Origin of the sequence: Psychrobacter glacincola (assembly GCF_965118485.1) — a bacterium.
GTDB lineage: Bacteria > Pseudomonadota > Gammaproteobacteria > Pseudomonadales > Moraxellaceae > Psychrobacter > Psychrobacter glacincola_D.
Genome location: NZ_CBCPJH010000023.1, coordinates 1 through 56,625, shown reverse-complemented (window position 1 = coordinate 56,625; position 56,625 = coordinate 1). Strand labels below are relative to the sequence as shown.

General features: G+C 41.9%; 50 protein-coding genes. 24 read left to right on the top strand and 26 right to left on the bottom strand.

Features of this window, described 5'->3' with window-relative positions; all coding sequences use genetic code 11:
• Nucleotides 1-176 precede the first annotated feature (176 nt).
• Nucleotides 177-908 carry a putative quorum-sensing-regulated virulence factor gene (locus ACMHKH_RS09770; RefSeq protein ID WP_413520444.1) on the bottom strand — a complete coding sequence of 244 codons (732 nt, stop codon included), beginning with the start codon at nucleotides 906-908 and terminating at the stop codon, nucleotides 177-179.
• Between the two features lie 209 nt (nucleotides 909-1,117).
• Between ACMHKH_RS09770 and ACMHKH_RS09765 the strand changes: the two genes are divergently transcribed.
• A complete protein-coding gene (locus ACMHKH_RS09765) occupies nucleotides 1,118-1,708 on the top strand; it encodes a M23 family metallopeptidase (protein WP_413520449.1) in 591 nt (196 codons plus the stop codon).
• Nucleotides 1,709-1,721: 13 nt separating this feature from the next.
• Here ACMHKH_RS09765 and phoR read toward each other — a convergent pair whose 3' ends face one another.
• The 3 genes from phoR to dtd all read right to left on the bottom strand — a co-directional run bounded on the left by phoR (nucleotide 1,722) and on the right by dtd (nucleotide 4,150).
• Complete coding sequence (gene phoR / locus ACMHKH_RS09760; RefSeq protein ID WP_413520443.1) at nucleotides 1,722-2,786, bottom strand: phosphate regulon sensor histidine kinase PhoR; 1,065 nt, start codon at nucleotides 2,784-2,786, stop codon at nucleotides 1,722-1,724.
• 55 nt (nucleotides 2,787-2,841) lie between these two features.
• Nucleotides 2,842-3,546, bottom strand: a complete 705-nt coding sequence (gene phoB, locus ACMHKH_RS09755) for a phosphate regulon transcriptional regulator PhoB (RefSeq protein ID WP_413520442.1) — start codon at nucleotides 3,544-3,546, stop codon at nucleotides 2,842-2,844.
• 151 nt (nucleotides 3,547-3,697) lie between these two features.
• A complete protein-coding gene (gene dtd / locus ACMHKH_RS09750) occupies nucleotides 3,698-4,150 on the bottom strand; it encodes a D-aminoacyl-tRNA deacylase (RefSeq protein WP_413520441.1) in 453 nt (150 codons plus the stop codon).
• A 152-nt stretch (nucleotides 4,151-4,302) separates the two neighbouring features.
• Between dtd and asd the strand changes: the two genes are divergently transcribed.
• From asd to phoU, 6 genes are all read left to right on the top strand, one after another.
• A complete protein-coding gene (gene asd / locus ACMHKH_RS09745; RefSeq protein WP_413520440.1) occupies nucleotides 4,303-5,136 on the top strand; it encodes an archaetidylserine decarboxylase in 834 nt (277 codons plus the stop codon).
• A gap of 344 nt (nucleotides 5,137-5,480) precedes the next feature.
• Nucleotides 5,481-6,647, top strand: coding sequence for a phosphate ABC transporter substrate-binding protein PstS (gene pstS / locus ACMHKH_RS09740; RefSeq protein WP_413520439.1), 1,167 nt, complete (start codon nucleotides 5,481-5,483; stop codon nucleotides 6,645-6,647).
• 189 nt (nucleotides 6,648-6,836) lie between these two features.
• On the top strand, nucleotides 6,837-7,787 hold the full coding sequence (gene pstC, locus ACMHKH_RS09735; protein ID WP_413520438.1) for a phosphate ABC transporter permease subunit PstC: 951 nt from the start codon (nucleotides 6,837-6,839) through the stop codon (nucleotides 7,785-7,787).
• Nucleotides 7,788-7,870: 83 nt separating this feature from the next.
• Entirely contained in the window at nucleotides 7,871-8,785 is a 915-nt protein-coding gene (pstA, locus tag ACMHKH_RS09730; RefSeq protein WP_413520437.1) for a phosphate ABC transporter permease PstA, read from the top strand.
• A 215-nt stretch (nucleotides 8,786-9,000) separates the two neighbouring features.
• Complete coding sequence (gene pstB / locus ACMHKH_RS09725; RefSeq protein ID WP_413520448.1) at nucleotides 9,001-9,771, top strand: phosphate ABC transporter ATP-binding protein PstB; 771 nt, start codon at nucleotides 9,001-9,003, stop codon at nucleotides 9,769-9,771.
• Nucleotides 9,772-9,933: 162 nt separating this feature from the next.
• Nucleotides 9,934-10,671 (top strand): phosphate signaling complex protein PhoU, encoded by a 738-nt coding sequence (gene phoU / locus ACMHKH_RS09720; protein ID WP_413520447.1) that lies wholly within the window; start codon nucleotides 9,934-9,936, stop codon nucleotides 10,669-10,671.
• 79 nt (nucleotides 10,672-10,750) lie between these two features.
• On the opposite strand, the gene ACMHKH_RS09715 is transcribed toward phoU, so the two are convergent.
• The 5 genes from ACMHKH_RS09715 to fadB form a co-directional block, all read right to left on the bottom strand.
• Complete coding sequence (locus ACMHKH_RS09715; protein ID WP_413520436.1) at nucleotides 10,751-11,356, bottom strand: DUF1287 domain-containing protein; 606 nt, start codon at nucleotides 11,354-11,356, stop codon at nucleotides 10,751-10,753.
• Between the two features lie 116 nt (nucleotides 11,357-11,472).
• A complete protein-coding gene (locus ACMHKH_RS09710; protein ID WP_413520435.1) occupies nucleotides 11,473-12,102 on the bottom strand; it encodes an HD domain-containing protein in 630 nt (209 codons plus the stop codon).
• A gap of 188 nt (nucleotides 12,103-12,290) precedes the next feature.
• Complete coding sequence (locus ACMHKH_RS09705) at nucleotides 12,291-12,869, bottom strand: isochorismatase family protein (RefSeq protein WP_413520434.1); 579 nt, start codon at nucleotides 12,867-12,869, stop codon at nucleotides 12,291-12,293.
• 256 nt (nucleotides 12,870-13,125) lie between these two features.
• Nucleotides 13,126-14,298, bottom strand: a complete 1,173-nt coding sequence (fadA, locus tag ACMHKH_RS09700) for an acetyl-CoA C-acyltransferase FadA (protein WP_413520433.1) — start codon at nucleotides 14,296-14,298, stop codon at nucleotides 13,126-13,128.
• A gap of 257 nt (nucleotides 14,299-14,555) precedes the next feature.
• Nucleotides 14,556-16,715 (bottom strand): fatty acid oxidation complex subunit alpha FadB, encoded by a 2,160-nt coding sequence (gene fadB, locus ACMHKH_RS09695; RefSeq protein WP_413520432.1) that lies wholly within the window; start codon nucleotides 16,713-16,715, stop codon nucleotides 14,556-14,558.
• A gap of 725 nt (nucleotides 16,716-17,440) precedes the next feature.
• On the opposite strand from fadB, the gene ACMHKH_RS09690 reads away from it, so the two are divergent.
• From ACMHKH_RS09690 to ACMHKH_RS09675, 4 genes are all read left to right on the top strand, one after another.
• Nucleotides 17,441-18,472, top strand: coding sequence for a polyprenyl synthetase family protein (locus ACMHKH_RS09690; protein WP_413520431.1), 1,032 nt, complete (start codon nucleotides 17,441-17,443; stop codon nucleotides 18,470-18,472).
• A 53-nt stretch (nucleotides 18,473-18,525) separates the two neighbouring features.
• Nucleotides 18,526-19,032: a diacylglycerol kinase gene (locus ACMHKH_RS09685; protein ID WP_413520430.1), complete on the top strand. Its 507-nt coding sequence runs from the start codon at nucleotides 18,526-18,528 to the stop codon at nucleotides 19,030-19,032.
• Between the two features lie 32 nt (nucleotides 19,033-19,064).
• The gene (locus ACMHKH_RS09680; RefSeq protein WP_413520429.1) at nucleotides 19,065-19,937 is read left to right on the top strand and encodes a DUF72 domain-containing protein; all 873 of its coding nucleotides are present in this window, start codon (nucleotides 19,065-19,067) and stop codon (nucleotides 19,935-19,937) included.
• Nucleotides 19,938-20,133: 196 nt separating this feature from the next.
• Nucleotides 20,134-20,988: a hypothetical protein gene (locus ACMHKH_RS09675; RefSeq protein ID WP_413520428.1), complete on the top strand. Its 855-nt coding sequence runs from the start codon at nucleotides 20,134-20,136 to the stop codon at nucleotides 20,986-20,988.
• Between the two features lie 72 nt (nucleotides 20,989-21,060).
• On the opposite strand, the gene ACMHKH_RS09670 is transcribed toward ACMHKH_RS09675, so the two are convergent.
• Nucleotides 21,061-21,690, bottom strand: a complete 630-nt coding sequence (locus ACMHKH_RS09670) for a superoxide dismutase (protein WP_413520427.1) — start codon at nucleotides 21,688-21,690, stop codon at nucleotides 21,061-21,063.
• Between the two features lie 553 nt (nucleotides 21,691-22,243).
• On the opposite strand from ACMHKH_RS09670, the gene rdgB reads away from it, so the two are divergent.
• The 5 genes from rdgB (at nucleotide 22,244) to ACMHKH_RS09645 (ending at nucleotide 28,560) form a co-directional block, all read left to right on the top strand.
• Entirely contained in the window at nucleotides 22,244-22,897 is a 654-nt protein-coding gene (rdgB, locus tag ACMHKH_RS09665) for an RdgB/HAM1 family non-canonical purine NTP pyrophosphatase (protein ID WP_413520426.1), read from the top strand.
• Nucleotides 22,898-23,453: 556 nt separating this feature from the next.
• Nucleotides 23,454-24,797: a trigger factor gene (gene tig, locus ACMHKH_RS09660; protein WP_413520425.1), complete on the top strand. Its 1,344-nt coding sequence runs from the start codon at nucleotides 23,454-23,456 to the stop codon at nucleotides 24,795-24,797.
• Nucleotides 24,798-25,247: 450 nt separating this feature from the next.
• Nucleotides 25,248-25,934 carry an ATP-dependent Clp endopeptidase proteolytic subunit ClpP gene (clpP, locus tag ACMHKH_RS09655; RefSeq protein WP_413520424.1) on the top strand — a complete coding sequence of 229 codons (687 nt, stop codon included), beginning with the start codon at nucleotides 25,248-25,250 and terminating at the stop codon, nucleotides 25,932-25,934.
• 126 nt (nucleotides 25,935-26,060) lie between these two features.
• On the top strand, nucleotides 26,061-27,335 hold the full coding sequence (clpX, locus tag ACMHKH_RS09650; RefSeq protein ID WP_413520423.1) for an ATP-dependent protease ATP-binding subunit ClpX: 1,275 nt from the start codon (nucleotides 26,061-26,063) through the stop codon (nucleotides 27,333-27,335).
• A gap of 268 nt (nucleotides 27,336-27,603) precedes the next feature.
• The gene (locus tag ACMHKH_RS09645; protein ID WP_413520446.1) at nucleotides 27,604-28,560 is read left to right on the top strand and encodes an SDR family NAD(P)-dependent oxidoreductase; all 957 of its coding nucleotides are present in this window, start codon (nucleotides 27,604-27,606) and stop codon (nucleotides 28,558-28,560) included.
• Nucleotides 28,561-28,647: 87 nt separating this feature from the next.
• On the opposite strand, the gene ACMHKH_RS09640 is transcribed toward ACMHKH_RS09645, so the two are convergent.
• From ACMHKH_RS09640 to argS, 3 genes are all read right to left on the bottom strand, one after another.
• Entirely contained in the window at nucleotides 28,648-29,742 is a 1,095-nt protein-coding gene (locus ACMHKH_RS09640; protein WP_413520422.1) for a PTS transporter subunit IIC, read from the bottom strand.
• Nucleotides 29,743-29,896: 154 nt separating this feature from the next.
• The gene (locus ACMHKH_RS09635; protein WP_413520421.1) at nucleotides 29,897-30,688 is read right to left on the bottom strand and encodes an SPOR domain-containing protein; all 792 of its coding nucleotides are present in this window, start codon (nucleotides 30,686-30,688) and stop codon (nucleotides 29,897-29,899) included.
• A 68-nt stretch (nucleotides 30,689-30,756) separates the two neighbouring features.
• Entirely contained in the window at nucleotides 30,757-32,586 is a 1,830-nt protein-coding gene (argS, locus tag ACMHKH_RS09630) for an arginine--tRNA ligase (protein WP_413520420.1), read from the bottom strand.
• Nucleotides 32,587-33,010: 424 nt separating this feature from the next.
• On the opposite strand from argS, the gene ACMHKH_RS09625 reads away from it, so the two are divergent.
• Nucleotides 33,011-33,229, top strand: coding sequence for a DUF2788 domain-containing protein (locus ACMHKH_RS09625; RefSeq protein ID WP_413520419.1), 219 nt, complete (start codon nucleotides 33,011-33,013; stop codon nucleotides 33,227-33,229).
• A gap of 114 nt (nucleotides 33,230-33,343) precedes the next feature.
• Here the strand turns inward: ACMHKH_RS09625 and ACMHKH_RS09620 are convergent, their stop codons facing one another.
• The 3 genes from ACMHKH_RS09620 to cmoA all read right to left on the bottom strand — a co-directional run bounded on the left by ACMHKH_RS09620 (nucleotide 33,344) and on the right by cmoA (nucleotide 36,499).
• Nucleotides 33,344-34,546, bottom strand: a complete 1,203-nt coding sequence (locus tag ACMHKH_RS09620) for a DUF1176 domain-containing protein (protein WP_413520418.1) — start codon at nucleotides 34,544-34,546, stop codon at nucleotides 33,344-33,346.
• A 43-nt stretch (nucleotides 34,547-34,589) separates the two neighbouring features.
• Nucleotides 34,590-35,612 carry a tRNA 5-methoxyuridine(34)/uridine 5-oxyacetic acid(34) synthase CmoB gene (cmoB, locus tag ACMHKH_RS09615; protein WP_413520417.1) on the bottom strand — a complete coding sequence of 341 codons (1,023 nt, stop codon included), beginning with the start codon at nucleotides 35,610-35,612 and terminating at the stop codon, nucleotides 34,590-34,592.
• Between the two features lie 83 nt (nucleotides 35,613-35,695).
• Nucleotides 35,696-36,499: a carboxy-S-adenosyl-L-methionine synthase CmoA gene (gene cmoA, locus ACMHKH_RS09610; RefSeq protein ID WP_413520416.1), complete on the bottom strand. Its 804-nt coding sequence runs from the start codon at nucleotides 36,497-36,499 to the stop codon at nucleotides 35,696-35,698.
• A 214-nt stretch (nucleotides 36,500-36,713) separates the two neighbouring features.
• Between cmoA and msrA the strand changes: the two genes are divergently transcribed.
• The 3 genes from msrA (at nucleotide 36,714) to ACMHKH_RS09595 (ending at nucleotide 39,757) form a co-directional block, all read left to right on the top strand.
• Complete coding sequence (msrA, locus tag ACMHKH_RS09605) at nucleotides 36,714-37,235, top strand: peptide-methionine (S)-S-oxide reductase MsrA (RefSeq protein ID WP_413520415.1); 522 nt, start codon at nucleotides 36,714-36,716, stop codon at nucleotides 37,233-37,235.
• A 196-nt stretch (nucleotides 37,236-37,431) separates the two neighbouring features.
• Nucleotides 37,432-38,091, top strand: coding sequence for a thiopurine S-methyltransferase (gene tmpT / locus ACMHKH_RS09600; RefSeq protein ID WP_413520414.1), 660 nt, complete (start codon nucleotides 37,432-37,434; stop codon nucleotides 38,089-38,091).
• Between the two features lie 196 nt (nucleotides 38,092-38,287).
• Complete coding sequence (locus tag ACMHKH_RS09595; protein WP_413520413.1) at nucleotides 38,288-39,757, top strand: lytic murein transglycosylase; 1,470 nt, start codon at nucleotides 38,288-38,290, stop codon at nucleotides 39,755-39,757.
• 147 nt (nucleotides 39,758-39,904) lie between these two features.
• Here the strand turns inward: ACMHKH_RS09595 and ACMHKH_RS09590 are convergent, their stop codons facing one another.
• The 4 genes from ACMHKH_RS09590 to ACMHKH_RS09575 form a co-directional block, all read right to left on the bottom strand.
• Nucleotides 39,905-40,204 (bottom strand): hypothetical protein, encoded by a 300-nt coding sequence (locus ACMHKH_RS09590; RefSeq protein ID WP_413520412.1) that lies wholly within the window; start codon nucleotides 40,202-40,204, stop codon nucleotides 39,905-39,907.
• A gap of 205 nt (nucleotides 40,205-40,409) precedes the next feature.
• Nucleotides 40,410-41,438, bottom strand: coding sequence for a DUF4062 domain-containing protein (locus ACMHKH_RS09585; protein WP_413520411.1), 1,029 nt, complete (start codon nucleotides 41,436-41,438; stop codon nucleotides 40,410-40,412).
• Between the two features lie 192 nt (nucleotides 41,439-41,630).
• Nucleotides 41,631-42,617: a glutamate racemase gene (gene murI / locus ACMHKH_RS09580; RefSeq protein ID WP_413520410.1), complete on the bottom strand. Its 987-nt coding sequence runs from the start codon at nucleotides 42,615-42,617 to the stop codon at nucleotides 41,631-41,633.
• 143 nt (nucleotides 42,618-42,760) lie between these two features.
• Nucleotides 42,761-43,483 (bottom strand): DUF1285 domain-containing protein, encoded by a 723-nt coding sequence (locus tag ACMHKH_RS09575; RefSeq protein WP_413520409.1) that lies wholly within the window; start codon nucleotides 43,481-43,483, stop codon nucleotides 42,761-42,763.
• A gap of 665 nt (nucleotides 43,484-44,148) precedes the next feature.
• On the opposite strand from ACMHKH_RS09575, the gene ACMHKH_RS09570 reads away from it, so the two are divergent.
• Nucleotides 44,149-45,786, top strand: coding sequence for an electron transfer flavoprotein-ubiquinone oxidoreductase (locus ACMHKH_RS09570; RefSeq protein WP_413520445.1), 1,638 nt, complete (start codon nucleotides 44,149-44,151; stop codon nucleotides 45,784-45,786).
• 115 nt (nucleotides 45,787-45,901) lie between these two features.
• On the opposite strand, the gene ACMHKH_RS09565 is transcribed toward ACMHKH_RS09570, so the two are convergent.
• Nucleotides 45,902-47,398, bottom strand: coding sequence for an alanine/glycine:cation symporter family protein (locus ACMHKH_RS09565; RefSeq protein WP_413520408.1), 1,497 nt, complete (start codon nucleotides 47,396-47,398; stop codon nucleotides 45,902-45,904).
• Nucleotides 47,399-48,499: 1,101 nt separating this feature from the next.
• Here ACMHKH_RS09565 and ACMHKH_RS09560 point away from each other — a divergent pair.
• The 3 genes from ACMHKH_RS09560 to ACMHKH_RS09550 all read left to right on the top strand — a co-directional run bounded on the left by ACMHKH_RS09560 (nucleotide 48,500) and on the right by ACMHKH_RS09550 (nucleotide 51,454).
• Nucleotides 48,500-48,760, top strand: coding sequence for a DUF4212 domain-containing protein (locus tag ACMHKH_RS09560; protein WP_413520407.1), 261 nt, complete (start codon nucleotides 48,500-48,502; stop codon nucleotides 48,758-48,760).
• A gap of 4 nt (nucleotides 48,761-48,764) precedes the next feature.
• The gene (locus ACMHKH_RS09555) at nucleotides 48,765-50,633 is read left to right on the top strand and encodes a sodium:solute symporter family protein (protein ID WP_413520406.1); all 1,869 of its coding nucleotides are present in this window, start codon (nucleotides 48,765-48,767) and stop codon (nucleotides 50,631-50,633) included.
• 275 nt (nucleotides 50,634-50,908) lie between these two features.
• Entirely contained in the window at nucleotides 50,909-51,454 is a 546-nt protein-coding gene (locus ACMHKH_RS09550) for a hypothetical protein (protein ID WP_413520405.1), read from the top strand.
• A 90-nt stretch (nucleotides 51,455-51,544) separates the two neighbouring features.
• Here ACMHKH_RS09550 and ACMHKH_RS09545 read toward each other — a convergent pair whose 3' ends face one another.
• From ACMHKH_RS09545 to ACMHKH_RS09525, 5 genes are all read right to left on the bottom strand, one after another.
• Entirely contained in the window at nucleotides 51,545-52,150 is a 606-nt protein-coding gene (locus ACMHKH_RS09545) for a rhomboid family intramembrane serine protease (protein WP_413520404.1), read from the bottom strand.
• 36 nt (nucleotides 52,151-52,186) lie between these two features.
• On the bottom strand, nucleotides 52,187-53,239 hold the full coding sequence (locus ACMHKH_RS09540) for a 5'-nucleotidase (RefSeq protein WP_413520403.1): 1,053 nt from the start codon (nucleotides 53,237-53,239) through the stop codon (nucleotides 52,187-52,189).
• A 251-nt stretch (nucleotides 53,240-53,490) separates the two neighbouring features.
• Nucleotides 53,491-54,780: a TRAP transporter large permease gene (locus ACMHKH_RS09535; RefSeq protein WP_413520402.1), complete on the bottom strand. Its 1,290-nt coding sequence runs from the start codon at nucleotides 54,778-54,780 to the stop codon at nucleotides 53,491-53,493.
• Nucleotides 54,777-55,304, bottom strand: coding sequence for a TRAP transporter small permease (locus tag ACMHKH_RS09530; RefSeq protein WP_413520401.1), 528 nt, complete (start codon nucleotides 55,302-55,304; stop codon nucleotides 54,777-54,779). The genes ACMHKH_RS09535 and ACMHKH_RS09530 overlap by 4 nt, the downstream gene beginning before the upstream one ends.
• Nucleotides 55,305-55,321: 17 nt before the next feature.
• Entirely contained in the window at nucleotides 55,322-56,380 is a 1,059-nt protein-coding gene (locus tag ACMHKH_RS09525; RefSeq protein WP_413520400.1) for a TRAP transporter substrate-binding protein, read from the bottom strand.
• Nucleotides 56,381-56,625: the final 245 nt, after the last annotated feature.

Sequence of the window (56,625 nt, the reverse complement as noted above, 5' to 3'; positions counted from 1 at the left end):
AAAATAAGTAGTTTCTCAAACCTTTATACAGCATAACACCTAAGATAAATGTGAAAAAACTTAGAAGTCATGTTTTATTAGCATTGAGCAAGATTTATTTTAGCATAGGCATGGCAATCACGCGGTCGCAACAATTTATCACTACGCAATTACTACATTTTTGTACCCTTTATTTATCACGCATCCGTAGACGCATTATTTGCAGTTTTTATTGATTCCGCTTCTTTTTCAGTTTTGACACGTTTAGTCAATGCAGAATACAGCGATGGCTGCATATTATGAATATTGCCCAGCATCCATTTTACATAGCTAATTGGTACATCTTTAATCGGCATGCCTTTATGTTTACCAAACGGCATTTTACTGACTGGATTGGCTTTATTAGCGATAGCATGCGCTGCTACAAAATCAGTCGGTGCAATCTCTAAACGCTCACAGCAAGCCTGATAAAGCAGATAGCACATACGGGCATCGCCGAGCGCATCATGAGCGGCAATTGTCATTCTACTTGCCTCGCCCTTGCCCAATAACTGCTCAATACATTTGGACTGACCGTAGGCGCTCCATTCCGGAAAGGCGACGCGCGCCAGCCGAACGGTACAAATTAGCTTAGCAGCAGGGCTGCCAATTACTCGCCAATCAAAGCGGACATTATGCCCAATAAGATACTCAGGCAATTCAAACTGCTCAAGCTCAAAACGCTCAAGCCCAGCCACATCTTCATCGGTAATGCCATGAATTCTAATCACGACTGGTGATATCGAACGTCCACTATTAAAGTATTTCATCCACTCAAAGCCTGTAGCTACATTAATCGTTGCCACTTGGATAGGTCTTGGATCTTTACCTTGGTCGGTTTCAGTATCGATAATCAGCGCAGTGTCAAAATCAGTCGTAAATTGAGTCATAATAATCAGTCAGAAATGGTGATTTATAAAATAAAGAGCCGTTATAGATAATCGCTTTATTCATATTAAAATATTCAATATAACAGCAGACTATGTTTACTACCTTGATATTTATGGGGATAAAAGTTAGATATAACAATACTATACGAAAGGTTAATAGTTGAAGGCCATATAATATAAATTAAAGCAATAAAGAAAAAGAGATGTCAATGCGACCAAATAGCAATCATGAACAAACCAAGCCTACGTTTATCAGCCGCGTAATCAGCGTACTTATTAAGGCTGCGATATTGCTGATGTTATTATTCGTATTTGACAGATTACTGCCAACTATCAGCCAGCAAACTCAGTCATTTTTCATAGCAAAATGGCAGCAGCTCAGCCTCTTGCAACAACCGCTGCCGACAGAGAATAGCTTGCCAAATCCGCTACCCAAGCAGCATCTAGCAGACACATGGGGCGCTGCTCGTAGCCAAGATCGCTCTCATGAAGGGATTGATATTTTTGCCAAGCGCAGTACACCGATACAAGCAACGACCCAAGGTATCGTTAGTAAAGTAGGCGAAGATGCTTTAGGAGGTCGCGTTGTTATGATAATTGGACCGGGCGGCGCCAGACATTATTACGCACATTTGGAAGACTATGCTGATATCTCTGCTAATGACTGGGTAAATACTAGCGATACCATCGGTTATGTCGGTGATAGCGGTAATGCTAAAGGCACACCGCCGCATGTTCATTATGGAATTTATATTAATGGTAGCGCCGTGAACCCTTATCCATTTTTGCAAAAGGATTAGAAGGTATTAGGCATTAATTCAGCGCGGCAGAGCGCACATAACAATCTGGGAATACCGCACTAAATGTCGAGCCAGCCCCTTCTACTGACTCGATTTGTAAGCTCGCTTCATGCTGATATAAAACATGTTTTACAATTGCCAATCCAAGCCCTGTGCCACCTGTCGCTCGGCTACGCCCACTGTCAACGCGATAAAAGCGCTCAGTCAAACGGGCAAGATGCTGCGGTGCAATACCAATACCGTTATCCTCAACCGCAAAACGGCAGCCCTCAATCGTCTTAGTCCAGCTAATAGAGATATTGCCACCTTTTGGTGTATATTTTATGGCATTAATCACCAGATTAGACAATGCGCTATTTAAATACATCTCTGAACCATATAGCCCGTCATAGGTATCAATATGTAAATGAATAGTATGTTGATATTCTTGATTGTACGCCTGCGCATCATCATAAACATGAGTGAGTAGCTTGGTCATATCAATATCATTAAACGCATGGGTTTCTTCAATTTCGATGCGTGATAGCAGCAATAAGTCATTGACGACTCTATTCATGCGCGCCGTTTGCTGGGTCATCAGCTCAAAGCCGCGGCGCCAATGCGACGGCATATCTGGCTGATCGGAAAAATTCTCCAAATAACCCATCAATACTGTTAATGGCGTACGTAACTCATGCGAGACATTTGCCACAAAGTCACGGCGCATTGCTTCTAAATGCTGCAAGCGGGTTACATCATAAATAATCAGCAATTTTTCATCACCAAACGGCGTTAGCTCACATTTTAGATAACGATTTGGGTCTTGCCATGAGATGATATGTACGCTCTCATCGGCATCCATATTAAGCGTTGTTGCGGCTTGATAATAGTGACGAAACTCAGGCACTTGGATAAAATCAAAGATACATCTGCCTTTATCTGTGGATTGCAAAAATAATAAATCCTGCGCCGCTTGGTTCCACCATTCAAGCCCATCATCGTCATTGAGTAAAATGACGGCATCACGTAATGCTCGTAAGGCACTTCTAATTTTTTTAAGTTGCTTGGTGGCACCCTGCTCATTATCTTGGATAGGCATTTTTATTTATCCGTTATTTTTTACTGTTTCTCTACTATAATCATATTACTAGCGATTAACCTTTTTCGATACGGCTAGAAAATCGGTAACCCGTACCGCGTACCGTTTGTATCAAGGTATCACAATCATGTGGACGCAGTAATGTGCGCAAACGCTTTACGTGAACGTCAATCGTTCTATCTTCGATATAGACATTGCCACCCCATACTTGGTCGAGAAGTTGGGCACGGGTATAAGCGCGCTCTGGATGACTCATAAAAAACGCCAATAAACGATATTCTGTTGGACCCATATCGATAATGTCATCACCTACCATAAAGCGATGGCTTTTGGCATCTAAAGTGAGCTTACCTATATTGATAGGTTTGTCGCCGCTTAGCGCATTACTACGGCGTAAGACTGCTTTGATTCTTGAGATGAGTTCACGGGTCGAGAAAGGCTTGGTCATATAATCATCGGCGCCTGCATCAAGACCATGTACCTTACTGTCCTCCTCACTTTTGGCGGTCAACATAATAACCGGTATCTCAGCAAGCAGCGCATCACTTTTTAGCATACGGCAAAAATCAATCCCACTTTTATCACCGGGCAACATCCAGTCTAATAAAATCAGTGCTGGACGGTGATCTACCACCTGTTGATGCGCCTCTGACACATCAGCTGCCTGCAAACTATCAAAGCCTGCCATCTCTAGGGTCATGACGACCATTTCACGAATGGCGTCTTCATCTTCAACAATCAAAATTTGCTCTTTAGACATAGTGTATTCTTAGTGTTAGAGGACAAAATAGAGTTTATAAAAGCAGTAATAAACGCGGATAAGCGTTCCTTTATTAAAAGGCTTAATTATGACAGCTTGATGACATTTACTTTTAAATTTCATCATACTTAGTGGCAATTCTAACCACCTATTATACTTCTAATAAAAAGTTTAATGGTCCATCATTGACACTCAACACTTGCATATCAGCGCCAAACTGACCCGTTGCAACCGTTGGATGTTGCGTCTTTGCATAATCAACTAATTGTGCAAATAATGATTGTGCAATATCAGGTGCCATCGCACCGCCAAAGTCAGGACGACGACCTTTATCGGTTTTTGCCATCAAGGTAAATTGTGAAATGAGTAATAGCCCACCACCGACTTGTTGGACATTTTTATCGAGTTTACCGAATTTGGCTGGATCTTCATCATTTTCAAAGATACGATACGTGAGGATTTTATCGACCATTCGCTGCGCACTTTGCAAATTATCATCAGGTCCTAAACCAATATACGCCAGCACGCCGTGCTCAATAGCACCAACGCAGCAGTCATCAACGGTGACGCTAGCATGATTTACCCGCTGGATAAGCGCTCTCATTGCTTACCTCCTTTAACGATTATGCTCATACAGTCAGTGGCTGACCATGATAAAATACAGCCATCTGTTATTTTTTAGCACCGCTTTCTATTTTGAACATTAGTTTTCTATTTTAATACTTATCTTTTTAACCACTTTTTTGGTCATCTATTATGAATGTATTTACTACCTTACAACAGTTTGTTCCGCAGCAAAAAATCAGTAAAGCAGCTGGACGCTTAGCGGCGAGTCGTCACCCTTGGGTAAAACGCGTCTTTATTCGTAGCTTTGCCAAAGCTTATGATGTTAGCTTAGATGAATATGAGCGTCAAAGTTTAAACGCTTATGAGAGCTTTAATGATTTTTTTACCCGTGAGCTACAAGACGATGCCCGCGCTATCGATACTACTATCAACGGTATCGTCAGCCCTGCTGATGGAATGATATCTCAGCTTGGACAAATCAATGACCAGAAACTATTGCAAGCCAAAGGTCGTGACTACGATATCGGGCAATTACTGGCTGACAGTAGCGACGGCGATTATTTCGCGGATGGTAGTTTTGCCACTGTTTACCTTGCCCCAAGCAATTATCACCGCGTCCATATGCCATTTGATGGTACATTGACCAAAACCCGTTATGTACCTGGTACTCTGTTTTCGGTCAATAATACCACGGCCGCAAATGTGCCAGATTTATTTGCTCGCAACGAGCGCTTAGTCTGTTTGTTTGATACCGCTTATGGTAAAGCAGCAGTAGTGATGGTCGGTGCCATGATTGTCGCTGGGATTGAGACGGTCGCGACAGGTAAAATTAGCCGTACCGATGATATTCAAGAAGCAGATCATGATATGAGCTTTAAGAAAGGCGCTGAGCTTGGGCGTTTTTATTTAGGCTCGACCGCGATTGTGGTACTGCCAAAAGCAGCAAACACTGATTGGCAAAATACTATGAAGCATGGCTCAACGGTACAAATGGGTCAGTTACTAGGTAGCGCTAAAATTTAGTCCCATTTATCTAAGTACAAAACGCTTTTAATAAGCGATATTAGCAAATATGAGCATAGGCAGTAGTGATATCACTGCCTATGCTTTTTTATTTGCCTTATATAGTGAAATTCTTTTAAAAACATGTGCTTAAACGCTTCTCCACTTTCCTATCTATAGACATCTCTTCTCGTAAGCCGCTATTCTTTTTTAATAGTAAGGCTTTATGTCATCAAACTGTCATATTCATTTGGCAAACTCTACTTATTAACCGCACAGCATCATTTCAGCAAACTTTAGAAAACCATTGTTATTGTTATTTGTAAATGCTTGATACTCAAAATTGATTAATTTTAGGAGAAATAATGCGTTATTCATTCATGGCAGTAGCAATCGCTAGCACGTTGGCATTAGCCGCTTGTAACCAAACGACCAGCAACAACGAGAGCGATAAAACCAACGAAACAGCCAACGAGTCTGCCACAGCAGCGCCATCAAACGCCGCTGCTAGTGGCGATGCTAATGTTAGCTCAGCTGAAAATGTATCGATGAATATTACTGGTGCTGGCGCCTCTTTTCCACAGCCTATCTACGCTAAGTGGTCAGACGCCTATAATAAAGCCACAGGTGGTCAGGTGAACTATCAGTCTATTGGCTCATCGGGCGGTATCAAACAAATCGTTGCAAAGACTGTAGATTTTGGGGCATCTGATGCGCCGATGACACCAGAGGAATTAAACGAAGCAGGTCTGATACAGTTCCCAACTGTGATTGGTGGCGTAGTGCCTATTGTTAACATCGACGGCATTAAGCCCGGTCAGTTAAAGCTAGACGGCAAAATGCTAGCTGACATCTATCTTGGCAAAATCAGCAAATGGAACGACCCTGCTATCGTAGCGATGAATCCAGAGCTTAAACTACCAGACGCTGCGATTACTACAGTTTTTCGCTCAGACGGTTCTGGGACGACGTTTAACTTCACTGACTATCTAGCAAAAGTTTCAAGCGATTGGAAAGACAAAATTGGCGTCGATAAGACCGTCAAATGGCCAACGTCGGCTACCGGTGCGGGTGGTAAAGGTAATGAAGGTGTGTCGAGCTATGTCACACGCATGAAAAACTCTATTGGCTATGTTGAGTATGCTTACGCTAAGCAAAACGGCATGGCACACGTCGCCCTTAAAAATGCTGCAGGTAATGTTGTACAGCCTTCTGCCAAAACCTTTGCAGCAGCTGGTGACATAGACTGGTCAAAACAAGAAGGTTTTTATAAAATCATTACCAACTCTGAAACAGCGCAAGCATGGCCAATCGCCGCGGCAACTTTTATCTTAGTACATAAGCAGCCACAAGATGCCAAGCAAGTCGCTGGTGTATTAAAGTTCTTTGACTGGGCTTATGCGCAAGGTGATGACGACGCCATGGCGCTTGATTACGTACCGTTTTCTGATACTGCCGTTGCTTTATTTAAAGCAAAATGGAATGAGGTCAAAGGCAGCGACGGCCAACCTGTCTATAAGCCTGCGCAGTAAGCTGTTTATCCTAGTGATTGCATAATCACTGTCGAGCTTACCTCTCAAACCACTATTCTCCGGTATGGGTTTGAGAGGTTTTATCACAGAAAATTTAAAGATCTTTTTAAGTTTTTTGTGATAAAACCTCATCGACTATTTTGACTCTTTTACTATTTTGACTTGATTCTATTCAACGCTGAGACACTTATGAATAATTTAAGGTCCCAACTGGCAAAACAAAAACGCTACGATGCCATCTTTGTCAATGCGACAAAAGCCTTTGCAATCTTGGTGCTGCTGTCGCTTGGTGGCATTCTCCTGTCATTAATTGTAGGCGCTTGGCCAAGCATCACTGAGTTTGGGCTGGGGTTTTATACCAGCAATAACTGGGATACGGTGAACGATCAATACGGTGCACTGGCCCCCATTTACGGGACGGTTGTCACCTCTCTTATTGCGATCGCTATAGCGGTGCCAGTTAGCTTTGGTATTGCTATCTTTTTGACCGAACTGTGCCCTAACTTCTTAAAAAAACCGTTAGGTATCGCCATTGAGCTGTTGGCAGGTATCCCTTCTATTATCTACGGCATGTGGGGCTTGTTTGTCTTTGCACCTTATTTTAGCGAACATATTCAGCCATGGTTGATTGAAAATATCGGTCCTCTGCCTATTATCGGGCAAGTATTCACTGGTGCACCAATGGGGCTTGGCATGTTTACTGCCTCCTTGGTATTGGCGATTATGATTATTCCATTTATTGCAGCCACCATGCGCGATGTCTTTTCTGTGGTGCCTGATTTATTAAAAGAATCTGCTTATGGCATGGGTGCGACGACGTGGGAGGTCATGTTCAAAATCATCTTACCTTATACCAAGGCGGGCGTAGTCGGTGGTGTAATTTTAGGGCTTGGGCGCGCATTGGGCGAGACGATGGCGGTGACCTTTTTAATCGGTAATGCCTTTAATATTAGCCCGAGTCTGTTTACCTCTGGGGTGACGATTACCTCGGCACTCGCTAATGAGTTTGCCGAAGCATCCAGTGAATTGCATTTAGCATCGCTATTGCATCTGGGCTTAATCCTATTTGTCATTACCTTTATTGTGTTGTCCATCTCTAAGCTGATGCTGATGCGTATTGACCAAAAAGCCGGTCATTAAATAGCACTAGCATCCTGTTATAAGGCAATCATGTTAGCCAACTACTTAACCCAATCCTTCGACCAACAAAGGACAAACGCCTAATGACTTTAGCGACTGTCACGCCTGACATTGAACAAACCAACCAGCCAGCTTTGCGCTTTGAAGACCGCTATAACAAGCGTTTATATCATAAGCGTCGTCTGATCAATAGATTGGGACTTGGTTTTGCTATCTCAGCCATCGCTTTTGGTTTGTTCTGGCTGACGTGGATTTTGATAACGCTTTTTGTTGAGGGTTTTCAAGGGTTAATTGAGATGCCGGTATTTATAGCAGATACACCGCCACCTATGGGTGATGGTGGTTTACGTAACGCCATTATTGGTTCAATAATGATCGCATTGTTAGGTCTCGCGATTGGTACACCGATCGGTATGATGGCGGGCATCTATTTAGCGGAGTTCTCACAAGGCAGTCTATTGGGTAAAGTGACCCGCTTTTTAAACGATATCTTGCTGTCGGCACCTTCTATCGTTATTGGTTTGTTCGTCTATGCACTGATGGTGAAAGGTCAAAGTTTCTCCGGTTGGGCGGGTGCAGTCGCGCTTGCTTTGATTGTGATTCCAATCGTCGTCCGTACGACTGAGAATATGCTAAATCTGGTACCAAACACTTTACGTGAGGCAGCTTATGCACTCGGTACACCAAAGTGGAAGCTGATAAGTACGGTCACGCTTAAAGCTGCTAAAGCAGGTCTGACCACAGGGGTGCTACTGGCGTTTGCCCGCATAACCGGTGAGACCGCGCCTTTACTATTTACTGCGTTAAACAATCAGTACTTTAGCACCAATATGAGCCAACCGATGGCAAACTTACCGAACACTATTTATCAGTTTGCTATGAGCCCGTATGACAACTGGCATGCACTGGCATGGGCAGCAGCATTATTGATTACTGCGACGGTATTAATGGTCAATATCCTCGCGCGCTTTATTGGCGGCAAAGATCATACCAGATAAATTAAATATATTGAGCACTGAGCTCTCACTACTTTTTTAACGATATTTTAAAATGGCTGGATAAGATTATGACTAAAGTACTAGAGAGAAAAACTGCTAAGCAGAAAACACACAAAAGCATTATTAAGGGTAATTTTCTAGGTCGAGCAACCTCTAATAACAACCAACAGCAGCAGCCAGATAGCGCTCATCTGACTAAACAAACCATAGCAGATATGCCCGATAACATGCCTCCTGCTAAGATTACCATTCGAGATTTAGATTTTTATTACGGGGATTTTAAAGCGTTAAAAAACATCAATATCGACATCCCAGAAAAGAATGTAACCGCTTTTATTGGTCCATCAGGCTGCGGTAAGTCCACCCTACTACGTACCTTTAACCGCATGTACGATTTGTATCCGAGCATGCATGCCGAAGGTCAAATCATCCTTGATGGCAACAATATTCTGGCAAAAGAGATGGATGTCAATTTGTTACGTGCGCGTGTAGGTATGGTTTTTCAAAAACCGACCCCATTCCCGATGTCAATCTATGACAACGTGGCATTTGGCGTTCGTCTATATGAAAAACTGAGTAAAGCAGAGATGGATGAGCGTGTCGAATGGGCATTGAAAAAAGCGGCATTATGGCTCGAGGTAAAAGACAAACTTAAAGCCTCAGGATTGTCATTATCAGGCGGTCAACAACAACGACTTTGTATTGCTCGTGGTGTGGCAACGAAACCTGAAGTATTGTTATTAGATGAGCCAACCTCAGCGCTTGATCCTATTTCGACAGGCGCAATTGAAGACTTAATCACAGATTTAAAAAGTGATTATACGATCGCTATCGTGACCCACAACATGCAGCAAGCCGCGCGCATTTCCGACTACACCGCTTATATGTATTTGGGTGACATGGTAGAGATGGGTGAAACCGATCAAATATTTACCAATCCGGCCCAAAAAGCGACTGAAGACTATATTACCGGTCGTTATGGCTAAGTTGCTTTTGCTTAAAAAAATGATTTAAAGAAGTTGTTTAGAGCATTCATTTAGAGCAGTGACTTATAAACGATCATGTATCACCATCATCATTTTGGCAGTATTTTTATGACCAATATCCATAGCAATGCGATTAAGACTGATACGATTAAGGAAGTGACCATGCTAGTAACTGAAAAGCATTTATCAAAGAGTTTTGATAATGATCTAAACGAAGTTATTGAGTTGTTTATGCAAATGGGGCGTATGGCAGCAGAGCAAGTCATGATTGCAACCCGTGCTTTGATAGCAGCAGATGAGGCAACCGCAAAAAAAGTGATTGCTGATGATGACTTAATCAATCAGTTAGAAATTAAAATCGATGAGCAAATTATTTTATTGGTTGCCAAACGTCAGCCAGCCGCCAATGATTTGCGCTTGGTGATGGCCATTAGTAAAGGTATTGTCGACTTTGAGCGTGTGGGTGATGAAGCAGAAAAGATAGCACGTATGGCATGTCAATTGATTGAAGATGGCGCATCACCAAGAGGCTATTCAGAGGTTCAGCATCTATCCAATCAAGTGCGTTTAATGCTGCTTGAGGCGCTTGACGCATTCTTATGGATGAATCCGCAGCAGGCATTTTCGGTATTGCAAAGCGATGCGTCTGTCAATGAAGAGTATCAATCTGCCACGCGCTCATTGATGACCTATATTATGGAAGACAGCCGCCATGTATCCAAAGTGATCAATATATTATGGGTATTGCGCGCACTCGAGCGTGTCGGCGACCATGCACGCAATATCGCTGAGTTGGTCATTTTTTGTACCAGTGGTAAAGATGTGCGGCATACGGATTTTTTACGAGTAGAACAAATTGTACAACAAACCACCAATGCCAGCATGAATACTAACAAATAGCCTGTTTTATATTGACTCACATCTATAAAGGCTGGCAGCTTAAAACAACCAGCAACCTTATACAGAATAAGCGTTAATTTTAATAACGAAAATGCTTAGCAATAGGATAAGCAAACAGAATGTTTTCTTCTTGCGTACCGCGTCCGATATTATGAATAATCAGCGGTGTGCCATCAGCAGCTGCTTTGTCTGATACGATACCTGTGTGCGGCAAATTGCCATTGGGTAAGCGCCACGTCACCACATCTCCCGCTTGAAAGCTGGATTTATCAGTGAGTGATAACGATTGCCCATGCCGCGCAAAAAACACTTCAAGATTAGGTACACGGCGATGGTCGATATTTTTATCGGTTGATTTCAGCCCCCAAATCTTTGGATAGCTTGACCAGTTGGATTTCATATCATGATTGACCAACTGCTGTAGATCTATATTTTGCAAACGATAAACACGAATAATCACATCGGTACAAACGCCAGTGTTTATTGGCACATCGCCGCGCGGAAAATCCAGATTACGATAAGTAGGATCATAGCTAGTGGTAATACCGATTTGTTTTTTGGCATCATATGCTAACTTACTGCCATCGCTGATAGGAACAACCGCTTGAGTTATTTGTGCCAATCCTAGCAGACTGATAAAGGCTAGCGATTTGCCTAGATTTTTATAACTATCAGATATTCTCATTTATTATTCTCTTTCTTTTGAATCTAACTATAAATGCTTTAGCACATGACAATTAGCATTTGAAAGACATGAACGGACTATAAAGCATTTAAACAATCAAACCATTCCTTATCCGTTTACGCATCAATCAACCAGCCCTGCGCGGTCGCAAATTCAATCTGCTGTACCTGCCAATTATAAATACTTGGAAAGCTGTCTTTAATAAATGCCAGTGCCCCTGCCACTTGCGAGCGTGTGACCCCACCATCAATCCACGTTTTCCCTTCGGTATTCAGGTTAAGCAAAAACGGTAGTAGACGATCTACCACTTTTAGCAGCTGGGTTTCTTTGCTACTACCCGTCTCTTGCTCTTCCCAAATCTCAGTTAGATTAGTAATACCATTACCACGCTCCGCTTGTAATCGCGCAATGCCCGCGCGCTCTTCGATATGCGCATCATTACGTGCATCGGCAAATAAAAACGTATCGCCAGCATCGATTTCACCCAAGTCATGTAACAATGTCATCTTAAGCAACTTTTCATGATTGACATCAAGTTCAAACAACTCAGCAATTGACCAACATGCCATCGCTAAATGCCAAGAATGTTCGGCAGAGTTTTCTAGACGAGTCGTACCCGTTACATAGCTACGGCGATTCACTCGTTTAAGGGCATCAAGCTCTAATAAGAAATGAGTGACATGATCTATGTCAATGTTTGAAGCAAGTGTTGGATTGGTTAATAAAACGGGTTTGGCTGATGGCATGGTTATGTTATCTCTAGCATTTAGCAGGTAAATTTATAGTGCTCAAAACTACCTTTGAGCACCGATATACATTATACCTTTATGAGCGCTATAAAAGAGGATGCCAACCTGTAATTAATGAGCGTCAATATGATAAAAAAATAGCGCTTATGTTAGTAAGCGCTATCTGCTCTAAATCTAGTAAAAAACTACTTAATCAAATTGCTAATCGTTTTAAAGGCAGGGTCTTTACTACTGCGGCAAAGCTCAAACAGAATGGTTTCAACCGTGGTAATCACGCCACCAGCACGGCGAATACGGCGAATTGCTTGCTTTTTATCATAGGGAAAGCGCGAACCGACGGCATCACCAATAATAACCGGCTGCATACCATTATCAAGCAAATCAAGTGCCGTTTGTAGCACGCAAACATGGGTTTCGACCCCGAATAATAAAACAATGCTACGGTTTTGCTGTGCCAGATGGTTCCATGAATCGTCGTTATCACAGGCACTAAAGGTAACTTTTTCAAAACCTTTGGCATTATCGCCTTCTAATAGCTCACAAATTTCAGGTAAGGTTTCGCCTAAGCCCTTTTTATATTGCTCATTGAGCATAATCGGTACATCAAGCGCTTGTAGACCTTTAATCAAAGTCGTTATTTTTTTGATAATATTTTCATGGTCATAGATATGCGGGGTTAGACGCTCTTGGACGTCGATTAGCATCGCTTGGGTATTTTCGCGAGCGATTCGATAGGTACGATCGGTAATCATAGTATTAGACATTGCACACTCCTTGTACGGCTGACTTTATTGTCAAAGGCTATGTTAATTTTATCATTAATATTGTCTTTATTAGCCTTACTCTCATTTAGTCACAGTTTAGCGAATGCGTCAATGGAGATAAGCGATATAACACTTTTTGATGTTTGAATTTTTATAAAAGCCCTGTGATTCATAAATCAAAAAACCCCCAGTCATGATGACTAGGGGTTTTTATTAGAGCACTTAACTATTTTAAAATTGGTACGATATTACAGGCTTAAACACGCTCAATAATCGTGGCGATACCTTGACCAAGACCGATACACATAGTGGCTAGACCGATTTCAGTATCTGATTGCTCCATAGCGTTAAGCAATGTCACTGTGATACGCGCGCCTGAACACCCTAGTGGATGACCTAAGGCAATTGCGCCACCATTGATGTTGACGATGTCTTGCTTATCCGTCAAGTTCAATGCTTTTAGTACTGATAAGCCTTGCGCGGCAAACGCTTCGTTTAGCTCGATAGTTTGCATATCATCGATGCTCATGCCAGCACGTTTAAGCGCTTTTTGCGTCGCAGGTACTGGACCGTAGCCCATGATAGCTGCATCACAACCAGCAATTGCCATACTACGAATACGCGCACGTGGCTTTAGACCTAGCTCTTTAGCTTTTTGGGCGCTCATAACCAGCATCGCTGCTGCACCATCAGATAATGCAGATGAGGTAGCAGCAGTCACTGTACCGCCTACTGGATCAAAGGCTGGACGTAGCTTTTGCATTTGTTCCATCGTCGCATCTGGACGAATCACTTCATCAACAGTACATAGTTGCAAGCGACCCGCTTCGTCATGGCCTTCGATACCGATAATTTCATTATCAAAACGACCTTCAGTGGTTGCAGCCCATGCACGGCGATGCGACTCAAGACCAAAGGCATCTTGCTCTTCACGCGTGATATTATTCATGCGACCTAGCATTTCAGCGGTCAAGCCCATCATGTTTGACGCTTTTGCATAATGCTTTGACGCTTCAGGGTTCAGATCAACGCCATGCATCATGCCGACGTGACCCATATGCTCAACACCACCGATGATGAATACATCACCTTGACCGGTCATAATTTGGGCAGCAGCAGTATGTAGCGCTTGCATAGAAGAACCACATAGACGGTTAACGGTTTGACCGCCAGCTGTCTTAGGGATATCAGCAAGTAGACCGATGTTACGACCGATGTTTAAACCTTGCTCTAGCGTCTGGTTTACGCAGCCCCAGATGATGTCTTCGACGTCACGTGGGTCAAAGTCATTACGCTCAACCAATGCACGAACCAATTCAGCAGACATGCTATCAGCGCGGACATGACGGAACATACCGTTTTTGGTTTTACCCATCGCTGAGCGTACGCCATCTACGATGACCACGTCTTTTGGACTTAAAATTGTCATACTATCTTCCTTTTCAATTTTTATTGTCAGTGTAGTCAGTTCATTCAGTTCTATTAAATTGTCAATCTCGCTTAAAATACAATATGTACCTCTGCGCTCGATTTCCTTGTACTAGCATCAAACTGAACCAACTATAATCGTACGTCTGCTATCAAAGATTTGTTATTGAAGAACAATGCCATTAAATATAAATACTTTAATTGCTCTCAATCTCAAACAGCAAACGTACGGCACTTCATTCTAGTAATGACTGCCGATTACGCGGTGGCGTAAAAGGTCTCGCCTGCTGCTGCCATGTCGCGAATCTTTTGCGGGGCTTCATAAGCTTTGCCAAGATGGGCGTATTTTTCACATAGTGCCAAGTAGTTATCTAGACCCATTTGGTCGATATAACGGCAAGGTCCACCGCGGAATGGCGGGAAACCAACGCCCATAATCATCGCCATATCCGCTTCTGATGGCGTGCTGACGATATTATCTTCTAGGCAACGGACAGTTTCATTACAGAAAGCCAGCATAGTGCGGTCGATAATCGCTTGATCATCAAAGGTTTGCTTGTCGCTATCAGTCGTGGCTTTTAATAGCTCATAAGTGGCTTCATCAGCTACTTTCTTCGGTTTGCCACGTTTGTCCATTTCATACTTATAGAAACCAACGCCGTTTTTCTGACCTAAGCGTTTGTTTTCATATAAAAGCTCAATCGCGCCTTTATAATCAGGTTTCATGCGGTCAGGGAAACCTTCTGCCATCACTTCTGCGCCATGAACACCAGTATCTAAACCAACCACGTCGATTAGATAAGCAGGACCCATTGGCCAGCCGAATTTTTCCATGACTTTATCGACATGAGCAAAATCAGCACCTTGCTTCAATAGCAAATCAAAGGCGCCAAAGTATGGGAACAGGACACGGTTGACTAAGAAACCTGGGCAATCATTAACCACAACTGGCACTTTACCCATTTTAGTAGCCAAGGCGACCGTAGTAGAAATGGCTTCTTCAGAGGACTTTTCACCACGAATGACTTCAACCAATGGCATACGGCTTACCGGATTAAAGAAATGCATACCGACGAAATTTTCTGGACGCTCAAGTGCTTCAGCCAAGAAAGTAATAGAAATAGTTGACGTATTTGAAGCTAAGATACAATTATCTTTTACCAAGCCTTCTACTTCTTTTAATACCGCACGCTTCACGTTTGGATTTTCTACGACTGCTTCGATAACGATATCAGTTTCAGCAAAATCACCATAATTCAAAGTAGGACGGATACGGCTTAACGTCTCACCCATTTTTACTGGGGTCATTTTGCCGCGTTCGACCATTTTGCCGAGTAACTTGCTGGCTTCACCCATACCAAGGTCTAATTGCTCAGACTTGATGTCTTTCATGATGATTGGCAAGCCTTTGCTGGCTGCTTGATAAGCAATACCACCGCCCATGATACCAGCGCCTAGTACGGCTGCTTCATTGATTTCATGTGCTTTTTTGCTGTGCTGCTTAGCTAATTTTTTAACCAATTGATCGCTTAAGAACAAACCAACCAAGCTTTCTGCTTGTGGGGTTTTCGCCGCTTTAGCAAAACCAGCGGCTTCTACTTCGATTGCTTTATCACGTGGTAAATTAACGTGTTTTTCCATCGCCGCGATAGCAAGTGCTGGCGCAGGATATTGCTTTGGATTGGCTTTGGCAAAGATCATACCTTTTGCGCTGTTAAATGCCATCGCTTGCTCAAGCTGATTTAATTTAACTGGAACTAGCTTCTCTTCACGCTTCGCTTTCCAATCAAGCTCACCTGAGATACATTTTTTGACCAAATCAATGGCCGCATCTTGCAAGTCATCAGCAGCAACGGTTGCATCAACTAAGCCTAGTTTTAAGGCATCGAGTGGTTTCTTTGGTGTACCAGTCGCGATAAGCTCAAGCGCATTGTCGATACCGATAACACGCGTCGTACGAACCGTACCACCAAAGCCTGGGAAGATACCCAGCTGGGTTTCTGGTAGACCAATGATGGCCTTGTCGCTCATAACACGGTATTCACAAACCAAGGTCATCTCACAACCACCGCCAAGCGCCGCACCATTGATGGCAGCTACTTTCGGGAATGGCAAATCTTCAAAGCGATTAAAGGCGTCATTAATATTAATAACCCAATCTTTAATCTCTTCTTCTGGCTGCTTAAAAGAAGCCACAAATTCTGTAATATCAGCACCAGCGATAAACACGCCTTTGCTTGACGTTACGATTAAACCCTTAACGTCATCCGTTTTTTCTAAAGCGCTAACCACTTCAGCAAATTGCTTATTGGTCTCAGCATCAAACTTATTCACGCTCTCATTTTCGGCGTTGTATTGCATGTTGGCGATGCCATCCTCTAGCATTGTCACCGTAATGCGATTTCCTTGGTATACCATTTGGAACTCCTTGCTATATAACGAAAGCTACGTTTTAAAATTAAAAGTTTTAAAATTAAATTACATAGTCAGTTATTGTTAGAAAAATGGGTAATAGCACCGCTAACCTGTACTTTTATCAAAATTATCACAAACAACATCGTCATGATGTTGTCGTAATATTGCCTTAATAAAAGCCAGCCAGATTGAACAGTACAGATATCTTTATTATCCAGCGCTTATGCTTGTACATTTATAGCTATGTACTGATGTTCGTTGTACTTATATTATATTACTGCGATTGACTGAGACTTGATCTTAAGTCATTTTTCGATTAAATAATGGTGTAAAACCACACTCATTAATCGCTAGACCAATTTCACGCCAATTAGTGTAGGGGATTATGCCCCCGACTGTCACAAGCTAATACCATACTCGCAAGTCACTCTTAAATCGACAGCAGCCCTTTACCTGACTAGCAATCTGCCCTAAGTGATTGTTTGTATACTGGAATTAGCACGTGAAACCCAAACGCTTAACCTTACCTCTTATCAAAACATATTCAGCCGCTAAGTTAAGTCGCCAATACGTAACAACGGCTTGTTATCGTCTTTCAGTGTTTCAAACGGCTTTTTTAACAATAAAGCGTAAAAATGATTCATGGATGCGACGTGTGGCATAAGGAATATAATCTATCATGCTACACTAACGATATTTTTATTATTCACCTGATAGATGGTTGGATTATGACTGTTTCTTTTACGCCAAACCTTGCAGATAGCTGCTTTATGCCTTTTATAAATACCAAACAGTTTCATCATGATGTGCGCACGCAACTTACCCAAGATATTGACGTATTATTTGCTTACGCTGAGCTGCCAAGTCCGCTGCTTGACGCCTGCAGTTATGTGATGACAGGTACTGGTAAATTGGTGCGTCCGTTATTGGTTGCTAGCGCCTTTGCTAGTACTAATGCTCATAATGACATTGATAATGCCACTCATAATAAAAACAGCATGGCTAACGCTGATGGTTTAGAAGCTTTGTTAGAAAACGACTCAGATTATGATATGTGTCGACGCGCTGCGTTGGCGGTGGAGCTACTACATACCTATTCATTGGTACACGATGACTTACCCTGTATGGACGACGACGAGCTGCGCCGTGGTCAGCCAACCGCTCATATCGTCTTTGAAGAATCTACCGCACTACTAGCAGGTGATGTATTACAGACGCTAGCCTTTGAAGTGCTGACTGCTGAAATGCCGACCTTCGCACCTTTTGATTCAGCTATCGCCAGCCAGCTATTTGCTATATTTGCCCCACGTGCCAGACGCATGGTCTCCGGTCAAATGCTTGACCTCAATGCCGAAGCGACTATTTGTATTTCACAAAGCAATTTAGAAGCTATCCACCGTGATAAAACCGGTGCCTTAATTGAAGCGGCAATGCTAATGGGCGGTATATGTGCAGGTGCGACGGCTCCTCAGCGCATGGCATTGCAAGAGTGTGCGCAGCATATTGGTCTTGCGTTTCAAGTCCAAGACGATATTTTAGACGTCACCACCTCTACTGATACGCTTGGCAAGCCAGCCGGCAGCGATGAAAAATTAGACAAATCTACTTATGTAAAATTAATGGGCGTTAATGAGGCAACCAAATACGCACAATCTCTATTTGATGATGGACGTGCCGCACTTACTCGCGAACTGAGTGGTAATAAAGACAATGATGCGCTGATGGCACTTATCGAATGGCTTTGGGCTAGACAAAAGTAAGTTTGTGCGTGCTAAACTGTCCGCTATTCTATAACGATGATTGAGAGTTCTATATGAGCGACCTTAAACAGCCAAACTCTGACCAACAGCCTATTTCTCGCTCGCCTAAGCCGCCCAATCATCACGAGCATCATGACCATGCTGCTCATACGCCAGATGCGGGAACGGAAGCCGCTGCAAGCTTCGCTGATAATGCCAAAGGCAAAGCAGGCTTTGGGCGAATCGTTAAAGCAGCTGGCTACTCTGCCGATGGCTTTATGGCGGCCTATAAAAATGAAGCCGCTTTTCGACAAGCATTTTGGCTCAATTTAGCGTTGCTCATTGCGCTCGTATTCATCCCTTTAACCATTACTATAAAAATGATTCTGCTTATCGCCTCCTTTTTATCTATTATCGTTGAGCTATTTAATACAGGGTTAGAGGCCAGTATTGACCATACCTCAACGGCGCAACATCCATTAGCTAAAATAGGTAAAGACGTAGGATCAGCAGCACAATTTCTATCATTAACGCTGCTATTTATCTTATGGTTAATGGCTTTATCTACCTTGCTATTCTAACTTTGATATTTTAAATGATGCGTGGTTAATTTATGACTACTGGTAATTCTACTTCTTCCATTCCTTCAAACCAAAATATTTCTAATCAACTAGTTAATGCATCGCAGACTATTTATCTCGGCACTGGCGGTTATAGCGATACCGACTTACTCGGCACGCTCTACCCTACTGGCACCAAAAAAACTGACTTCTTACGTGAGTACGCCAAGCAATATGGCGCGGTCGAGATTAATAGCACCTTCTACGCACCTATCGGGCAAAAAGCCTTTGCAGGCATGGTCAATAAAGCCTATGTGCAAGCAGACAGTGAGTTGAAATTTGCCGTCAAACTCCATCAAGACTTTACTCATGCGCGTAAAGGCACTGCCGAACATGCGCAAGCTTTCCTAACTGCGCTAACACCACTTATCGAAGCCAATGCTCTCGCCCCACTACTACTGCAATTCCCACACGGCTTTGACCGTACTCGTGAGCATCGTTTATATCTCGCCAATCTTGTCAGCTGGTTTAAAGATTATCCGTTAGCCGTTGAGTTTCGTCATAACGGTTGGCATACGCCGCAAGTAGTCGATAGCTTTATCAAACAAGGTTTGATTTGGTGTAGTGTTGATTACCCAAAAGTCAGCGGCTTACCGCCGTCACGGCTGATATTTACCGAGCGCACTGGCTATCTGCGCATGCATGGTAATAATCTAAACTGGTGGGATGCGATGAGTGCTGCCGACCGTCATGATTATCGCTATAGCGAAGCAGAAATGAATGATTGGGCGCAAGCGATTGCCAATCAGCGTCAGCATTTTGATACGTTATATATTTTCTTTCAAAATACCGTCAATGCGCATGCATATTATAATATTGCGATGTTAAGAGAGGCGTTGGGTAAGTTTGGGTTTGAGGTTTTGTGAATTGCATTTATCACCACACGGTTCGTCACTTAAAGATGGAGCAAGGTCATTAATGTTTTCTTTAAATTATTACTAAACCAGAATAATTTGATCTCCTCTTGATTGGTAAACTATATTTCTCATATACGTATGGACTACAGTATATAAAGTCATATAAATATGTGAATCAAAACATTATTAGAGGAGTACTTATTAAATGATGCTAATGGATATATCATTTTCATGTGAGTGTGGCGAGAGGATAAAAGAAACAGTTTATGTACCAGCACCTAATTTTATGGCTGAACAGAACAAAGATAGTGCCAGTCAACATTATGAAGAAATCAGCTGTACATCTTGTGAGAAAGAACATGAAGTACTTGTAGTAAATACCTTTTCAGCAGCTGATTGTTATGTAATAAGCGATGGAAATACCGATGTAAGTTTTGGAATGCCTTACTTCCCAGAATCAGATTATGATGAAGATGAATTGGCATGGTTAATTCAAAGCGAAACTCAAATTGATATTTTTCAGAATCATATAAAAAGTGTTGAGAAAATTCTTGAAGCTGACATTGATTCAGAAGCTTATTTTAGCTTATTAGTTATGTTATATGGTCATGTAGTTGCCGCAGTAGAAGCCTATCTATCTTCTACCTTCATACAGAAGGTAACTAACTCTGAAGAGTTAACTAGGAAGCTTATTGAGACTGACCCTACTTTTTCAAAAATGAAATTTACCCTTAAAGAAATTTTTGAAGAACAAGAAAAGCTGAAGATCACAGTTGCTACTTACTTAAAAGACTTAATATTTCATGATCTTAAAAAAGTAAAACCTATGTATAAGGATGTTTTGGATTGTGAGTTTGGTGATATTAGCTGGTTATTTAAGGCTGTTGTAATTAGACATCATTGTGTACACCGAGCAGGTTATGACAAAGAAAATACTAAAGTTAAGTTATCAGTAGAGGTATTGAGGGAATTAGTTACTAAAGCACAAGACTTGACTTCTCTAATTGAAAGTAGAGTGCACCCTACCTCTCTTTCTGAAATGGAGATTTCTATGCTTTAAAATATATAAAAATCAAAAAAAGGACGCCTCTCAGCGTCCTTTTTTATCAATCAAAACATTAAGTTTTAAAGCTTACGCTTCAACACCAGCATCTTGACCTTTATATTTCGCATTGGCGTAGTCCCAGTTCACTAGTTTGTCTAGGAACGTGTCAACATAGTCAGGACGACGGTTACGATAATCGATGTAGTAAGCATGTTCCCATACGTCACAAGTCAATACCGCTACTTGGTCATGTGCAAGTGGTGTATCAGCGTTAGCTGTTTTAGCGATAGACAGTTTGCCGCCAACTTTGTCAGCAACTAGCCACGCCCAACCTGAACCAAACTGAGTCAATGCTGCGTTTTTGAACTCTTCACGGAATTTATCATAGCTACCGAAATCTTCTTCGATTTTAGCTTTCAAATCACCAGTAGGTTCGCCGCCGCCATTGTCTGGGGTCATGCAGTTCCAATAGAAAGTGTGGTTCCATACTTGGGCTGCTTGGTTAAACATACCTTGCTTGCTGTCATCTTTAGCAGTCGCTACGATGATTTCTGACAAAGTTTTGTCTTCTAGACCAGAACCTGGTAGCAATTCGTTTAATTTAGTCACATATGCATTGTGATGCTTGTCATGATGGTATTCTAACGTTTCGGCACTGATATGTGGCTCTAACGCGTCTTTTGCATATGGTAATTCTGGTAGTGTAATCTTTGACATATTATTTTATCCTTGCTGTTTAGCCGTTGATTTATAGAAACTAATATTATATGAACTAATCATAGAAATTGGATTTTACGCTATTTTTACCGCGCAAAAAACCCTATAAAATAGCGAGCTAAATTGGCTGAGTTTATTGTTTGAAATGAATTTTATCGTTTGGTACGTGTTATTCCTTAACACAATATCACGTATTATTATGAATCCAAAATGAACTTGTTGACTGTTATTTTTTTCTTGCTGCACAACCAAAAGCCAAATACTTGACTTTATAAGCATTTATTAACTTAATATTCACAAGCTATAAGCTATAATTCACGATAGCTTGGCAGCTATTATAGCAATAGTGGCGACAAATATCAGTTACCAAATGTTATGAAAAATGCAACTAGCATAGCCAGTCGTTATTTATCAACTATCCGCGTAGCAATGCTCAACGTCAGGTTTAGTAAGTATTTGCGTAAATGACAAACCCATAAATAATAGCATTAGAACAGAGCTAACAGTTAAAATCAGATCATAATTTTTATCATTATATAACGGGACAGACCCAATGAGCGCTATCAGTACTTCGCTATCTTCTAATCAACCGACAACTCATAATCAGTGGGTACTTGCCAGTAATAACAAAGGCAAGTTAGCTGAGTTTAAAAGATTGTTTGCCGAAGCAAATTTAGATGTGACGGTTGTGCCGCAAGGACAGTTGAATATCGACGATGCGATTGAAGATGGCTTGAGTTTTATCGAAAACGCCATCATAAAAGCGCGACATGCCAGTCGTATTAGTGGATTGCCTGCGATTGCTGATGATTCTGGACTTTGCGTACCCGTATTAGGCAATGCACCAGGGATTTATTCGGCGCGCTATGCTGGCGAGCACGGCAACGATAGTAAAAATAATGAAAAGCTTATCGCTGATTTGCAGCCTATTCGCGACGAGCACCCTAATGAGTCTATTAAAGGCATGTTCGTTTGCGTATTAGCAATGGTTCGTCATGCCGACGATCCGCTACCGATTATCGCGCAAGGCTTATGGCAAGGTGAGATTTTAGAATCTCCTCATGGTGATGGCGGTTTTGGTTATGACCCGCTATTTTGGTTGCCAGAGTTACAAGCAACAGCGGCAAGCTTAAGTGCTGCCGATAAAAACCGTATCAGTCATCGCGGTCAGGCAATTGAGCAATTATTGGCGCAACTGGCGTTATAGTTATATTTTCTAAGCAGATATAGTCGATCTACTATAAAACAAGCAAAGTGCCACTGACATTGGTACTGGGATAAGTTTTGCGCCGCCTCTGTCTGCGCAGGCACAGCAAGCAAGAAAAACTTATCCCAGTAGGGCGTTGTAAGATTTATACTTATTTTACCTAGGACTGACTATGGTAAGACTTGCAAAAATCGTGCATGCCCCTATTAAAGAGATAATTTTTACTTTAATAATCAGATAGATTATACTGTTCTACTTTTAAAATTTTGTTGAAAGCCGTTATTTGTCTGTATTATTCGTCAAAAAGCGTTATTATGCGACCTATTAACGGTTTAATATTGATATTCGATAGCGTCCATTAAGATTTATCATTTTTCATATCAGTGCCAAAGGCGATTGCTCAAGGTATTGGTGGTAAAATAGCTATCACTATCCCCTATTTATTCCAGCGGCAACCAGTAGCACACGCGTATTTTGCAGCATGGTTGTCTATTACTATTTAACCCTAAGTACTCTTTTATCCAAAGTACTATTTAATCCTAAAGGTGTAATCAACATGGCTACAGATTTACAAGTCACAACCAACAAGTTATCTAACAAAGAAACTCAGCTAACGGTTAAAGTACCCGTTGAAAAGATTCAAAACAAAGTTGAAGGTCGTATTCGTCAAGTAGCGAAAACTGCCAAAATTGACGGTTTCCGTAAAGGCAACGTCCCTATGACCCATATCCGTTCACAGTACGGTGCTGGCATTCAACAAGAAGTCATCAACGATGTCATCCGTGATACCGTTTTTGAAGCAATTAAATCTGAAGATATCCGTGCTGTTGGCATGCCTAACATCGACGACGTAAAACTTGAAGATGATTTCTTAGTTTATCAAGCGACCGTTGAAATTTTCCCAGAAGTTGATGTACAAGGTATCGATGAAATCGAAGTTGAGCGTCATACTGCTAAGGTTGATGAAGCTGACGTTGATACGATGATCGAAAACCTACAAAAACAACGTGAAGAATTCGTTGAGAAAAAAGGTAAAGCGGACAAAGGCAATCAAGTAACGTTTGACTTTGAAGGCTCTATCGATGGCGAGAAGTTCGAAGGCGGCTCTGCTGAAGACTTCAAACTGGTTATCGGTAGCAACCAAATGATTCCTGGTTTTGAAGCAGGTATCAAAGGCATGAAAGCTGGCGAAGAAAAAGTTATCGACGTCACTTTCCCAGAAGATTACCAAGCTGAAAACTTAGCGGGTAAAGAAGCGCAGTTCAAAATCAACGTAAAATTGGTTGAAAAATCTAAGCTACCTGAAATCGACGATGCGTTCCTTGAGCTATTCGGTGTTAAAGAAGGCGGCGTTGAAAAGTTAAAAGACGACGTTCGCAAAAACATGGAACGCGAAATCAAAAATGCAGCGCGTAGCCAAGTAAAACAAGCAACATTTGATGCCTTGCTAGAAAAGAACGAGTTTGATGTACCAAACGCCATGCTAGAGCAAGAAATCGACCGTCAACGCAGCATGATGATGCAACGTTTCTCTCAGCAGTTCGGTGCAAACGCTGATAGCTTCGATAAAGGTATGCTACCGAATGAATTGTTCGAAGAACAAGCATTACGTGCTGCACGTCTTGGCATCATCGTTGCTCGTGTTATCGACACCAAAGGTCTAGAAGTAGATCAAGAGCGCGTTGAGACTTTCATCAAAGAAGCGGCTGAAAACTACGAAGATCCAGCAGAAGTCATCGAGTACTACACCACTGATAAGCAACAACGCGCCAACATTGAGTCTGTGGTTCTAGAAGACCAAGTCGTTGATTATCTAATCGGTCAAGGTAAAGTGACTGATAAAGAAGTGAGCTATCAAGACCTATTGGCGGCTCAGCAACAACAGCAACAAGCGATGTAATCTAGCGAGCCTTTGCCATTCATTGGCAATGACTGCTAAGATTGCACTAGAAATGCTGTAATAGAGTGCCCTAACAAAATTGTTAGGGCATTTTTATTTGCGGCTTATATGCTATCTTTATAAATAGTTTATAGACCACACCCTTGATAAATGGCTATAGGCGCCTTATTAATAGGGAGTCATTTATCATTTGTCACATTAAAAAGTTACTATTACGCTGATAAAAAAGTTACCATTAGCTCAATTATTTTCAGTAGCTAGCATTAACTTTGCCATTAATCGTCATGATTTCTCAGCTGCTTGTGCGATAGATAGTTTTACTTAGCCTAATAGGTTTTATTTGCTGATAGCTTTTATTACCAGCCAGCAATGCTTACAATGATAACCACCTATAAAAAATTAACGATTTGCTAGCCTCTACTCTTTTATATTTATAAACAGGATATTTTTATGACAGATTATGATCGCATCACTGCCAACCCGCATTTTGATATGCTGATGAGTGCGCACAACGATGTACAACACACCCACAGCGCGCCTCAAGCCGCATTAGTTCCGATGGTCGTTGAGCAGTCAGCGCGCGGTGAACGCTCGTTTGATATTTTTTCACGTCTATTGCGTGAGCGCGTTATCTTTTTGACCGGTCAAGTCGAAGATCATATGGCCAACCTTATCGTCGCGCAGTTGCTATTCCTAGAAGCTGAAAACCCTGATAAAGACATTCATTTATATATCAACTCACCAGGCGGCTCAGTCAGTGCTGGCTTGGCAATTTTTGATACCATGAACTTTATTAAACCTGAAGTATCGACTATCTGTATGGGTGGTGCGTATAGCATGGGCTCGTTCTTGCTGGCCGCTGGTCAAAAAGGCAAACGTTACGCATTAGCCAATGCTCGCGTCATGATTCACCAGCCTTCAGGTGGCGCACAAGGCCAGGCAACTGATATCGAAATCAATGCTCGTGAAATCCTAAAAACTCGTGCACGTTTAAACGAGATTTTGGCTGAGCGTACCGGTCAACCAGTTGAGAAAATTGAAAAAGATGTTGAGCGTGATTATTGGTTAGATGCGAAAGAAGCCAAAGAATACGGTCTGGTTGATGAAGTATTAGAGCGTCGCCCTACTTCTTTATAATCGCTACTATATTAGCAACCGTATCCATCTAGCCCTGCCGTGATGCTTAAGTACTATATCAAGCACTTAAGCATTGATGCAAATATCAGAATATTTATAAGTATAAAATTTTAGGAGCGCCTGTATATGGCAGAAGATAACACCCCGCAGTGTTCGTTTTGCGGCAAAGAAAAAAGCGAAGTAAAGCAGCTGATTGCCGCTGACGATGCCAATATCTGTAATGAATGTATTGAACTATGTACTGACCTGATTGCCGACACTGACGAACATGGTGATGACGATAGCGACATTGACACCTCTTGGGTCAATAAAAAGCTGCCAACGCCAAAAGAATTGCGCGCCAAGCTTGATGAATACGTCATCGGACAGGACGCTGCCAAAAAAGCCCTAGCCGTTGCCGTTTATAATCATTATAAACGTCTGAAGGTTAGTCAAACCTTAGCCAATGACAGCAAAAAAGCCAAAATTGGCGCTGATGATGCGATGGTCGAGCTAGCAAAGAGTAATATCTTGCTGATTGGTCCAACCGGTTCTGGTAAGACCTTGCTGGCGCAAACTTTAGCTCGTTTGCTTGATGTGCCTTTTGCGATGGCAGACGCCACAACTTTGACCGAAGCAGGTTATGTCGGCGAAGACGTTGAAAACATCGTGCAAAAGCTACTACAAGCATCAGATTATGATGTGAGTAAAGCTGAGCAAGGCATCATCTATATCGATGAGATTGATAAAATCAGCAAAAAAGGCGACAACCCTTCTATCACCCGTGATGTTTCAGGCGAAGGCGTTCAGCAAGCCTTGCTAAAACTTATCGAAGGCACAGTTGCTGCTATCCCGCCACACGGTGGTCGTAAGCATCCGCAGCAAGAGCTTATCCAAGTTGATACCAGCAATATCTTAATTATAGTTGGTGGCGCGTTTGCCGGTCTTGATGCGGTTATTCAGCAGCGTACTGAAAAAACAGGTATTGGCTTCAATGCTGATGTCAGCTCAAAAGACGATAGCAAACGTAGCTCAGAGCTGCTACAAAAAGTAGAGCCTGAAGATTTGATTAAGTTTGGGCTTATCCCTGAGCTAATCGGTCGTCTTCCTGTCCTTGCTGCTCTTACCGAGCTTGATGAAGAAGCGTTGGTGCAAATTTTGACTGAGCCTAAGAACGCTTTGGTTAAGCAGTATAAGTATCTGTTTGATATGGAAGGCGCTGACATTACCTTTACCAAAGAAGCGCTTGATGCCATTGCCAAAAAAGCCATGGCACGTAAAACGGGTGCTCGTGGACTGCGTTCTATCGTCGAAAACGCACTCCTTGAGACGATGTATGAGCTACCGTCTATGAAAGATGCGAAGACTGTGCTCGTTGATGAGCAAGTAATTAACGAAGGCAAAACGCCAGAAATCGCTTAATTTGTTTAAATCTGAAAAAAAAGGGTATCAAGCCAATCGCTTCGATGCCCTTTTTTATCTTTTAACTTTCGTCAAATGACAGTAGCGTATATAGATGATAAACCGAGCTATGAGTAATTCATGTTAAAATAAGGTCAACAAACACCCTCAATAATACAAAGGATTGTTCATTATGATTGGTCACTTAACTGCTACAACTCATGCTCTACGTCAGTATCTGCCTCCCTCTTTGAGAGCTTACTCTTCTAATACTAACGAGAGCAAAGATATTCATAATTTCTACAAAGGTCATGTTGCGGCTATTACAGGCGCAGGTTCTGGTATGGGACGCGCTTTAGCGCTACATTTAGCACAGATGGGTTGTCACGTTGCCTTAGCAGACCTCAATCCAGAACCACTTGCAGAAACGCAAAAATTGCTTAGCGGTTATGATATTAAGAGTACAGTTACCGTGCTCGATGTCTCTGACCAAAAAGCGGTCTATGAGTGGGCTGACAGTGTGATGGCTGATCATGGCAAAGTAAATTTTGTGTTTAACAATGCTGGGGTAGCTTTATACTCGACCGTTGAAGGTAGTAGTATCGATGAGCTTGAATGGGTCATGGATATCAATTTTTGGGGCGTCGTTTATGGTACTAAAGCCTTTTTACCGTTGATTAAAAACAGCGTTAAGCTTAGCGAAACCAGTAGCAGCGCTGCTAAGAGCGATAATAAATCACGTCAATTCGATGAAAACGGTCATATTATCAATATCTCAAGCTTGTTTGGTTTGACCGCACAACCTTCACAATCCGCTTATAATGCGAGCAAGTTTGCGGTACGTGGTTTTACCGAAAGTCTGCGCCAAGAGCTTGATATTCAACGCTGCGGTGTCTCAACGACTTGTATCCATCCGGGCGGTATCAGAACCAATATCGCCAATAGCGCACGTGGCAACGAGAGTATTAGTGATATCGGTATGCGTGCTGGTCCTAACGCCATCAGAAGTTTTAATAAATTCTTGAAGTTCGATGCCAATGATGCGGCGTGGGTCATTTTGGCAGCAGCGGCAACCAATCAGCCGCGCTGCTTGATCGGTAATGATGCTAAGATGATTGATGCGGTTCAACGGGTTTTCCCAGCACGCTATAGTAAAGTATTGAATGATATTACGAAGCTGACTCGTCAATTAAAAGGTAGCAAGAAGCATAAAGGTAGTAAAAAAATCGTCAATGAATCGGCGTAAACTGATCTTATAGTCGTCATATTTATTTGTGTAAAAGCCTAGCAATTGCTAGGCTTTGTTGTCTCTATCGTTATAACATTTTAGCTATTAAGGTAATTTCATATCACCATCAACCAGCCAGCCCATACGGCGCATGATATGGGCGACTGCTCCTGCAATCACCGCTGGTAGTACAAACATCAATAATATAATTGCCGTCCATAACTGTACGGGACTCATAAGTGCTTGCGAGGCTTCAATAACGCCGAATACGCCTACTAGCCCTGCCGTTCCCATACCGGCTCCTGTCGCCGTACAAGCTAGTTTGAACACGACTGTCGCTATGGGACCGACAATAGCGCTAGCAATGACTGCCGGTAATAAAATCACCGGCTTTTTGAGCACATTAGGGATTTGTAGCATGCTCGTCCCTAGCCCTTGAGAGATGACCCCACTAAAACCATTATCCTTATAACTGGCAACAGCAAAGCCAATCATATGTGCCGCACAACCGACCACGGCAGCACCACCCGCTAGACCACCGAGTCCAATGGCAATACAAATCGCCGCACTAGATGTCGGCATAGTGAGCAATATACCTACCACTACCGCAATCACAATACCCATCAATAATGGCTGAAGGGTCGTTGCTGCTTGAATACCTTGACCAATTGCATTTACCGCTGCGACGACTGGTGGATTTAATAGCATACACACGACCAATGCCACGCTACAAACCATCAGCGGCACCAACAAAATATCAAGCTTGGTCTTGCCAGCGACCCACGTGCCGGCTCGATAAGCAAAAACGGAGGTCAAATATGCCCCAATCGGATTACCCGGTAGCGCAACAAAGGTGGCAGGACCAGCTTCTTGCGCGATAAACAGATTACCTGCCATCAAAGCTTCAGAATGTGCGCCTAGCATTCCTGCGACCAAGCAGCTGAGCATCACTAATGTTGGTGCTTTTAAATAATAGGCAATGCCGACGCCGATACCCGCGCCCATGAGCACTGATGCCAGTTTACCAACCGCAATCAATGCTGGTATATTTAACCAGCCACCGATTTGCGAGATAATCAGACCGGCAATTAAGGTAACAAATAGCCCCAATGCCATGCCAGTAAAAGCATCAATAAAGTATTTTTGGAAAAATCTTTTAATCGGCGTTGGCTTACCTACTGCTGAATCAGATACCGTCATAGCAATACTCTTCTTTAAATTTTTAATAAAATGGCGTTTGAAAAAGCTTGATATAGTGGATTGAGCTTAAAAAAATACCCTACTATTAGCAAAAAAAACGTATAAAAAAAGCGCCATTTTGACGCTTTTTTATAGACAATAAATCAATTTAAAACTAACGACGCTGTTCAACGATAATAGAATCAATACCGTTATTTTGCAGGCGCTGCTGAGCAGTAGCTACCGCTTGGCGACTATTCATCGGGCGTGAGATAACCTGATAGATAGGCAAGCCATTATTGGTAGTATTTTTGACGACCTTGGCGTCAACACCCGCCATCAATACTTGTGCACGGCGACGATCGGCTTCATCAGCATCGCCAAAGCTATTGATTTGCAAAATATAAGTTGCAGCAGGTTTGGCCGCTTGAACATTAGCTGTACCAGTGTTGGGTTTATTTGCACTTGTACCAGTATTACCCGTTGCTGGCGCTCCATCATAGGTCGAGTCTTCTTCAACGACAACAATGTCATCATTACCGGTGGCTTCACCAGTATTTGGCTCGCTATTGCTACCTTCAGAGATATTACCTGCACCATCGTTACCACTCGGCGCGTCACCGTCAACCTGATTGACAATCACATCGGGTTCAAAGTTTGTAATTTGACCCAATTGATCGCTATCAGTCTTGTCAAACTCTTCATCAGGGATGGTTGCCATCTCTTGATTGGGTAAAATGTCATAGAACTCGTAATCGCTATTATCGGCATCAGGATCCACTCTTTGCTGTATTTGCTTATTGGGATCTGCAGCACTACCAGTAGGACTAAAATTAAACCATGGTGATAGGTATAAGAACACCCCAATCATCAGCGTCAATACTGCGCCAACAAACATCCATAATAAGCCTGACGCACTACTTTTTTTGCGCTTTTCAGTGGCACCTCTTGGTTTTTTGGCTAACATGGATCGCATTCTCCCTACGGAATCTATCTATCATTATCGAATTATTACTATCGGTTGCCAGCTTTATATTACATGCTAGACGGTGCAGACAAGCCTAATAAACCAAGCCCATTGCTCAATACCTGACGTACTGCTTTAGACAAGCGTAAACGAGCTTGCATCATAGCCATCTCATCTACGCTCGGTGTCTCACCTGATGTTAAGCTCACTGGCAGGATACGATTGCTGTCATACCAGCCATGAAATAACGCCGCCAATTCTTTTAGGTAATTGGTCAAGATATGCGGCTCATAACCGGTCGCGGCACGTAGTAAGGTAGCCGGATAAGCAGCAAGCAGCTTAATCAGCTCCTCTTCATTTGGCGCAATAAGTAGCTCTTGCTGCGCAGCACCAATCGCATCATCCACGCTCAAACCGCTCGCTTGTAGTTTTTCTAATACACGACAAACACGGGCATGCGCATATTGAATGTAATACACCAAGTTGTCTTTACTTTGAGATTTTGCCAGCTCTAAATCAAAATCAACGTGCACTTCAGGCTTACGTGCGACATAATAAAAGCGCGCTGCATCGTTACCCACTTCATGACGTAGCTCACGTAAAGTGACAAACTTGCCAGAACGCGACGACATCTGCACTTTTTCGCTACCGCGCCATAAGGCAACAAACTGTACGAGCACCACATCTAGACGCTCAGCATCGATACCAAGTGCCGTCAATGCCGCTTTTACCCGTGGCACATAGCCATGGTGGTCGGCACCCCAAACGTTCACCACTTTATCAAAACCACGATCAAATTTATTTTTATGATAGGCGATATCAGAAGCAAAATAAGTAGATTGACCATTAGCACGGCGTACGACACGGTCTTTTTCATCACCAAAGTCAGTCGATTTGAACCAAATATTACCGTCTTTTTCGTAAAGATAGCCTTTGTCATCTAAAATCTGCAAGACTGGCTCAATCTCACTATCGATTGATTTTTCGCTAAACCAGCACTCGTAACTTACACCGAAGTCATTTAGGTCATCTTTGATATCTGCCAAAATACTATTCAATGCTGCATTTAAAAACAACTCATAGTCGTCACCTAGCAAGGCTTTACTATTGGCAATCAGACCATCGATATGGGCTTCTTTATCTCCTGATAACAGTACTTTTTCGCCTTCAGCATTTATCTCATATTGCGCATCTTCTGGTACGTTTTTAGCAACTTCTGCGAAGCTATGTACGTAGCTATCACCATGCTGCGCTTTTAACGTTTCTGCGATATCGCGGACGTAATCACCGACATAGGCGTTCGACGGGAAGATAACCGCTTCGTTATTGAGTTCTAGATAACGCAAATAAGTACTGGTGGCTAAGATATCCATCTGCCGACCAGCATCGTTGACGTAATATTCACGCGTGACGTCATAGCCAATCGCTTCAAGCAAGTTTGATACGCTCATACCCAATGCAGCACCGCGTCCATGCCCAACATGTAAGCTTGAGGTTGGATTGGCTGATACAAACTCAACCTGTATTTTTTGCCCATCAAACTGCTTACTTAAACCAAAGCTTTCTTGCAGATTAAAAATATCATCTAAAACGGCAAACTTGGCGTCGCTATTTAAGAATACATTGATAAATCCTGGACCCGCGATTTCTACTTGGCGGATATCTTGATTTTCAGGCAAAGCATTAACTATTTTTTCAGCTACTTGACGTGGATTGACTTTTGCTGCTTTGGCAGCGGTCAGGGCGATATTGCTTGCAAAGTCACCATGGCTGGCATCTTTAGTACGCGTAATTTGGCTGTTATTCTGCCAATCAGCCGGTAGTTCGCCGTCAGTTTTTAGGACTTGAATCGCACTGTCAAACAGTGAGGCGAGCGTATCGATTTGGGCTTGTGACATAGGACTATAAACTCAGATAAATAAACAAAAAATTGATGGAATATAAAATAAGACGAAAAGACAAGTAACCTATAAATATAACAACCTTTACAGGCTATTGCACTATTTGAACCAAAAATACCCATAAAATGCTAACTATTATAGTTAATGGGTACGACTTTTATTTGATGACTGTTTTTTGTGACTATTATAAGCGCCAAATGACTTTCGGGTCAGAGCTATTGTAGCGTTCCTGTTGCTTAAGGTTTGCGAAACATTTATACCCACTCTATTCCGCGTTATAATAACCCTATCTATTGCCTACTTCTCTACATATCGTGACTTTTGAAGTCCTATTCAAGCATTTATAAGTGTTTTATTAAAAGCTATAACAATAAATAATAGAGAACTTGGTAATTCACCATTTTATATACAGGATAAAACCATGTTTGCCATTGCTGCTAGTACCGTCACCAGTTGGGGACTTTATATTTTATTGCCCGTTTTTATTGCCTTTTTATTCTTTATTATTTGGGACTTATCTAAACAATCTGGGGCCGGTCGCGCAGGTACTTTTTGGATGTTTTTGGCACTTGGCGCTGGTTTTATTGGTTTTATATTAAAGATTTTATTAGAAGTAGCATTTAACAAATGGTTCATCTAGGTTAGCCTATGAACCCTTATTGATAGCATTACCGACGATGATAACCTTACTGACATAGATCGCTCAGCTTCGAAATCGTCCGTATCGTTATCGATGCGATTTTTTATCAAAATATTACTTAGTAACGTCGCCATTGGTAGCCTGACTATTACTTCTTATGACTTCACTGGTGTAAGTTGGTAAATTCCATGCGCCACCGGCGAAGCCTCGGCACATTCCTGTACTGGAATCTTCCGTCATTGCAAAGTTTTTGCCATTCCATACCCATGTTTTGCTATTCCAGCAGTCACCTACTCCTCTATCCTTATGAATAGCGTAGATTTCACCATCAGAGTAATCACTGCCTGACGTGGTGATTAGCTTGATTTGGCTTGGTTTATCATGATTAATTAGCCAATACCCTGCGCCCATATTATAAGCACCTTGCCAGCATAGATGGCTAGCAAGCGTATGCTTAGCATCTACGGGTATGAACTCCCAATTAATATTATCACCAGAATATTTTTCTAGGTTAATAGAAGACTCACTTTTAGGATTTATAAGCTCACAATCACTGGTATTAGCTTCAGAGCCTATAAACTGCTCAGAATCAATATCAATCCAACGACTTATATTTGCTTGGAAGTACGCCAGTTTTTTCGGATCGAGCACTTGCTTACCTTCTTTTAGCGCGGCATCGTCTAGATAGCCATAGTCTTTTTTAACAATAGGTATTTTCAGTGCTTTTTTAAGTATTTGTCGACTGGGGTTATTTTTACTGATAAATGCGAGCGATGTACCAACGCGACCTTGTACTTCGTCAAGTTTTAGCAATATCGCCGCCAATCCTTTGTCTGATACTTGCCATTTGTAAATTCCTGATGTGAACTGTATTTTGGTATTCTGTTTAGCAATTTTGAGCAGTTGCTGTATTTGAGCACGACTTAACTGCCGTCTGCCGTCAGATGAAAACTGCACCATACCATAAGACTTATCATTTAATAGCAAATCAACTTTATCAGTATTTTTTGATAATTGATCACTCACCAATTTTTCTTGCTCATCATATTCCTCGCTACTCAAAATAACTTCTGCACTAGGCAGCTTTTCACCAGCTACGATCGTCAACAATATACTGGCTGACAGTATTTCTTCAGATACCAAGCTTTCATCTGCATAACCTGCTGCTCGGCAAGTCAAAGTATTATCACAGACCAGTTGCCAATCGTCTTTGACAAAACCCCAGCCATCAAACGGCGTGCCATAAGCATCATACGCCATTGTAGGTAGTGGTAACAAACTGACAGCAATCATAATCATAGTAGGCGATATTTTCATAATCTCTTCTCCTTGTTTTTATGACCGCTTGCCGTCATAAATGCTATTTTTTTGCAATAATCGTGGCACGCATCGGTGCAGGATAACCTTCAATGGTCTTCGTTGCATCAGTAGAATCTAAAAAGTCTGCTAATGAATGGTAGTTCATCCATTCCGTTTTACGCTGCTCATCGGTCGAGGTCACTGCCACATCGACGCAGCGCACTTCTGTAAATCCAGCCTTCTCTAGCCAACCAATTAATGCCGCTACCGACGGTAAAAAATACACGTTATTCATCTGAGCATAACGGTCATGCGGCACCAGTACAGTATTGGCATCGCCTTCAATGACCAAAGTTTCAAGCACCAGCTCGCCACCTTTGACTAATTGTCCTTTAAGCTGTTGTAAATGCTCAAAGGGCGACTGACGATGATAGAGGACGCCCATACTAAACACAGTATCAAATAACTGGCTATTTTCAGGTAAAGCTTCCAGTGGCACCGGAATATAATGGGTACGATAGCTATCTGCCGCTCCCACAAAATGACGAATCGCCATAAACTGATGATAAAACAAGCACGATGGATCAATAATAATAACCGTATCCGCTCCTGCGCCTGCCATACGCCAGCCGTGATAACCAGAACCGCCGCCTACATCTAGAACGCGACGTCCTTTTAAATTGCCCAAATGCGGCGCAACTCGTTGCCACTTCCAATCACTATGCCATTCAGTATCGATAAATATCGGATTACTCTCGTTTTTACCAATTTGAAAAGGTCCTTTACGCCACGGCATCAATTGCTTTAATAAGGCAGTTGCTTGTTTACGCTCAGAGTCACTCAACTGAGCATTAATCTTCAATATATCGCTATCTAATTGCGCATTATCGACGGCTAGCTTTGGCAATCGCGCGACCGACGCTTGATAAGCAGGCGCATGGGCATAGTTGGCTTTGTCTTTTATATCATTTAACCACGTTGGTAATTGTTTTAGCCACTCATAAGCCATTGGCTGCTGCTGCGCCAACGTCAACAAGGTTAAATACAGTTCACGTTCAGCGTGGAGAATAGTGTCGTTAAGCATAAAAGCGGATTACCGTATTAATCAAAGATAGTGTGAAAGATGTTTTTTAAAAAGCTCAGCGTTATTTATATGTCGCGTAAATATTATTTAAACGCCACAATAGAGACAAAATTTAAGAACTGAAACCAAGTCAGATGACGCTCGAAACCAACTTGTGCCAAACGCGCGTGATGCTCGTCTAAAGTATCGGTAATAAGGACATTCTCTAATGCATTACGCTTGCCGCTAATTTCCATCTCGGTATAGCCGTTAGCACGTTTAAAATCGTAATAACGCTCGACCAACCACGCATCGTACTGCTCATCAAACGCATGCGTCTTTTCAGTCAATACTAATATGCCGCCTTCGCTTAATGCCGCATAAATCTTATCTAATACCGCCACCCGATCGGCTGCTGGCAAAAACTGTAATGTTAAATTTAAAATCACCATATCGCATGGCTCAAGCTCTACATCGCGAATGTCCGCAGTGATGACTTCTATATCGTGCTCAGGATAATTATCATTCAGTAAAGTAGTCGCTTCAGTAGTCATCGCCGGTGAAATATCAATCGCTTTGATTTGCAAATCTTGCGGCTCAAATTCGCCAGCTAAGGTCATACTTGCCGCACCAAGCGAGCAGCCCAAATCGTAAATACGGCTCACACGCTGACCATTATCACTCTGTTGGCGATATTTACAGTGACGACGAGCAAATATCGGCAGCATCGCTAGCACCTGACCATAACCGGGAACACTGCGACGAATCATATCGGGAAAACAAGCCACCACTTGCTCATCAAAAGAGAAGCGCGCCGCCTTATCGAGTGGCGTGGTAAAAAGGGTGTCATGTTTAATAATTTTATTATTAAAAGTAGCAGGCTTAGATTGGCTCATGGTAAGACTCATTTTTGGATAGTAGAACTTAGATTAAAAGTATTTAGCGGTTTCTTTGATACTATTTATTTTGACGATATTTATAGAAAATTAATAAGAATAGCAAAAGCACATTATAACATTACTGTTTGTTACTAATAGCTAGCTTCTCGACTGATAAGCTAAATACATCGTATTAAAATCTATTCATTTCTAATCTTTAACACTTATAACAATAGGAAGATTTATGCAAAATATTATATTAGGCGGTGGCTGTTTTTGGTGCACCGAATCTGTTTTTTTATCTTTGAAAGGCGTTCAGTCTGTCGTATCAGGTTATATGGGTGGCGAAGCTACTACTGCTAACTATCAAGCCGTCTGTGGCGGTAATACTGGACACGTCGAAGTGATTAATATCACCTTTGATGAGTCTGTTCTACCCTTAGAAGTATTGCTTGATGTATTCTTTGGCACCCATGATCCTACAACTAAAGACCGTCAAGGTAACGATGTCGGCAGCCAATATCGCAGCGTCGTCTATTACACCGACGACAATCAAAAACCAACCATCGACCGTACTATTAATAAGCTACGTGATATGGGTCTCAACATCGTTACTGAAGTGCATCCTGCGGTTGAATTTTATATCGCTGAAGAAGCTCATCAAGACTTTTTTAATCGCAATCCAGGCCAAGCCTATTGCAACTTTGCCATACCACCAAAACTTGCCAAACTGCGTAAAGAATTCAGCCAGTATATGGTGAGCTAAATCGCAGCTTGCCTAGTAATGAGTCTTTGAATTCAAAAATAAGTGTGTAATCTAATAAAAGCCAAACACTCTTCTATGAGCGTTTGGCTTTTTAATGGCTTTGATAGCATTGCCCTTGATAACATTAAAGAAAACGTTATGATAATGAGTTAAAAATAACCGATAAAATAAATTCTTATAAACAAAGGCTAGAACAATGAACCCTGAATTTTGGCAAACACGTTGGCAAGAAAAACGTATCGGCTTTAATCAATCTCAAGTTAATCCGCTATTAGTAAAATATTTTTCTGAGTTAAACTTGTCCGTCGGTAGCCGTATTTTTGTTCCTTTATGCGGTAAATCAATTGATATGGTATGGCTAGCCCATCAAGGTTTTGACGTGGTTGGTATTGAATTGGTTGAGTCAGCAGCACAAGAATTTTTCATTGAGCAAGCTATCTCGTATACGGTCATTGAACATAGTAAACAGACAGATATCAAATGCTATCAAGGCGAGATTGCAGGTCGAACTATAGACTTATGGGTTGCTAACATCTTTACACTATCAGCCGATGATATAGGTCACGTTGATGCAGTATATGATAGAGCGGCATTGATTGCCATGCCAGCAGAGTTGCGCCCACAATATAGCGAGAAAATACGTACGCTCAGTTGCAACGCTTCTCAGCTATTGCTAACCCTCAATTACGATCAAAATGAACGATCAGGACCGCCCTTTTCAATCAGTCAGGAACAAGTCCAGCAGTACTATGGCAATGACTATCAAATGAATAAGCTTGAGGAAGAACCATCAACTCTGAATGCCGCACCAGAGATGGCAGTAACAGAGCCTGTTTGGTTATTAGGTCAGAAATAAACATAATGATTTGATACTCCACTTATATCCTAGTAATTTCAAACCCTCTCCCAACCTCACGCCATCGTCCATTTATAGTAACTGAGTACTTCGATACCTTTTCTTTATTATGTAGATTGGTTACTCTAAGTCAATACTGGCTTTATTGCTTTCTTCTACCTCTCAATGACTATCTCGACGTTTATAGGATATTTTCATGCGCTTGACTCGTTTGTCCACTTTATCTTTATTGACTGCGGCTATTGGTTTAAGCTTTGCCAGCACTGCTCAAGCTGCCAAGCCAGACGCACCAAATTTGTCTAACGCTCAGTTTCAGCAGTGTCTAGATGGACTAAAAAACTCTAGCAAATTCCGCGGTGTTGATAGCTATACTTTTAATAATTATCGCCCTTCTCAGCCTGACCCGAGTGTGATTCAGTCGCTCAACTATCAGCCTGAATTTCAAAAGGATGTCTGGGATTATTTATCTTCACTCGTTGACACTGAACGAGTAGAAGATGGTATCCGTGCCAAGCGTCAATGGGCAGATACATTGCGCAAAATTGAATCGCGGTATGGCGTCAAAGCCGAACACGTATTAGGTGTTTGGGGCGTGGAATCTAACTTTGGGCAAACACTAGGCAAAAAACCTTTATTCGAATCTTTAGCAACTTTGTCCTGTTTTGATCGCCGTCAAAGCTATTTCCAAGGTGAATACGCTAACGCCCTAAAAATCGTTCAAAACGGTGATATTGCTCCAAATGATATGACAGGGTCATGGGCAGGTGCCTTTGGTCAGACACAGTTTATGCCCAGCACCTTTTTAGAATTAGCAGTGGATTTCGATGGTGACGGTCGCCGTGATTTAGTGAATAGTGTTCCTGATGCGCTCGCCTCTACCGCGAACTTCTTAGATAAACGTGGCTATCGTTCAGGTGAGCCATGGGGTTATGAAGTGAAACTGCCTAGTGGATTTTGGGCTGCCTCTAATCGTAAAGATAAAAAATCAATCAGCCACTGGCGCAATCAAGGTTTAACCCTTGCTAATGGTAGCCCACTTCCTTCTGACTTGAATAGTGCTGGATTATTATTGCCCGCTGGTAAAAACGGCCCTGCATTCTTGGTGGGTAAAAACTTCGATACGTTTTATTCCTACAATGCATCAGAAAGCTATGCACTAGCGATTGCTCATTTATCAGATCTGATTACTCGCGAGGACAGCAGTAAAACTGACTTTATCACAGCTTGGCCAACCGACGACCCTGGTATTGGTCGCCAAGAATCCAGAGCGATTCAGCAAGCGTTATTAAATGCAGGGTATGATATCGGTGCAGTCGATGGCATCATCGGTGATAGTACTCGTACTGCGATTCAGCAATACCAGTCTAGCCGTGGTATTTTTCCAGCTGATGGACGCGCAGGACAGAAATTTTATCGTACCATCGTTGGTAATGCCGCTCCTAGTAACTCATATGGCAATCAATATAAACAGCCAGTAAGTAGTCGTCCTTTGAATCCAGCGTCTGCTGATCGTATGGGACAATTGATTCAACAACAAACCACTACGCCTAACAGTTACGCGCAGCCTACAGTAATCAGCCCATCAAGCTCGAGCACAACGCGATATCGCCGTGTGACGGGTGCTGATGGTGCTATAAAGCTAGTACGTATCGATGAAGGCTCTTAATTAGGTAATATCGTTAAGTTATTACTAAAAATAAAAAAGCCACGCTAAATAGCGTGGCTTTTTTATCATGTCAGCTCTATAACTCTTTATGAATTGATACAGTTTACATAATATCTTTAATCATATAAGTGACTTCAGATTTAAACATTAAACAATGGGTGGTGGGTTCGGTTTACCATTTTCACCATCCCAGTTTTCACGCGCTTTATCATCCAAATCAGCAGGGGTTTTCGGTTCCCACTTGCCGTTTTCTTTCCACGTCGCATCCCCCCAATCAGCACTCTCTTCCTTTCTATCTAAATCTTTGTAAGCTTTGGTAGGGTCGATACCGCGGCGCTTCATATCCGCGACCTGCTCTTCTAGTGTATGAAACTGGCTAGCATCATGCATGGCTTTCTCTAAGCTCTCTAATTCACTTTTTAACGCATCATTTTTAGAATTACTCATTGTTTGCTCTCCTTAATTACTCGGTATTATTATGTGTTTGTTGTAGTTATTATTACGAGTATTAAAGATATGCACAACCAGTACGACGTATACTTTGTATTACAAAACGTAGCCATACGCAGAATCATGCTTATAAGGTATGATTTTATAAGCAACTTTAAGATTGAAAATAAAGATAAATCGTAATTATAAAGGTTGCTAATATTTAGCCGTTTGACGTCAGCGTAGAGGGGATTTCTGTCACTGATTTTTTAGTAGCAAGCAAGCTTTTTGCATAAAACGTCAATTTCCAAAGCTCTTGCGTTACTCTGGTGCCATAGGTAGCCAGTTGTATCCAGTTAGCAGCCACCAACTGCTGCTGTAGATGATTGAGATCATCTTGCGAGATTTGGCATCGGGCGACAGCATGAACATTTGGCATCTCACGCTTGATATCAATCTCAGCTCGAGTACTGATCAAACGGTTGATGCCGCTTTGTAAGCCATAGCTTGAAAAGGTAGCTGGCATTTTTATCAGCGTAATTAACACCTCTTGCCATGACAAAACCATAGGTCTTGTCAAATCAGTCAAATTACCACCCTCATAAGCTTGGGCTTTATAATTAATCTCAAAGGTGTCGGTCAAGACGATTTTCTTACTGACGTTATCATCCATCAGTTGAGCGGGCAAAGTGGGATTTTCTTGCTTGGTGGTTTTACTACTGGATAAATTAGCCGTATCAGACACTGATAGCTTGCTAGCCTTCAACACCTCATCATCTACTCTTACCCATCCAGCACCTACTTGGTTACTAGCAACCATTTTATAGTACGCTTGAATCAGTAATTGCTCGATGTCATTTTCTGTTTCGTAATAAAAAATCTTATCTGCTTTTGAGGTCACCATACTGCTAAATTCTTGCAGCTGCCGACTGATATTAGCATCGTTATGATGTTTTTTTACCAGTATTAATAAAGGCTTTAGTTTTGCCTTGGCATTGAGATAGCTTAAATGCATTTGGCTCACACCCGTATTTTGCTTGGTACCGTAACTATCGCCAATCACCATCAAAGCATAATCACAGCTATCAATACATTGGCGCCCATATAATGAAGCTTTGGGTAATTTGCTAGACACATCATAAGTTAAAAAGGCACGCGCTTGAAAAAATACCGCAATACTATCTAATACCAGCAACTGGTCGTTGTCAGCACATATAACATGAATGTGGTAGCGACGGTTCGGCACAATCACCTCTAATCTTAGTTAGCTGATCACAAAAAGTAAGTGTTCAAAGAAGTATAACAAAATGCGACATCAATATTCTTTTTAGTAAATATAATCCTAGCATAATATTGCTAGAATACGTTCAATTTTTATCTAATGCCACTGTTATATTGCGGGATTATAACAGTTACGCCAATATTAACCTATAAGCAAGCAATATTAGCAATCAGGGTAAGAATAGTATCGTAAAGGAGTATGCTTACCAAGTAAGCGTGGTAGCAGCATATCTAAGCTTGTATCATATTTAGTCGCATAAAAAACTAATGGTTGTCTAACATTTTTAGCAATTGCATTCGTCTCTAATTCATTGTTATCTAAGCTAGCATGAGTCTTTGCAGATAGCTGATTAGTTATTAATAACTGTTTAACACGCTCTGCAATTGCCTGACCTGAATCAACCACCTGCATTGACAATTTTTGCGCTTCAATCTCTTGCTGCACAAAATCTTTAAAAAATGGATAATGCGTGCACCCTAGTACCAGCTGATCTATCCCATCCTTTGCAAACAGCTGTAATTGCTGTCGCAGATTTTGAGCCGTTTCACTATTATCCGGCATACCCAATTCTACCCAAGGCACCAGTTGCGGGTCAAAATATTTGGTCACTGTAGTCCCGCTAGGGCTAGCAACAGTCGCAATCACATCGTCAAGTAGCGTACCGTTTAAGGTCGCTTTGGTTGCTAGTACCGCAACATGACCACTTTTACTTGCAAGTACCGCGGGCTTTACTGCAGGCACTAAACCAACAATAGGTAGCTGCGGATAATGTTGCCTTGCTATTTCTAACGCATGGGCAGACGCGCTATTACAAGCAATAACAATCAGCTTGCAACCTTGCTGATACAGCCACTCTACTGCCGTCAACGTCAATGCCTTGATATCTTCACTATCGCGATTGCCATAAGGCACGTGCAAAGTATCTGCATAATAAATATAACGCTCATGCGGCAGCTGCTGGGCTAAATGCAGATAAACGGACAGTCCACCGATGCCAGAATCGAATAAACCAATGGGAGCATTATGGTCTTTATTAGCGATATGATTCAACCTATCACTATTGACCATCGCTTTTTCTATAGTATCGTTATCAGAAAATATTGAGCTGCTGTGGATCCTACTGGTGGCTGTATTTGCGGCAATTTTCATTTTTATTTTACCGCCGTTTTCATATAAATATTGTCCTACTCATACTATTGCTAACGTTGTTATTTATTTAATCACTAGCAACAAATACTAAAATTGGAATATAAAAGCTTAGATAGATAGCTTTAATGAGCAAACGCTTATTTTCAACCAACTGGCATTGATAGCTCATAAGATTTACCACCACTTTGTAAGGTTAGTATCGTCTCACCATCGTGCTCTGTCAATTCACCAATTTCAGTTAAATGATAAAAAGCATTACGACCGATAAGCGCTGTCAGATTATTACGAACTTCCATATAAGGACGTATTTGTGCCGCTGCTGTTACATACTGACTTGCTTCTTCTCGGTTATTGTTGTCAGTGATATCTTCTTTATTTTTAGAAGTGTAGCTACGTAACGTAATCGGATGCTCATCATCTAAACGGACAACATCACCCGTTGTGGTGGTAAATTCCAGCCAGTTCTCATTGCCTTCATTGACAATACCGACATCATTAATCAGAAGTGGCGCATCTTCGACATGAATACGAAGTTTTTGCACGGGCGTCTTTAAAAAATACTCAACGGTGCCGTTATTCTCTTCTTTCCATAAGATGGTAGCAAACAAGCTGACTAATGACTCTCTAGTCATATACCCACCTTCATGCCACCATTCACCATTCGCTTTAATGACCAAATCCATATCAGTAGTCTGCTCTGGATGCCAATTTTCTAAAGGTGGTATGGCACGTCCTTCGCGGGTTCCTGCTTCAGACTTTAGATACTGGCTCAAGCTATCTATAGTATCTGTCTCTGATGCCTTGCTCTCTGCCGCCTTCACATCTTTTACGGTCATGGTATCGATGGCTTTATTATTACTTATCATCGTAAAATCCTTTACTTAGTAATCAAAGTTTGGCAAATCTGTTATTACTATAAATTTTAGTTTCGGGTATGATAAGAGTATATCGTCATTATACCCCCACAGCCTTAATCTTACCTTAACACTGATGCTATGAAATGCGTATCGTGTTTGTAGGACTTTTCTTTTATAATGAGTAACGATTTTTTATTTGAAATAGTCTAGTGGGTGTTGTATTAACGGCACATTCTACGTTATGCATTCAGATTTCTTAATCAAATGTTTTCACTATAACGTAATCAACTGATACCGGAAAAACCCTTTTTATCGGGCAGCCATATGTCTGAGTAAAGTTAGCGCTGCAAGCCTTATTATTCAATTGTTAAGCTAATGATGCCCTGAGATAAGCCACTAAAAGTTTAGGAGTAGGTATGCAAGAGCAAGACAATCAAACACCAGTTATAGATAATGATACTGTAAATACGAACACACCAGCCATGACAGAAACAGCAAAACTTGAGACAGCAGACACAGCCGTTGTCTCACCAGAAACAGCCGCCGAAGTGCTAGAAGTTGCTGTAGATACACCTGCGACTGAAACGCTAGTCGTCGAAACACCAGTGGTCGAAACTGCTCCAGAACCTGTGGTTGAAACTGTCGCAGCAGAGCCTGAAGTTGAACGCGAATCAATGGAATTTGATGTCATCATCGTTGGTGGCGGACCTGCCGGTCTGTCAGCAGCTATCCGTCTGCGCCAGCTTGCTATTGCGGCCGGTAATGATGAGTTTATGGTGTGTGTGGTCGAAAAAGGCTCAGAGTTTGGCGCGCATACGCTATCGGGTGCAGTCATGGAGACACGCGCTTTAGATGAATTAATCCCAGATTGGAAAGAAAAAGGCGCGCCGCTGAATGTCCCTGCGATTGAAGACCGCGTTTATATGCTCGGTTCAGCGACCAGAGCCACCAAACTGATGGATTCAGTTATTCCTGCCAGCATGCACAATAAAGGCAACTACATTGTCTCATTGGGCAACGTCGTTCGTTGGTTGGCTCAACAAGCTGAAGAGCTAGAAGTCATGATGTTCCCAGGCTTCCCTGCTGATGAAATCTTATATAATGATGATGGTTCAGTCAGAGGTGTATTAACGGGCGATATGGGCGTGGCCGCTAATGGCGAAGCCAAACCTAGCTTTGAGCCAGGCTATGAGCTGCTTGCTAAATATACTATCTTTGCCGAAGGTTGTCGTGGTCATTTGGGCAAACGCTTAATCAGCCGTTTTGATCTTGATAAAGACTCAGATCCACAGCATTATGGCATCGGTCTAAAAGAGCTATGGGAAGTGACGCCTGAGAAACATGAAGAAGGCGTCGTGATGCATGGTTCAGGCTGGCCATTAACGGACACTGGCTCATCTGGCGGCTGGTGGTTATATTTCGATGAAAACAACCAAGTAAGTTTTGGTATGGTCATCGACTTATCATATTCAAACCCTTATATGTCACCGTTTGATGAGATGCAGCGTCTAAAATTACATCCTCTCATTCGTAATGTCTTAGAAGGCGGCAAACGTCTGTCTTATGGCGCGCGTGCGTTGACCAAAGGTGGCTTAAACTCATTGCCAAAATTCACCTTCCCAGGTGGCGTATTAGCAGGTGATGAAGCAGGCTTCTTAAACCCTGCCAAAATTAAAGGTACGCATACCTCAATGAAATCAGGTATGTTGGCTGCTGAAGCGATTTTTGAGGCAGTACAAGCGGGTCGTCAGCATGACGAAGTTGAAGCTTTTACTACCATGTATAATGAGTCGTGGTTATATCAAGATAACTATGAAGCACGTAACTTTGCCCCAGCGATGCACCGTATGGGTCAATGGATGGGCGGCGCCTTTACCTTTCTAGAGCAAAATCTGATGGGTAGCAAAATGCCATTAACCATCCATGATAATCAAAAAGATTATGATCAGCTTGAGCGTGCGGCTCATGCTTATCAGCCAACCTATGCAAAACCGGATGGCAAATTGGTATTTGATAAATTATCGTCAGTATTTATCTCAAATACTAACCATGCTGAAGATCAGCCAGTACATTTAAAATTAACTGACCCAACAGTGCCTGTTTCGATCAATTTACCACTCTATGCTGAGCCAGCACGTTTGTACTGCCCAGCCGGTGTTTATGAGATTGTACAAGATGCCGAAGGTGCTAAGTTTGTCATCAATGCACAAAATTGTGTCCATTGTAAAACTTGTGATATCAAAGACCCGTCACAGAACATCACTTGGGTAACGCCAGAAGGCGGCGGCGGTCCTAACTATCCTAATATGTAAATTTTTATTTAGATATTAGGATAGTTATATTAAAAAATAAGCTGCAATAAAAAATCGCCCTCAAGAGGGCGATTTTTTATTGTCATACTAAATACGATATCGCTAAAAGTTCAGCTTAGTCTTTCCACGCATCACGATTGGCTTCATCTTTTAATTTCACAAAGTCATCAGGATTGAATTTGATTTGATCAGCGCTTTTGCCTTCTTTGATTTGACGTTCGTAGTCACGTAATATTCTCAGTGCTACCGGTGACAAGATGAGAATAGCCGTCAAGTTGACTAATGCCATTAAACCCATGGATAAATCCGCAAAGTTCCAAATAGCCGGTAAGCTTGCAACAGAGCCGACAAAGACCATGCCTAAGACCATAAAGCGGAAGATCATAATCATTACTTTGGCGTTTTTCTCACCTGAGATAAATTCAAGATTGGACTCACCATAACTGTAATTAGCGATGATAGAGGTAAATGAGAAAAAGAAAATCGCAATCGCAACGAAAATCACGCCCATATCACCCACATACTGAGACAATGCCAACTGTGTTAATTGAATCCCTTCTTGCTCGACGCTAGGGTCGACCACGCCAGAAAGAATAATAATTGAGGCAGTCGCTGTACAGATAACCAATGTATCCAAAAACACACCCAGCATCTGCATAAAACCTTGTACTGCGGGATGGTCAGGATGGCTTTTTGCCGTTGCGGCGGCATTAGGCGCTGAGCCCATACCCGCTTCGTTCGAGAATAGTCCGCGCTTGATACCATTAATCATTGCTTGGGCAATACCATAACCAATGACACCGCCTGCCGCTTGCTCAAAGCCAAATGCCGATTTTACAATCAAGGCAATCGCGGCTGGCACCTCACTAAAATTGGTCACGATAATATATAGAGCCAATAAGATGTAGAGGATAGCCATCACTGGCACGACTTTACCCGCGATACGCGCAACCGAACGCAAACCACCGAAGACCACTGGCGCAACCAGCACCACCAATATCAAGCCTGTCATCCACGTTGGAATACCAAAGGCTTGATTGGTCGCTTGGGCGATAGTATTTGACTGCACGCCATTGAATGCCAAACCAAAAGCCACGAGTAAACAAAGCGAGAAAAATATCGCAAGCCAGCGCTTACCCAAACCTTTTTCGATATAGTAAGCCGGTCCACCGCGATAAACATTATCATTATGCGGCACTTTATAAGCTTGCGCTAAGGTTGACTCAATAAAACTGGTCGACATCCCTACAATAGCGGTCATCCACATCCAAAATACTGCACCCGGTCCACCCAGATAGATAGCAATTGCCACCCCTGCTAGATTTCCCGTACCGACTCGCGCAGCAAGGGAAGTCATTAGTGCTTCAAACGAGCTGATGCCACCATCTTTGCGCCCTTGATTTGAGATTCGTAATAACTGCCACATATGACCAAAATGACGAAACTGAATAAAACGCGTTGCAACGGTAAAGTAAAGACCAGCACCAATTAACACAAACATCAGTAGCCCGTACCATGGATTGCTAGCAATCAACCAATCATTATTACCCCAAATGATACTCACACCATAGTTGACGATGTTATTAAACCAACCGGCTATGCTCTCATTCATACTATCTTCCCCTCACTAACTTTCTCTATCTTTAGCATATGTTGTTTATTGATGTGACCATTTACCTTTTTATGACAGTTTGCTCTCTCAACACCAACCTCAATCTAGCGGCATTAGAAAATCAAGCCATAAAGTGGCAATAAAATCACCCATATTACGAGGTCGTATTTTAACTGACTGACGGTTATTTAACTATTTCAATCCATTATTTCAACTTTATTTACTTATGAACTTTTGATGAGTAGAACACCAAATTTAATAAAATTATTATTATAATTTATATTTTATGAGAAACTTTTAGGACTGATTAATGTTTGTGATAGTGAAACTATATTCATATCACCCTTATTTGTTATAAAAAAGTTATTTATATAACCGTTATTTTTAAAATAAATGTCATTTTTTGATTTTAGCCATTAATCTCACTGCTACAGCAAATCCTTAATATAAATAAGGCGTTAGTATGGTATTGTGTCAGAGGTGTGATAATTACTGGGTTTTGCTAACATAAGTTAGTAAAAGTTTCTACGAAACGAATATTTGGTTACACAAAGTAAATAAAATTTATTTATTGTTAATTAAGTCAATATTGTATATATTCCTAATAAGTTTATAAAAAGTGCTTGCAATACTTATTAGCATGAATACTTTTTAAGTATTAAAGCCATATCGTCGGGAAGAAGATATGAATAATAAGACAGAGGATTGTCAGACTATACCGACCCTCCTCATTAAATATCCTTATTTATATCTGCTAAATTTAATAAAACTCTCTCTTATTGTCGTTAATAGACAATGAGCGGGTTGAATTTAAACGATTAATATTGATTTTTATCTAGCAAATTTATGGTGATAATGCCGAGTAAATTAATATCGGTGTAGGTATCGCTAGCATTGAAAAATTTGCTCATGTATTTGATAATTTTGGGTTACTTATCCTGATTGGTCATTTTGCTTTAGCAACCTATATACATATTTTATGATTGTAATATAGACAGCGTATCAAGCTGTATCGCACAGTAGGATAGACGCTAAAGAAAAATGACTTGTTAGACTTAAATTAGTAACCTTCTTTTTATGTTAGGCAAAAGGAGTTGTCCTATGGAGAACCACAACGATTCATCCGGTTATTGGAAAGCCAATCTCCGTCTCATTAAGATTAGCCTCGTCATTTGGGCTTTAGTCTCTTATGGTTTTGGCATCTTACTACGTCCATTATTGTCAGGTATTAAGATAGGTGGTACCGATATCAGCTTTTGGTTTGCACAACAAGGGGCGCTTATCGTCTTTATCGCTTTAATCTTCTTCTATGCATGGCGCATGAATAAACTCGATAAACAATATGGTGTAGACGAGGAATAGTCCTATGAGTCAATTTACGATTAATATTATTTTTGTAGGTCTATCCTTCGCTTTATACTTCGGTATTGCTTGGTGGGCACGTGCTGGTTCGACCAGTGAGTTCTACGTTGCTGGCGGTGGTGTGCATCCAGTAGTGAATGGTATGGCAACAGCTGCTGACTGGATGAGTGCTGCGTCATTTATCTCGATGGCAGGTATTATTGCAACAGGTGGTTATGCCGCATCAACATACTTGATGGGCTGGACAGGCGGTTATGTTCTATTAGCCATGCTCCTAGCACCTTATCTACGTAAATTCGGTAAATTCACGGTTCCTGACTTCATCGGCGACCGTTTTTATTCCAAGACCGCTGCTATGATCGCAGTCGTTTGTTTGATCATTGCATCAACCACGTATGTTATCGGTCAGATGACCGGTGCTGGTGTGGCATTCTCTCGCTTCCTAGAAGTTGAGAGTACGACTGGTCTGCTTATTGCTGCGGTTGTTGTATTCTTCTACGCCGTACTTGGTGGTATGAAAGGGATTACGTACACGCAGGTTGCGCAGTATGTGGTTCTGATGATTGCCTATACGATTCCTGCAGTCTTTATTTCACTTGAATTGACGGGTAACCCGATTCCAGGTCTTGGCTTGTTCTCAAACCATGTTGAAGCAGGTATTCCTATCCTAACTAAGCTTGATCAAATCGTCGTTGACTTAGGCTTTACCGCTTATACCGCTGACGTACCGAACAAGCTAAACATGGTGCTATTTACCTTATCACTGATGATTGGTACTGCGGGTTTACCGCACGTTATCATTCGCTTTTTTACGGTTCCTAAAGTGGCTGATGCCCGCTGGACAGCTGGTTGGACGCTAGTTTTTATCTCGCTATTATACTTCACTGCGCCAGCAGTAGGTGCTATGGCGCGTTTAAACCTAATCGATACCATTTATCCACAAGGTGTTGACGCCCCTGCTATCGAATATGATAATCGTCCAGATTGGATGAATACTTGGGAAGATACTGGTCTTATTAAGTATAAAGATCTCAATAACGATGGTCGCATTCAGTTATATGCCGATAGTGGGCTTGGTGCAGCAGAGATAGCATTGGCTGCCGCAACAACTGACGGCGGTGATGTGGCTGCTGCAACGGCTGCTGTCGAAAAAGCAAAAGCAGAGCATGCTTTAGAGCGTGATGGCATCTTTGTTGACAGAGGTTGGGCAGGTAACGAGCTTGACGTGAATGCTGATATTTTAGTATTGGCTAACCCAGAAATTGCACAGTTACCAGGTTGGGTTATCGGTCTTATCGCCGCCGGTGGTTTGGCAGCAGCGCTATCAACGGCAGCTGGTCTACTACTCGCCATCTCATCAGCGATCAGTCATGACTTGATCAAACGTAACTTAAATCCAAACATTACTGATGCGCAAGAATTGAAATATGCTCGTATCACGATGGCGATTGCGATTGTGGTGGCTACCTACTTAGGTATTAATCCACCAGGATTTGCTGCACAGGTCGTTGCATTAGCCTTTGGTATTGCGGGTGCATCACTGTTCCCAGTATTAATGATGGGTATTTTCTCTAAGCGTATTAACAACCTTGGCGCTATCGCTGGTATGTTAACGGGTTTGATTAGTATCTTAGTTTACATCTTTGTCTTCAAAGGTTGGTTCTTCATTACGGGCACTGCAAACTTCCCTGATACTGAAGAGTACTGGTTGTTTGGTATCTCGCCACTATCATTTGGCGCGGTTGGTGCATTGCTTAACTTTATCGTAGCATTTGCAGTATCTTATGCGACTGCTCCACCACCAGTTCATATCCAAGAGTTGGTTGAAAGTGTCCGTTCTCCACGTGGGGCTGGCGGCGCAATCGACCACTAAGCTATACAAGCGAACAAGTGAAGTACATGCTTTTTTACGATAATATATCACTCACAGGCAGCAGCTGCTTGTGAGTGATTTTTTTATCCCAAGATGATGATAGAGTATTTTTTAAATATTATTTGTCCAATTATGATGGCTTTATTCATCCCTTTTTAAAGTAAAAATAATGAGAAAGATGAGCATAACTGCCATAATAAATACGCTTAAAAAACTTGAACACGTTATTTTAATAATTGGTATTAAACGCGCTGATGGCGTTAAGGAAAGGTATTATGCTTTTTGAGTTTATCGCGACCATAGCGGCTGGATTTGGCTTAGCTGGGATAGCACTGGTCATCACTCACCTCAGTAAACTGGCAGGTAAGAAAGCGCCAAGATGGCTTATTCCCTTGTTTGGCGCTATTGGTATCTTTGGCTTTCAAATAAGCCAAGAATATAGCTGGTTCGGTCAGCAAGTTGAAAAGCTCCCAGAAGGCGTTCATGTCGTTAAGAAAGTTGAAGAAGGGACTTGGTTTCGCCCGTGGTCATATATTAAACCACAAACTTTGCGCTTTATAGCAGCTGATAGCGGACACGCTCGTGCTAACGCCGGCAACCCAGATGTTTATTTGGTCAATTTATATTTGTTTGAAAGACGTAGAAGTGTGCAGCAAGTACCACAAGTGATTGACTGTGCCGCCCCTGCCCGTGCCGACTATGTGCTACAAGAAAAAGATAGTAAGCTGAGTATCGATGAGCATGTGAAACAAACAACTGCTTGGCGACCTTTAGAAAAGAATGACCCGCTATATATCAATGTTTGTATCAATAAAAAATAACTCAGTCATTAAACTATCTATAAGCGGGTTTATAAATCTCTCTATAGTTTATTGAACAGGCTCTACGAACAAATTTACCGAAAAGTAAAGTTAATAACGATTATTTATTTTTGTATAGGCGTGTTTAGAATTGGCACCCAACAACAAGCCGGCGCATAGACCACCAAAATGCGCCGCAAATGAGATCCCTTGCTGTGGTATCAAGCCTTGTTTAATAGTAAGCCAATATCCTGTTCCCATCACAATACAAGCGAGCAAGTAGCCCCAACGCCTAGCGAATACTGCCCCACCTATCATGAAACCGAGCATCGCAAAACACAGTCCTGAGGCGCCGATATGTATTGATAACGGTGAAGCTATTATCCAAGTCATTATACCTGAGGCGACAATCAACTTAATCACAGTACGATAAGCATTATTCTCAAATAAGCCAAATAAGAATAAAATCTGCATGAGTGTCAGTGAATTTCCCACTAGATGTGAGAAATTACCATGCATTGTCCATGATGCAAATACCCCTATCATACTGCCCATATCTAATGCTCGCGGTACGATACCGAAGATATTCCATAAACCAAAAAATACGGTGTCATTAAGAAAAAACATCACCCACATCGGCAGTAGCACAAAAACATATAGACCGATCACTTGTTTGATACGGCTAATCACCACCGTCATCACTTGCTGCCACTTCATCGGCTGTTATATCCTTTTGATCTGACTAATTGCCTATTAGTGGCTTGCAGATAATATCTTTTTTTTAAGTGGTTTAAAAGATAACGATGACGCATCTTTATCCGCATTCATTACACTATTGGCATGTAATAACGAGGTTGAATGATAAGGTACCAATGCCGTCGGTACGAAGCCACGCGCCGCATCGATATGTTTGACAGAATCATCAAAGAAAATATGTGGGGCAAAGGTTTTTAGTATCGAAGTCTTTTCAAGTCCGCCTAAAAAAAACGCCATATCAAGATCGACGCCCCAATCACGCAATGTTTTGATAGCTCGCAGGTCAGCTGGCGCATTACGTGCCGTGACCAACGCTATCTTCATCGGACAAGAATCCAAGCTTGCAGGAAGACGCTCTTGCATTTTTGACAGCTTAATCAATAGCTCAGCATAGGGACCTTTTTCTATCGGCAAATCGCGCATTTCGGCTTCACGGTCATGAAAGGCCTGCAAGCCTTTTTGCTTATAAAGCAGCTCACCTGAATCATCAAACAATACCGCATCACCGTCAAAAGCTATACGCAACTGCTTGGTATCAAGCTCATAAGTATTGACGGGTGTGGCATCCAATATCGCACACGCACAGATGTTAGCATCGGCAACCTGCTGCGCGTCCTCACGATTGGTCGTCAAAAATAAATCTACATTAAAGTCTTTGATATAAGGCGCAACCGCACTGCCTGATATAAAAGCTGAACGTGAAATAGTTAGATCATGCTCACGTATTGCATTGAGCACTTGAATGCCGGTATCAGGGCTGCTTTTTGAGATAATAACGACCTCGACCAAAGGCGCATCGATACCAGATTCTTTGCCATCACAGTCGTCACAATAATCATTTAAATTCAACAACGCTTTGATCAGCGGATGACCTGCGCCAATGCTCAGCGGGTCATTTTCACGCTCCGCCATATAATCTCGAAACTCCTTCACGGCATCATGAGGACACTTTTTTAATAGCGACAGGAGATGATTTTCGGACTCTGACAAATCAAATAAAGCCGTTGCCGATATAGCAACAATTAGGGTGTTGGTAAAATCAATGGTCATGGTTCTTCTACTTAACGATTTTTTATAAATGAGTGAATAGTTTGAAGATTACTATAGCCATCACTACCCATAATAACGAGACCCGTTATGTTAACGCCCCCATATTCATAATCATTATTCCAACAATAAAACGTAAAAAAAGCCATAGTATCATCACGATAATATGGCTATAAAATCGAACTGCTATTTTTGTTTTCTAATTTAGATAAACTTATATAAAAGCCTTTCTCGACAATTTGGCACTATTGATATTAATTCAAAAGCACCAATGATATCGCTGGAAACGCGACCAAAATCACTAAGCGGATCAAGTCAGAGACAATAAAGGGCATCACCCCCTTGAACATATCAGACAGCTTAATATGCGGCGCCATCGCCTTAATCACAAAGATATTCATCCCCATTGGCGGTGTAATGAGTCCAAGCTCTACCGTTAATACTGCAATGATACCGAACCAAACCGGATCGTAGCCCAAAGCAACAATGATTGGGAACACGACCGGAATCGTAATTACTAGCATCGCTAGGGCATCCATGAATAACCCTAAGAGAAAGTACATGATCAAGATACAGATCAATACTATCATTGGGCTGACCGCTAATGTACCAATCCATGTCGCTAAACTATAAGATAAGCGCGATACTGAGATAAAGTAGCCTAGTGCTTCTGCACCTAGTAGCATAAAGAATACTACCGCAGAAAGTGCGAGTGTCTCAATCAATGACTGTTTAAGCCCTTTCATGCGCATGCCTTTAGCAAAAGCATAAGCCCATGATACAAAGGCACCCACTGCCGCACCTTCTGTTGGGGTAAATAACCCAAAGAAAATACCAGCGATAATCACAATAAAGATAAAGCTAAAAGGAATCAAACCTGTTAGAGAGATTAATTTTTGTTTCCAAGAAGTAGGCTCTCCGCGCTGTGCTAAATGTGGCTTCCAACGTACCATAATCATGACTGTTATCGAATACATCACCATGCCTAACATACCCGGTAAAAAACCAGCGATAAACATATCACCGACCGACTGCTGGGTTAAGATGGCATAGACTAATAGTGCAATACTGGGTGGAATCATAATCCCCAAAGTACCACCTGCAGCTAGGATGCCACAGGCAAAGCCTGGTTGATAACCATACTTCTCCATTTGTGGCAGTGCCACTTTAGTCATGGTCGAGGCAGTTGCTAACGATGAACCTGAAATGGAGGCAAAAATACCAGATGAACCAATACCCGCAATACCTAAACTGCCTCTTACCCCGCCAAAGATGGTTCGGGTAGCGTCAAACAACTTTCCTGCCATACCTGAATGAGAGGCAAACACCCCCATGAGTATAAATAACGGAATGGCACTAAAATCATATTTCGCTAAGACATCGACCGGTAAGTCTTTTAGCATCTGTACAGCACCAACAGGCGCTGTCACGGCACCAAAACCAACCAGACCCACACCTAACATGGCAAGTGCAACAGGAACACGCAGCATGACCATCGCAATCATACATAACAAACCAATGGCACCAATAATTTCTGGACTCATGCGCCTGTCTCCTCAGCGTCAAAGAACTCGCCTGTTTTAAAGATATTGATGGATTCAATCAATGATCGAATGGCAAGTAGAATGCTTAAGAAGGCGCTAATAGCGTAGATGGGCATCATGGATATTCGAAGGTCTTGAGTGACTTTGCCATACTGTATTGCATCAAAGGCACTCTCATAAAGTCCCCATGCAAATACGATACCGATGATAAAGAAACCCATCATAAAGGTGCCCATCATGTAGCCTTTGACAGCTTTTGACATATTTTGAGTAAATACATCAACGATGATTTGTGAGCGCTCAACAAAAGCGGCAAAAGCACCCAGCAAAGCAAAGAGCATAAAATAAGAGACAATCTCAACGCTACCTTTTACCGTAAATCCAAACTCGCCACCGGTGAGTTTGAAAATATAGCGTGCGACAACATCCAGCATGGTGGTCAGTACAATAATAATGAGACTGACACCACCAATAAACTGACATAACCTTGAGATGAGGGTGCTAATTTTAACTAAAAATGCCATGTGACAACTCCTTTAGGTTAAACCTTACAGGCTGCACTGGCGGCTTTAGCTTTTGCATAAACACCATCTGCGTCTAATCCTAGAGCAGTGACATCAGCTAGATATTTTTTGGTACCTTTTTCGAGCGGTCCTTTCCAGTTAGGATCATTCAGTGGATCAGGAATTTCAACGATTTCATCACCTTTATCTCTAGCCGCTTGTATGGCCATGTCATCATGCTTATCGAATACTTCACCAACTTTGTTGGCAAGCGCCATACCAGAGTTTTTATCCAATAATTTTTTCAAATCATCAGGTAAGCTTTCATATTTCTCTTTATTCATAGTCACCATAAGTGCTGAACTATAAAAAGGAATATTGGTATGGTATTTGGTGATTTCATCAATCTTAAAGGCGGTGACTGCCTCCCAAGGAAAGCTTAGTCCATCAACAACACCACGCTGTAAAGAGGTATACATATCATTGGCGGGTAGTCCTACCGGTGAGGCACCAGCACTTTCAATAATGTCACCGGCGACCGCGGAAGGACGGCGAATACGCATACCCTTCATATCTTCAGGGGTGCGAATTAACTTGTTGGTCGTATGCAGTGAACCGGGTCCAGCACCATACATAAACAATAGATGTGAATCTTTGTATTCGCTAGCAAGAGTGCCATCTTCATATAAGGTTTGCAGCATACAACCCATCTGAGTGGCCGAATTTGATAAGCCAGGAAGCTCAGTAATTTGGGTCAAAGGAAAGCGTCCGCTAGTATAGCCATGTGCTTGTGAGCCAATATCTATCGTCCCTTTAGCAGCGGATTCATAGGTAACATCTGCTTTGGCAAGACCTGCCGAAGGATACAACTCCACTTTTAGGCGGCCGTTAGAATCTGCTTCTATCTGTTTGGCCCAAGGCTCAAAGACCTCTGTGCTAATAGAGGAGGTTGCTGGCCAAAAGTGTGAGAAGCGTAATGTTGTTGTTTCTTGAGAATTGGTTGCGGAAGCATCAGTACGGTCAGAAACTTGATTAGAACAACCTAAAAGACTAATAGCTGCTAAAGCACCTATTGAAAAAAGAGGAGCTAACTTCATTATCAATTCCTTTTGATAACTATTGATAGGGCGTGAACTCATACTGATCAATGCAATATAGTGCCAAAATCCGTATCAGCATCACATATAGTTTTAATTAACTAAAGTTGAAACACTCTTTAAAATTAGCAGCTATAACGATATAAGTCAAATCATTTTAGATTATAATGTAGAATATATCTAATACAATAAATGATGTTGTAAAAAGAGGAAAATCTTATTGAATAACTCAACTAAATACCACC

What these genes read in the sequence shown, in the direction of transcription:
- ACMHKH_RS09770 (WP_413520444.1), bottom strand. Translation starts at nt 908, where the DNA reads ATGACTCAATTTACGACTGATTTTGACACTGCGCTGATTATCGATACT.
- ACMHKH_RS09765 (WP_413520449.1), top strand. Translation starts at nt 1,118, where the DNA reads ATGCGACCAAATAGCAATCATGAACAAACCAAGCCTACGTTTATCAGC.
- phoR (WP_413520443.1), bottom strand. Translation starts at nt 2,786, where the DNA reads ATGCCTATCCAAGATAATGAGCAGGGTGCCACCAAGCAACTTAAAAAA.
- phoB (WP_413520442.1), bottom strand. Translation starts at nt 3,546, where the DNA reads ATGTCTAAAGAGCAAATTTTGATTGTTGAAGATGAAGACGCCATTCGT.
- dtd (WP_413520441.1), bottom strand. Translation starts at nt 4,150, where the DNA reads ATGAGAGCGCTTATCCAGCGGGTAAATCATGCTAGCGTCACCGTTGAT.
- asd (WP_413520440.1), top strand. Translation starts at nt 4,303, where the DNA reads ATGAATGTATTTACTACCTTACAACAGTTTGTTCCGCAGCAAAAAATC.
- pstS (WP_413520439.1), top strand. Translation starts at nt 5,481, where the DNA reads ATGCGTTATTCATTCATGGCAGTAGCAATCGCTAGCACGTTGGCATTA.
- pstC (WP_413520438.1), top strand. Translation starts at nt 6,837, where the DNA reads ATGAATAATTTAAGGTCCCAACTGGCAAAACAAAAACGCTACGATGCC.
- pstA (WP_413520437.1), top strand. Translation starts at nt 7,871, where the DNA reads ATGACTTTAGCGACTGTCACGCCTGACATTGAACAAACCAACCAGCCA.
- pstB (WP_413520448.1), top strand. Translation starts at nt 9,001, where the DNA reads ATGCCCGATAACATGCCTCCTGCTAAGATTACCATTCGAGATTTAGAT.
- phoU (WP_413520447.1), top strand. Translation starts at nt 9,934, where the DNA reads ATGCTAGTAACTGAAAAGCATTTATCAAAGAGTTTTGATAATGATCTA.
- ACMHKH_RS09715 (WP_413520436.1), bottom strand. Translation starts at nt 11,356, where the DNA reads ATGAGAATATCTGATAGTTATAAAAATCTAGGCAAATCGCTAGCCTTT.
- ACMHKH_RS09710 (WP_413520435.1), bottom strand. Translation starts at nt 12,102, where the DNA reads ATGCCATCAGCCAAACCCGTTTTATTAACCAATCCAACACTTGCTTCA.
- ACMHKH_RS09705 (WP_413520434.1), bottom strand. Translation starts at nt 12,869, where the DNA reads ATGTCTAATACTATGATTACCGATCGTACCTATCGAATCGCTCGCGAA.
- fadA (WP_413520433.1), bottom strand. Translation starts at nt 14,298, where the DNA reads ATGACAATTTTAAGTCCAAAAGACGTGGTCATCGTAGATGGCGTACGC.
- fadB (WP_413520432.1), bottom strand. Translation starts at nt 16,715, where the DNA reads ATGGTATACCAAGGAAATCGCATTACGGTGACAATGCTAGAGGATGGC.
- ACMHKH_RS09690 (WP_413520431.1), top strand. Translation starts at nt 17,441, where the DNA reads ATGACTGTTTCTTTTACGCCAAACCTTGCAGATAGCTGCTTTATGCCT.
- ACMHKH_RS09685 (WP_413520430.1), top strand. Translation starts at nt 18,526, where the DNA reads ATGAGCGACCTTAAACAGCCAAACTCTGACCAACAGCCTATTTCTCGC.
- ACMHKH_RS09680 (WP_413520429.1), top strand. Translation starts at nt 19,065, where the DNA reads ATGACTACTGGTAATTCTACTTCTTCCATTCCTTCAAACCAAAATATT.
- ACMHKH_RS09675 (WP_413520428.1), top strand. Translation starts at nt 20,134, where the DNA reads ATGATGCTAATGGATATATCATTTTCATGTGAGTGTGGCGAGAGGATA.
- ACMHKH_RS09670 (WP_413520427.1), bottom strand. Translation starts at nt 21,690, where the DNA reads ATGTCAAAGATTACACTACCAGAATTACCATATGCAAAAGACGCGTTA.
- rdgB (WP_413520426.1), top strand. Translation starts at nt 22,244, where the DNA reads ATGAGCGCTATCAGTACTTCGCTATCTTCTAATCAACCGACAACTCAT.
- tig (WP_413520425.1), top strand. Translation starts at nt 23,454, where the DNA reads ATGGCTACAGATTTACAAGTCACAACCAACAAGTTATCTAACAAAGAA.
- clpP (WP_413520424.1), top strand. Translation starts at nt 25,248, where the DNA reads ATGACAGATTATGATCGCATCACTGCCAACCCGCATTTTGATATGCTG.
- clpX (WP_413520423.1), top strand. Translation starts at nt 26,061, where the DNA reads ATGGCAGAAGATAACACCCCGCAGTGTTCGTTTTGCGGCAAAGAAAAA.
- ACMHKH_RS09640 (WP_413520422.1), bottom strand. Translation starts at nt 29,742, where the DNA reads ATGACGGTATCTGATTCAGCAGTAGGTAAGCCAACGCCGATTAAAAGA.
- ACMHKH_RS09635 (WP_413520421.1), bottom strand. Translation starts at nt 30,688, where the DNA reads ATGTTAGCCAAAAAACCAAGAGGTGCCACTGAAAAGCGCAAAAAAAGT.
- argS (WP_413520420.1), bottom strand. Translation starts at nt 32,586, where the DNA reads ATGTCACAAGCCCAAATCGATACGCTCGCCTCACTGTTTGACAGTGCG.
- ACMHKH_RS09625 (WP_413520419.1), top strand. Translation starts at nt 33,011, where the DNA reads ATGTTTGCCATTGCTGCTAGTACCGTCACCAGTTGGGGACTTTATATT.
- ACMHKH_RS09620 (WP_413520418.1), bottom strand. Translation starts at nt 34,546, where the DNA reads ATGAAAATATCGCCTACTATGATTATGATTGCTGTCAGTTTGTTACCA.
- cmoB (WP_413520417.1), bottom strand. Translation starts at nt 35,612, where the DNA reads ATGCTTAACGACACTATTCTCCACGCTGAACGTGAACTGTATTTAACC.
- cmoA (WP_413520416.1), bottom strand. Translation starts at nt 36,499, where the DNA reads ATGAGTCTTACCATGAGCCAATCTAAGCCTGCTACTTTTAATAATAAA.
- msrA (WP_413520415.1), top strand. Translation starts at nt 36,714, where the DNA reads ATGCAAAATATTATATTAGGCGGTGGCTGTTTTTGGTGCACCGAATCT.
- tmpT (WP_413520414.1), top strand. Translation starts at nt 37,432, where the DNA reads ATGAACCCTGAATTTTGGCAAACACGTTGGCAAGAAAAACGTATCGGC.
- ACMHKH_RS09595 (WP_413520413.1), top strand. Translation starts at nt 38,288, where the DNA reads ATGCGCTTGACTCGTTTGTCCACTTTATCTTTATTGACTGCGGCTATT.
- ACMHKH_RS09590 (WP_413520412.1), bottom strand. Translation starts at nt 40,204, where the DNA reads ATGAGTAATTCTAAAAATGATGCGTTAAAAAGTGAATTAGAGAGCTTA.
- murI (WP_413520410.1), bottom strand. Translation starts at nt 42,617, where the DNA reads ATGAAAATTGCCGCAAATACAGCCACCAGTAGGATCCACAGCAGCTCA.
- ACMHKH_RS09575 (WP_413520409.1), bottom strand. Translation starts at nt 43,483, where the DNA reads ATGATAAGTAATAATAAAGCCATCGATACCATGACCGTAAAAGATGTG.
- ACMHKH_RS09570 (WP_413520445.1), top strand. Translation starts at nt 44,149, where the DNA reads ATGGAATTTGATGTCATCATCGTTGGTGGCGGACCTGCCGGTCTGTCA.
- ACMHKH_RS09565 (WP_413520408.1), bottom strand. Translation starts at nt 47,398, where the DNA reads ATGAATGAGAGCATAGCCGGTTGGTTTAATAACATCGTCAACTATGGT.
- ACMHKH_RS09560 (WP_413520407.1), top strand. Translation starts at nt 48,500, where the DNA reads ATGGAGAACCACAACGATTCATCCGGTTATTGGAAAGCCAATCTCCGT.
- ACMHKH_RS09555 (WP_413520406.1), top strand. Translation starts at nt 48,765, where the DNA reads ATGAGTCAATTTACGATTAATATTATTTTTGTAGGTCTATCCTTCGCT.
- ACMHKH_RS09550 (WP_413520405.1), top strand. Translation starts at nt 50,909, where the DNA reads ATGCTTTTTGAGTTTATCGCGACCATAGCGGCTGGATTTGGCTTAGCT.
- ACMHKH_RS09545 (WP_413520404.1), bottom strand. Translation starts at nt 52,150, where the DNA reads ATGAAGTGGCAGCAAGTGATGACGGTGGTGATTAGCCGTATCAAACAA.
- ACMHKH_RS09540 (WP_413520403.1), bottom strand. Translation starts at nt 53,239, where the DNA reads ATGACCATTGATTTTACCAACACCCTAATTGTTGCTATATCGGCAACG.
- ACMHKH_RS09535 (WP_413520402.1), bottom strand. Translation starts at nt 54,780, where the DNA reads ATGAGTCCAGAAATTATTGGTGCCATTGGTTTGTTATGTATGATTGCG.
- ACMHKH_RS09530 (WP_413520401.1), bottom strand. Translation starts at nt 55,304, where the DNA reads ATGGCATTTTTAGTTAAAATTAGCACCCTCATCTCAAGGTTATGTCAG.
- ACMHKH_RS09525 (WP_413520400.1), bottom strand. Translation starts at nt 56,380, where the DNA reads ATGAAGTTAGCTCCTCTTTTTTCAATAGGTGCTTTAGCAGCTATTAGT.